The organism is Metallibacterium sp. (genome assembly GCF_054637675.1).
The window spans coordinates 1-41,288 of sequence record NZ_JBTSRB010000027.1 but is presented as its reverse complement, the minus strand read 5'-3'; the positions used below and the strand labels follow the sequence as shown (position 1 = coordinate 41,288).

Genomic DNA, 41,288 nt, shown 5'->3' with positions numbered 1-41,288 from the left:
GTATGTGCGCGAGCAGGATCGCATCGCGCGTACCGTGGTGCTCAAGCTGAAGACCGCGTACTTTCGCACGCTCACGCGCAGCCACACCGATGCGCTGCCAGCGCAATCCGAAGCAGCGCTGGTGCGGACGGCGTTGCAACTGCGCGCGCGCGTCGAACTGCCGGCGTCCACGCGCTATCGCCTGGTCGGTGTGGGACTGTCGGGATTCGTCGACGCCGATACGGCGCAGCCCGATTTGTTTTTCGCTGCGGTCAACACAATCCCGGGCGCTTAGCGCACCGGCATGCCCGGCTTCGCGCCGGCGTCGGCGTCGAGCAGGAACAGATCGGCACCACCGCTGCCGGCGGAAAGGATCATGCCCTCCGACACGCCGAAGCGCATCTTGCGCGGCGCGAGGTTGGCGATGAACACGACCTTGCGGCCGACCAGCTTCGCGGGTTCGCCGTAGGCAGCGCGAATGCCGGAGAAAATCTGTCGCTTGCCCAGTTCGCCGGCGTCCAGCTCGAAGCGCAGCAGCTTGTCCGAGCCGTCCACGAATTCACAAGCCAGCACGGCGCCGATGCGCAAATCGAGCTTGGCGAAGTCGTCGATGGAGATGGACGGAGCGGGACTCGGGGCCAGGAACTCGGGACTCGGAGGTGCGGAGGTGGAATTCATCGGTCGTGCCTTCGGTTCGGTGGCGGGTGCCGTTGGCTGCAGCGATTCGGTGGACGCCGCGATCATCGCCTCGACCTGCTTGCGGTCGATGCGGCCGAGCAGCGGCGTGAAGGCGTTGATGCGGTGGCCCAGCAGCGGCCGCGCGGCGTCGTCGAAATCCTTGATCGGCGCATCCAGGAATGCTTCGGCGCGGGCGACCGTGGCCGGCAGGATGGGTTTGAGCCAGCCGGCCAGCAGACGGAAGGCCGACAGCGCGAAGGTGCAGACCTGGTGCAGTTCTGCGCGTTTGGACTCGTCCTTGGCCATCTGCCAAGGCGCCTTCTCGGCGATGTAAGCGTTGACCATGTCGGCCATCAGTACAAAGCCGTTGCAGACCTTGGCGAAGTCGCCGTCTTCGTAATAGCCCGTAGAGCTACCGACATGTGGGCTTTTGTGCGCCACGTAACCAAGGTTCACCTTTAGGTGGTTGTTCCAGATTTCCTGCTCGGTGTCTGAAAAGTTGCTTGCTGTGCGGCCGTCGAAGAACTTGTGCACGAATCCTGCCGTGCGGCTGGCGATGTTGACCCACTTGCCGACGAGGTGGGAGTTGACGCGCTCCTCGAAGGCGCCGAGGTCGAGATCGACGTCGGTAGGCGCTGGCCCGAGCATGCTGGCGAAGTAGTAGCGCAGGTATTCCGGCTCCAGCCCGGCATCGAGGTAGGTGCGCGCCTGGATGAAGGTGCCGCGCGATTTGGACATCTTGGCGCCGTTGACGGTCAGGTAACCATTGACGTGCAGCGCGGTGGGCAGTCGGTAGCCGGCGCCGTGCAGCATGGCCGGCCAGAACAGGCCGTGGAAGTTGATGATGTCCTTGCCGATGAAGTGGTGCAGTTCGGCCGTGCTGTTCGCGCCGAGAAAATCATCGAAGCTGGCTGCATTTAGTGCGGACGATCGGCCACCCTCGCACAGCGCCTTGAAGCTGGCCAGGTAGCCGATCGGCGCGTCCAGCCAGACGTAGAAGTACTTGCCCGGTGCATCGGGAATGGGGAACCCGAAGTAGGGTGCATCGCGCGAAATATCCCAGTCGCGCAAACCGCCCTCAATCCATTCCATGAGCTTTGCGGCGACCGCTGCAGCCATGCGAAGCCGGCCGTTCTCGTGGCCAACCGGTGCGCCGCCGACCCATTGAAACAGCAGATCCTGGAAATCGCCGAGCTTGAAGAAGTAATGCTCGGAATCGCGCAGTTCGGGCGTGGCGCCAGAAACCACGGAATACGGGTTCTTGAGATCGGTGGGCGCGTAGGCCTTGCCGCAGACTTCGCAGTTGTCGCCGTACTGGCCGGCCGCGCCACAGTGCGGGCAGGTGCCTTTGATGTAGCGATCGGGCAGGAACATACCCTTGAGTGGATCGTAGAACTGCTGCACCGGGCGCCGTGCGATATGGCCACCGTCGCGCAGGCGCGTGTAGATCAGGCTGGCGAGCCGCTGATTTTCGGAGCTGTGCGTGCTGTGGTAGTGATCGAAAGCCACACCGAACGCGGCGAAGTCGCGTTCGTGCCCGCGTTGGATGCCGCGGATGAAAACCTCCGGCGCGACACCGGCCTTCTCGGCGGCCAGCATGATCGGCGTGCCGTGCGCGTCATCGGCACAGACGAAGTGCGCCTCGAGTCCGCGCATGCGCCGCGCGCGCACCCAGATATCGGCCTGGATGTAACCCAGCAGATGGCCCAGATGCAGCGGGCCATTGGCGTAGGGCAGGGCGCAGGTGACCAGCGAACGACTCATGGCGGCGGCAGTGGAGGATGGCCGCCGATTATGCCATGCGCCCGCGCGCGTCCTCGCGTCGCGCGAGCGGCGCGACGATGCTGGAGTGGTGCTACTCCGTCGTGGCGCTGACGGCTGGCGCAACATGTGCGGATTCGCGCAACCACACCTGGGTGCGCCCAAACAACGAGAAGCCGATGTAGCCGCGCACCTTGAGCTTCTGTCCGCCGTCGATCACTTTCATGTCGCAGCGATAGGTCCTGCCCGATTTCGGATCGAGGATGGTGCCGCCGCTCCAACTGGAGCCATCGGGCTTCATGCCGCGCAGGATTTCCATGCCGGTCACCGGCTGGTTCTTGAGCGCACCCGAGCACTTGTCGCACAGGGGGTTGGGACCCTTGCGCGACTTCAGCACCTTGAGCACTTTGCCGGTCAACTCGCCGTTGACCTCGCTGATCTGGATCAGCGACTTGGCCTCGCCGGTCTTGTCGTCGATCTGCTTCCAGATGCCCACAGGCGACATATCGGCCGGCGTCGCGGTTTGCGCCAGCGCGCGTTGCCCCGCAAGACCCGACAGCACCAGCAACATCGCGGCGAACGCCGGCCATCCGAATGAACGCAGCACACGCATGAGTGGATCTCCAGAAGTGAGTTCGGTGAGCCTGCGAGCGACGCGCGCAGGCGTCAAGCCGCATCGCCGCACGGCGCGTGGTCGTGCGGGGCTCTCTGGCATACTTGCATGTCTGTCTTGACGTGATGCCGCGATGTCCACTGCTGAAACCCGTTTGCGCGAACGCTTGGCCGCGTTGCCCGATCCGCATCACGGTGGCGCACTGGGCATCGAATTCGTGCGCGCCGTGGGTATCGATGGCACGCACGTCGCACTGGAACTGGAGCTGCCGTATCCGGCGCGGGGTTGGTGGCCAGAGTTGGAACAAGCCGTGCGTGCCGCTGCGCAGGCCGATGGTTTGCAGGCGGTGAGCGTGTCGATTGCCACGCGTGTGCGCAGCCACGGCGTGCAGCAAGGGCTGCAACCATTGCCGGGCGTCAAGAACATCATTGCCGTGGCTTCGGGCAAGGGCGGCGTGGGCAAGTCCACGGTGTCTGCCAATCTGGCTCTGGCCCTGGTTGCCGAGGGCGCGAGCGTGGGCGTGCTCGATGCCGATATTTACGGTCCCAGCCAGCAGCGCATGCTGGGCCTTTCCGGACAGCCGGAGTCGCCCGACGGCAAGCGTCTGCAACCCATGCAGGCGCACGGTCTGCAGGTGATGAGCATCGGCGTGCTGGTAAGCGAGGACACGCCGATGATCTGGCGCGGTCCCATGGTCACGCAAACCCTCATGCAACTGCTGCAGGGCACGGCCTGGGACAGCCTTGATTACCTGATCATCGATCTGCCGCCGGGCACCGGTGATATCCAGCTCACCCTGGCGCAGCGCGTGCCGGTATCCGGCGCGGTGATTGTCACCACGCCGCAGGACATCGCCCTGCTCGATGCGATGCGCGCGTTGAAGATGTTCCAGAAAGTCTCGGTGCCGGTGCTCGGCATCGTCGAGAACATGGCCACGCACGTGTGCTCGCAGTGCGGGCACGAGGAGCACATTTTCGGCGCTGGTGGCGGTGAGCGCATGGCGCGCGAATATCAATTGCCGCTGCTGGGTGCGCTGCCGCTAGACATCCGCATTCGCGAGCAGATGGATGCCGGCGTGCCGACCGTGATCGCCATGCCGGAGTCGGACTTGACCCGGCGTTATCGCGAGATCGCGCGCCGCACGGCCGCGCATCTGGCGCAGCAGGCGCTGAACAAGGCCATCGCGTTTCCCAAGATCGTCGTTGAATAATCGGCGCCCGCCGCGCCGCGGAAGATACTCATGTCCATCAAGTCCGATCACTGGATCCGCCGCATGGCCGCGCAGGGCATGATCGAGCCATTCGAGCCCGGTCAAGTGAGCGAGGATCGCGGCCAGCGCATCGTGTCCTACGGCACGTCGAGCTACGGCTACGACGTGCGCTGCGCGGACGAGTTCAAGGTGTTCACCAACATCAACTCGACCATCGTCGATCCCAAGGCCTTTGATGCGCGCAGTTTTGTCGATATCCAGGCCGATGTATGCATCATTCCACCCAACTCTTTCGCGCTGGCGCGCACGGTGGAGTATTTCCGCATCCCGCGCAGCGTGCTCACCATTTGCCTTGGCAAGAGCACCTATGCGCGCTGCGGCATCATCGTCAACGTCACGCCGCTGGAACCGGAATGGGAAGGCCATGTGACGCTGGAGTTTTCCAACACCACGCCGCTGCCGGCGCGGATTTACGCGAATGAGGGCGTGGCGCAGATGCTGTTTCTGGAGTCCGACGAGGTCTGCGCCACCAGTTATCGCGACCGCGGCGGCAAATACCAGGGGCAGAAGGGCGTTACACTGCCGCGCGCCTGAATCCCATCACCGGAGAGTTCGTTCGATGAGTCATCGCAAAACCGCCATTCGTGCCGCGCTGGCTGCCGGCGCTCTTTCCGTCACCCTGCTACTGGCCGGCTGCAATGGCAACGTGCGCGCAGGAGGCCCGGTGGTGGCCAACGTGCCGCAGCACTACGACATGGTGTTGGAGTCCTACAAGAACGGACAGTTCCTCCTCGACGGCGCGCTGCTCTCGCCCGAGGATCTGGCCAGCCACTTCCGCTATCTCGACGAACAGAAGAAGCTGCCGAAGACAGTGCTGCTCAAGCCCAGTTCCGAATCGGGCGTGAAGGACACGCAACTGCGCTGGTTCGCCGGCCTGCAGGTGACCTTCGGGTTCAAGGGCTATGCCGAGCTCGGTGGCAAGCTGACGCTGGTCAACGCGCGTGTCCATACGGCAGACGCGAAGCACAAGCCCGAGGCCGGGCACTGATCGTTGCCGGGTTGGCGCTGCCTGGATGCGGCGCCAGCCCGCTGAACTCTCACACCTCGCTGTTGCGGCGCCGGAACCACACCGCGCCGGCAATCATCGCGATGCCGATCACAGCGCCGATCCACAGCCCCGGTGATGCATAAAGTGCGGCGAGCCCGCGCCCGGCGGCCTCCCAGCCGAAAATATTGCCACTGCGCAATGCCTCGTCGCCGACGGATAGGGTTTGCCCCCACGCGCCGTAAAGGCCAAACATACCCAAAAGCATTCGCGCAATGCCTTCGCGCCACAGGAACCAAGCGGGCAGGTTGGGCACGCCCAGCAGACCGATCCAGCCATTGGCAATACCAAACAGCACGGGGATCAATACCGCCCACAGAAAGGGTTTGCTGCGCACCGCCGCCGAGCACAGCAACAGCCAGCCAACCGCAAGCAAGGCCCACAGCATGTGCGCGGGCAGGTCTGCGAGCAGCACAGCGAGCATCGGCAGAAAGCTGTGCTGTCCCCAGATCAGTGCCCATGGGCTGCCACCGTGGATCAACACGAATATGCTGAGCAAGATCTGCAGCAGCAGCCATGTAACCAGCATCAGAGCGAACACCAGTAACGGGATCAACACCGTTGCCATCAACGCCTTGCTGATCACCGTGCCGGCATCGGATACGGGCAGCGATTTCCAGAACAGTGCACTGCGATCTCTGCGGTCGTCGTAAAGCGCACCCAGCAGATAAAAAAACAGCACGACGCCCATGACCAGGCCGAACAGCGCGTTCACACCAAGCAACGAACCATTGAGCAATTTGGCGGCCTGTTCGATCTGCTTGGGCGTTTGCTCGGAAAACAACATGGAGATGGCCGAACTCGATCCACCGCCGTTGACCTGCAGCATGCGCACTTCGCCGGCGAGCAGGCCGAGCAGGGTCAGCGCTAATACCGCCACGCCGGTCCAAAAAGGAGCCCAGAGGAACCCGCCGCGGTGTTCCCAGAATTCGCGTTTCAACAGCCAGGTCATGTTGTTCATGTGTAGGAGCCCTGCATGGTGGCTACGAAGATGTCGGCCAGCGAGGGCCGGCGCACTTCACCCAGCGCCTGCAATTGCTGTCGTTCGACGCCGTCGAACAAATAAACCGTTTTGCCGAACACGTTGCGCTCGCTGAGCGGTTTCAGCGCGCGCGCGGCCTCGGCGTGCTCGGCCGCGACCATGACCTCAGCGTAACGCTCGCCGAGGCTGTCCATGTCGGTTTGCAGCGTGATGCGACCATCGCGGATGAACATCACGTCACTGAGAATGTTTTCGATTTCCTCGACCTGATGCGTGGTGATCAGGATGGTGCGCTGCTCGTCGAAGTAATCCTCGAGCAGGCTTTGATAAAACTGCTTGCGATACAGCAGATCAAGGCCCAGCGTGGGCTCGTCCAGCACCAGCAGGCGCGCGTCGATGGCCATCACCAGCGCCAGATGCAGTTGCACGATCATGCCTTTCGAGAGCTCGCGTACGCGCGCGGTCTTTTGCAATTGGGTGCGCGCGAGGAAACCTTCGCAGCGCGCGCGGTCGAATTTCGGGTGTACGCCGGCGACGAAGTCGACGACTTGGTGTACGCGTATCCAGCGCGGCAACACCGCCACGTCGGCGATGAAGCTGACCTCCTGCATCATGCGTTCGCGGCCTACACGCGGGTCGTGGCCCAGCACATTGAGCTGGCCCTGGAAATCGGTCAGGCCGAGGATAGCCTTGAGGGCGGTGGTCTTGCCGGCGCCGTTGGGGCCGATCAGGCCCACGATGCGCCCTGGCTCGATGCTGAAATCGATCCCGCGCAGCGCCTCCGTGTTGCGATACTGCTTGCGCAAACCATGCGCCTCGATCATTGCGCTCATCGGTCATTCTCCTTGCGGTCGCCGGCCTGCAGCAGGCTTGCGGGCTCCAGGCCCATGCGCTGGATGCGTTCGAGCAGGGCCGGCCACTCGTCACGCAGAAAACGTTCGCGCTCGCTACCCAGCAGCTTGACGCGCGCGCCATCGATCACGTACATGCCCAGGCCGCGGCGTTTCTCGACCAGTTGCTCATCGACCAGTTCTTGATAAGCCTTGGAAACGGTCAACGGATTGATCTGGAAGTCAGCCGCGACCTGGCGCACAGAAGGCAGCGCATCGCCTTCCTTCAGGGCGCCGTCGAGGATCATTGCCACCACGCGCTCGCGCAGTTGGCGGTAGATCGGGACGCTGTCGTTCCAGGTGACGGTCATGGGCGCGTACTCGTCAAAGACGGATGCTGCGTCGGGCAAACGAATAGTAGGGCATGCCCGTATCCAGTCCGGCGCCTGCGCGATCCGACTCGCTGCGCAGTGAGGCGCTGATCGCCACCTCGGGCAGCCGAGTTCTGGAACTGGTTACGCTGGCCGCAGGGTGGTGGCGCGTCACGCCGAGCTCGCAGCCAGTGCGCACGCCCAACAGCGTCAGCGCAGACAAGGCGACAGCGGCGACAGCGGCATAGGCTTCTTCGGGTTTGACATTCATGGCGAACTCCGCTCAGGCCGACTGCGTGATGGCGGGGGCGGTATGCGCCACGATGGTGAAGCCGGTGAATCCGCTGCGCACGCCGGCAAGCACCAGCAGGGTGATCAATACGGCAGCGGCGATGATGGCGATCCTGGACATGTTCATGATCAACTCCTGTGGTTGTTCGGTCTGCGATTCGGTACCCGTCCGATCAACGGATCAGGGCATGTGGCGGAGTGAGTTGCGGTACTTCGAAACCAGCGCGTAAGCCGGCGAGCATGGCCACGGTCATCAGGATCGAGGCCATGATGCTCAAGATGCGAATGGACTTGATGTTCACGGTGTGCTCCGTTTTGGCGAGTTACGATAGTGGTGTTGTATGTAACTATAACACTATATCGACAGATAGCAAGCGCGCCACGTCTTGTATTTAGCATTTGTTCAGGTAATACCTTGACAGCGCGCTTTCGCCAGTGGCGCAGGTCGCCTACCTGCCGCGTCCGCGACCACCGTTTGCTGTTCCGATGCAACGTTACCGAGCCCCCGTGCCGAAAGGCGGGGAATCGACAGCTCAGCTCCAACGCGCGGGCATGACGTCGGCTTCGTTTATGCTCGGGCGCCCTTTCCCATGGACTCGCCATGAACACGCTCAAGACCACATCGCCGCCTGTTGCCACGGTTCGCACTGAGCGTCCCAATCTGCGTGTGGCGTGGGCTTTGAGCCTAGCCGGTCTGCTGCCGCTGCTCGCTGCGCTGATTTACGCCGCCAGCCCTGCAACGCACTGGCTGGCGGGCGCGATTGTGTTCGAGCTTTGTGCCGCGGTGATCCTGAGTTTTCTGGGTGGCATGCGCTGGGGCAGGGCACTGGCCATGGGCGAAGGCAGCGCGCGCATGGTCGAGGCGGTCATTCCCAGCCTGCTCGGCTTTGCCGCGCTGCTGCTGGTGCCGGTGTGGGTGCCTCTGGCGGTCGCCGTGACGGGTATTGGCTTTGCCATCTGGCTGCGGCGCGATGCCGGAGATGCGGCGTGGGCAGCGGATTTCAGACGTCTGCGCCTAGTGATTTCACTGGCCGTGCTGGGTTTGCATCTGGCGCTGGCGGTGGTGCTGTACCTGCGCTTGCCACATTGAGCGTGCGGCGCGGCAAACGGCTCAAAACACCGCGTGCAGGATCTTGATGCCGGCGATATATTCGCCGGCGAGCGCGCCCAGATTGACCAGCATGAACAGCAGCAGGGTGCGCGCGACACGGTTGCGCCACCAGCCGCGCCATCGCACCAGATCGGCCTTCAAAGCCTCGAAATCGGCTACGCGTGGGCGCCGCAGCAGCAGCTCGGTCATCGCTGCAAACGCGCCTGGAGGCAGGATGCGGATCGGCTTGAATGGTGCCACCACGGCACCCACCAGAATACTCAAAGGATGCCCGCCGGCCAGCACGCCGCCCAGCGCGGCCAGACCCGCGGTGAACAAGGCCCAGTCAAGCAGGGTGCTGAACCCCAGCGCGGGGTTCTTGAAAAAGGCATAGGCGATCACCGCAAACAACGCCAGCACCAGGCTGATCGCGATCCACTTCGGCCAGCGCGATGCGGGCGGGATGCGATCAAGTTCGAGCAGCTCGCGCCCTGCCTGCAGTTCGCCCTCGCGCAACAGTCGCGACAACCCGGCCAGATGTCCGGCGCCGATCACCACGAGCACGCGGCGCACCTGCGGCGCGCGCTCGGCCTGTTGTTGCAGGGCGGCGGCCATGTAGCGGTCGCGCTCCTCGATCAGGCTGCGGAACAGCGTGGCCGAATCGCGCGCGAACTCGCTGAAAGCATCCTCCAGCATATCGCCTTGTTTCAGCGCCTCGATCTCGTTTTCGCTGGCCTCCTCGCCACCAAACACGCCAGCGCCGAGACTGCCGAGGATGCGCATGCGCTCACGGAAGCCGACGTTGCGCCAGGCGCGCTTCAAGGTCGTGCCGACCTCGCGATCAATCAGCCAGCACGGCACCGCGCGCGTCGCGGCACCGTCCATCGCGGCCAGCATCTCAGCGCCCGGCTCGACGCCGAAGCGCTCGGCGAGGCGGCGCTGAAACGCGCCCAGCGCCAGGCTGGCCGCCACCATGCCCACCTTGCCCTCGCGGATCACGCGAAACAAATCCATCTGCCGGATCTGCTCGGGATCGCGCAGGCCAGCGGCGCGGCTGGCGCAGAGTTCCACCGCCACCGCATCGAAGTGCTCGGCTTCGAGCAAGGCGCGCACCGCGTCGACGCTTTGCCGCGATACATGCGCCGTACCCAGCAGCACGAACTCCACGCCCCAGCGCTCGACGCGCGCGATGGGTTGCGCGGGCAGGGCAGGCGGCGTATCGCTGGCGGGGGTGCTGGCGTCCATCAATCACGATACCTGTGCAGGATTTCGCCGTAGGCGTCAATGCGCCGATCGCGCAGGAATGGCCAGATGCGGCGCACGTCTTCGCTGCGCTGCAGATCAAGCTGCACCAGCACGCGTTCGGGCTGTTCGCTGCCGGCCTGGGCCAGCATTTCGCCCTGCGCACCACAGACAAAACTGCTGCCCCAGAACTGGATGCCGCCAGCGCCGCCGGGCTGTGGCTCGAAGCCCACACGATTGCAAGCCGCCACCGGTACGCCGTTGGCCACGGCATGGGCGCGCTGCACGGTGATCCACGCCTCGCGCTGGCGCTGTTGTTCAGCCGCGCTGTCGGCCCGGTCCCAGCCGATGGCGGTGGGATAGAGCAGCATCTCGGCGCCGGCCAGCGCCATCAGCCGCGCGGCCTCGGGATACCACTGGTCCCAGCACACCAGAACGCCGAGCTTGCCGACCGAGGTCTGGATCGGCTGGAAACCCAGATCGCCGGGTGTGAAGTAGAACTTCTCGTAAAACCCAGGGTCATCGGGAACGTGCATTTTCCGGTATTTACCGACGATTCCAGATGTTTTATCGAGAACAACGGCCGTATTGTGATACAGCCCCGGCGCGCGCCGTTCGAACAGCGAAGCGACGATCACCAGCCCCAGTTCTGCGGCGAGGCTGGCGAGAAATTCAGTGGACGGTCCTGGGATAGGCTCGGCGCGGTCAAACTCGGTCACGGCCTCGTGCTGGCAGAAGTAAGGACCGTTATGCAGTTCTTGCAGCACCACCAGTTCGGCGCCTACCGTAGCCGCCGCGCGCAACTCCGCGGCGATGATTGCGAGGTTGGCTTCGGCCGAGCCGTGATCGCGCTGCTGCAACAGCGCCAGAGCCAAGGTGGTACGACGCATGGGAGACTCACAGGCAAAGCGCAAGTTTAGCCTGCGTGCTGGCTGAGCGCGCCGGCCGGGATCTGCATGGTCGCGCAGTGCAGGCTGCCGTTTTGCCAGATCAGCGCGCGACACGGAACCGATACCACGCCGCGACCCGGATGCGCGGCGCCGATGATGCGCGCCGCTTCGGCATCGGCAGGATCGTCGTAACTCGGCACCAGCACAGCGTCGTTGATGACGAGATAGTTGGCGTAGGAGGCTGCAAGGCGCCGTCCCGCATCGATCACGGGCTTCACCCAGGGCAGGGCATGCAGGCGGTAGGGATGACCCCGCGCATCACGCAGCGCGGCGAGTTCCTCTCTCATCGCCGCGAGTTCCGCGTAGTGCGCATCGTTCGGATCATCGCAGGCCTGGAACACGATGCCACCGTCGGGGCTGAAGCGCGCCAGGGTGTCGATGTGCGCGTCGGTATCGTCGCCTTCGAGATAGCCACGCCGCAACCACAGCACGCGCTGCGCGCCCAGCTTCTCGCGCAGATGCTGGTCGAGCGCGTCGCGATGCAGATGTGGATGACGCTGATGCAAGCAGCGCCAGGTGGTCAACAATGTGCCCGCGCCATCACCCTCGATGGCGCCGCCTTCGAGCGCGAAGTCATGCCGCGCGTGCGCGCCCGCTACGAACATACCTTGGTCAAGCAGGTGCCCCGCCAACGCGTCGTCTTGCTCCGCGTCAAACTTGCCGCCCCAACCGGTGAAGCGAAAATCAACGTACTGAAATCCATCGTCCTGACGCAGGATGATTGGGCCGGAATCACGCAGCCAAGTGTCGTCGTAAGCCACTTGCACGAACTGTACGTGCTGCAAATCGGCGCCTGCCGCAGCCAGCAGGCCGTGCACACGTGTCTGCAACGTTGTGTCGACCACGCAGATCACGCAACGCTCGTGCCGCGCGATGGCGGCCACGAGCGCCACGTAACCGTTTTCGACGGCGGCGAGGCGAGGTGCCCAGTCGGTTTGGGCATGCGGCCAGGCGACAAGAACCCCGGCCTGCGGCTCCCACTCGGCAGGCCAACGCAAAACCCGCTGCGCCATCAACGCACCGGATGCTCGCCCGCAGGGGCATCGGCGACGCTATGGATCACGATCTTGTGCTCGAAATACACGATGTAGCCGGGATACACCCAGCGATGGATCGGTGGCTGCCAGCGACTGCCGCCGCCGCGCACCGGGAGCTTGCGCTCGGGAGCACCGAAACGCTTTTCGACCTGCGCCATGCTCAGGCCGCGTTGCGGCAGATCCATGCGCGTTTCGCGCTGTACCTGTCGATGCAGCGTATCGGCATGGGCGGTGCTCGAAGCCGAGAGCATCGCGGCCGCTGCGCACAGCCCCAAGAATGCATTCGAACGAATCATGGGCAATCCTCCCCCGACGCCAAGGCGGCGTCATGCGTGCTATTTAGCAGATGTTCCGACGTAATGCAGCGGTGACATGCGCTGATTTTGGGGTCCGGCGCGAATTGCCAGCGCTTGCAACATCCAGAAACGCACAAGGCCGCTTGCGCGGCCTCGACGTGAGATTGCAAGAGTCGCCTCTTAGCGCTGCCGTGCCTTGAAACGCGGGTTGCTCTTGCAGATCACGAAGACCTTGCCGCGACGACGCACGATCTTGCAATCGCGATGACGCGCCTTGGCGGATTTCAGCGAGGACAGTACTTTCATGACAAACTCCAGCCCGAAACGAGCGTTAGCCCACAATGATATGAAATCATCCGCCAGCAGACAAGCCTGGTCAGGGCGAGAAGAGTCGTAACTTTCGCATATGCATAGGACGTCATGCCGTCACCCCCGCGCTCACCACAGCGCCGGGCGTAGCCTCGCAGGCATCCGGGGCAGGGTGCAAATCGTTCACCGGCGGGCCTGAAAAAACCGGCACCAACCCAGCACCGCGAACCTCAGGCGGCTCGTACCAGCCGAGTTCCGAAGTCGCCGAGCCAGGCGAGCGCAGGCGCTGGCGCGCCGCAACCAGACTCAGCCGGTGCGTGATTTCGTGGTGAACGTGGAACAGGAAGTCCGACCGATCAGCCCACGGCGACCCGTCCACATCCCACGGCTCACCCGAGGCCTTGAAATCCTCAAGGATCGCGCGGCCCGCCGCGTAGTACGACTGCAAGGCGATGCTCATCAACTGATCCGCCGAGACGCAGCGAATCGCCGCCAACTCATCACGCCGTTTCATGCTACAAACTCCATGGGGGCCACGCCCCCGGTTGTGGAAGCAACCGCGGCACCCGACCCGCCACCACGCTCGCCGGGTGCCGCACCTTCTTCGCCCGCTACCGCATGCCGGGCGCGCCGTGACAATGCTTGTACTTCTTGCCGCTGCCGCAGGGGCAGGGCTGATTCACAGCAACACGGGGAACGCTCTCCCGCTTGGAGACCACCCGCACAGCCGGAGCCGAGGAAGCCGGGGCCTGAAGGCCAGCCGAGCCGACAGGAGGCAGGGCGTAACTGCGGGCGAGGTAGGGAACCTGAGAGCGCAGGGCCATGACGCACAGTGCATTGAGACTCAAGCCCATATGCCGGGCCAAAGCCTCGGCCTGCTGCTTCAAGTCCACAGGAAGACGCAAGTTGAGCTTGGAAGTCGGGGGCATGGGTGCCTACTCCATGGGGCCATAGTGGCCCCAGATTGCCACCATGACCACCAGCGCGCAAGCGAGGAAAATGCTCACATTCGGCATGTGGTGTCCTCTTTGTTGAATAAGAGACAAGCCCCGTGGAGCAGGCGGGGCACGCGAGCGCGCCCCCGCCTCCGCTCCACACTGCGGCCCAGCCGCTACGGACCGGCACCAGCACCCCCTCAAGAGCGTTCAGCGGGAAGACGCCGGCACCATGTCCGGCCGTGTCTGCGTCCACCCGCGTGGCGTCGCCGGCTTCGGGTTGAAGCGGGACGGCCTGCGGCCTCGCGGGGGCTGCCGCCCCCACACCCCCGAGCCGCGCCCGGCCATCCCGGAACGCGCGCGCCTGCGCCAGCAGCAGCGCCCACCATGCCGACTCGGCCGGCGTGAAGGCGCGGCCTTCCGGGCTGCGCAGTGCGCCGGCGTGCAGGGTCCAGCCCGCCCAGTCCCGCGACAGCGCGCCCAGATCGCCCAGACGCAGGATGCGCAGCAGCCGAACCACTGACCACGGCACGCGGCAGCGTCCGGCTTCCCAATAGGCCACAGTGCGCTGGCTGACGCCGAGGAACTCAGCAGCCGCCTTGCGGCTCAGCAGGCAGGACCGGCGCAGCTCGCCGAAGCCTTCCGGGCTGACGTGCCACAGGCGCCGGGCTGGACGGGCGGCGCCGGCGTGCCGGAATCCTCTGTGCACCTTGCCGACTTTCGCATATGCATATTATGTAAAATTAGATGTCATCAAGCAACGATGCGATCGTCGAGGAGACCGTGAAGCGTCTGACCGATCCGGTGCAGAGCCTGATCGTCACCTGCCGTCTGCACGGCATCGGCCCCTATACTCGGCTGGTCGATGTGTTGCAGCGCGTCGGCCAGCATCCCGCCTCGCGCGTTGCCGAAACCCCGCGGCAGTGGAAGCAGCACTTCGCACAGAACCCGCTGTGCTCGGATCTCTACGCCATCGATGCCGGGTAGGCAACAATGCCGCTGAGTTACCGCTTACACATATTCCACTCGAAACCAACCACCCCTAATGATCTAACCCGGCCAGTCGGAATGCTCTTCTCAATGCAGCCGCCTGAAATGCCCCGAAACCGGCCACTTCTTACTCTGCGGTGCGGCGGCCTACCATTGGAAGGCGCAGGCAACCAGCGGCTTGGCCCAGGCGGGGGTCGTGGCAAGCTCCTCCGTGTTGCGCGGATAGACTAGCGTGCCACCTTTTATCTCGAGCACCAGCTCAGGTGCGGGCCGCTGGCCGGTCGCCGGATCAGCTTCGGCGCTGTTGTCGTAGACGCGCAGCATGGTCACGTGGGGCATCAGGCGGACCAGGTTGGCGCGACTGGCCTCGTACCGCGTGCGCACCTTGGCCTCTGGAATGTCATGGCCGCCATCGGCGACCCTCGCCGCCACGCGGGCCAAGTGTCGCTCGGGACTGTCCAGCCCGCAGTACCAGATCACCAGCTCGTGGCCAGCAGCGGCTGCCACAAGCAGCAAGCCGGTGACGGTCTGTCCACCTAGCGTGGTCTCGAACGTGTAGTCAGCATTGTGGGTGATCGCCGCGCGCAAGCGCTGCACACTCTCCTGCCACGCGAATGCGTTGGCCGCTTCCTCGGCCAGGCCGGGATTGGCGGCCAGGATTTGGCGGGTGGCCTCATCCGGGTTGAAGTAGGCGCCGCCAGCCTCGCGTAGCGCCTGACCGGCGATGCTGCTCTTCCCGGCGCCGTTGGTTCCGGCCAGCACGGTGATCCGCGCCATCAGTGGCCCGGCCGCCCGGCACCGCGCACGGCGGCCTCACCCAGTTGCTCGGGCGTCGCCGTGAACAGCGCGTCCACCGCGGACTTTGCCGCCGGCGTCTGCATCCGCGCCACCAGCGCGTCGAATTCGGCCGTCAGCTTGGCCAGAGGATCGGGCACCGCCTCGACCAGTCGCTCATAAGCCTCGATCGACAGCATCACCGCCGTCGGCCGTGCGTTGCGCGTGATCACCACAGGCTCCGGCTTGTGCAACACGCGTTCCAATAGCGCGGCGAAGCCGTTCTTGGCGTCGCTGCTGGCCATCGTCGGCAGGCGGTCCAGCGGGGTGTGGGCGGTCATGGCGGCATCCTCATCGGTTGTGCACGGGACGCAGAGGGGCTTGGCCTCGGCACGCCCATCATGCGCCGACAAGCCAGAACGAACAAGATAAACCTAATGTCTTGTTTGTACATAATGTCTACTGGACACATTCCAGATCAGAGGTCGTTGACCTTGGATTGACCTGAAGGGAGGCCGGGCCGGGGATTAAAGAACGCCAAGTCATGGGGCTGGGGGTGGCCTGCACCCGGGCAGGTGTAGACCGGGCGACCGTCGGCACGGCCACCTGCATCGTCCACACCAGCCTCCTGCACCAGAGGTGTGGCGTTGGACCAACCCTGGCGGCCCGGTCGCATTCATTTAACCGTGTCACCCTTTCCAAAGTACCCGCGTAACCATGTCGTCTCTTCACGGTATGGATCCCCGCTACAACCGAGGGAAAAACACAACTTACTGTGTCCTAGACAGCTCATGGCAGCGACATGCTGGTGACATCGTTAAGTGGTGCGCGACAAGCTTCTCAACGCCGTCGCCGAAAGAAATCACGCAGCAGCTCCGCTGAAGCATCGGCCAGCAAGCCCTGTCGTACTTCGACGCGGTGATTGTGGCGCGCAGAAATCAGCGTATCGAATACGCTGCCCGCAGCACCAGTTTTGAGATCCGCCGCCGCATACACCACGCGCGCGACGCGCGCATGTATCAAAGCCATTGCGCACATGGCGCAAGGCTCTAGCGTGACGTACAGCGTGCTGCCAGTGTATCGGTAATTGCCGAGCAGTTGCCCGGCGGCGCGCAGCGCCACGATCTCGGCATGCGCGCTGGGGTCGTGTTCATGGATGCTGCGATTGCAGCCCGAACCTATCAGCTCGCCATTCTGGACGAGCGCCGCGCCGACCGGAACCTCGCCTAATTGCTGGTCGGCATGTCGCGCCAGCCCCAGCGCGTGCCACATCCAGCGCTGATCCTCGGCGCTCCACCCGCAATTCGGAAGTTCATGGATCCCGCCGCCCATCCCGTACCTCAGGTCTGCAAGGCATCTGCAATTGCAGAAAGCGCATCGGCAAGGCGTCTCGTCGTTTGCGGGGGTGGCAGCGGCACCTTGATGTTGCGCACCCCTGTGGCGGGATCGCACTCGATCCATGGGTGCGCCGGAGTGGTTGCGTCGCGTGTCGCCAGCAGAGCAGAGAGCAATTGGGCGCCGATCTGCACCAAGGCTTGCCAGGGATCGGCGTCCGTGTTTGTCGGAGCCTGCGCTGCACCGTGCTCCCCCCCTGTTTCCGCGCCTGCCCCAGTACCGGAATCCACGTGCGTTCCTCGCATGGGGGCTGCTTGCGTTGCAGCCACCATGCCTACCGCTTCCTCGGCGGGAGTCACGGCCTCGCCTTCGCTCATGCTGCCAGTCACGCTTTCGACATCCTTCATGAAGCGGTTGAGGCGCGAGCCCCCCATCGATATTTCGTTCGTTCCACCATCGAGAATCCCTGCCGACAGCGAGCGCTTGAAGGCCAGCACCGAAAGCATGCCTTCCTCGATCGTGCCCTTGGCTACAAAATTGACGATGCGTACTGGCCGTTTCTGGCCCATGCGATGAATGCGCGCGATGCGCTGTTCGAGAATCGCCGGGTTCCACGGCAAATCCATGTTGACCAGCGTAGATGCATGTTGCAGATTGAGACCGGTACTGCCGGCGTCAGTCGAGAGGAACACCCGGCAGCCGGGATCGTCGCGGAAGCGCTTCACCAGCGACGGCCGCTTCTCCGATGGCACACCGCCGTGAAAACTGACGTAGCCGATCCCGCGCGCCTCCAGGCGCCGGATCACGATGTCGTGGGTGCGAGTCCATTGGCTGAACACCACGGCCTTGGCGTCTGGCTGCTCGAACAGCTCGTCGAACAAGGCTGCCAGTTCGTCCGCCTTGACGCCGTGGTCGCTCTCCTGATCGAGCAAATAAGTGCTGTTGCACGACATGCGCATGTTCTGCAAGGCGCAGGTCAGCCGCCGCTGGTCCTGGTCGGAAAGAAACTTCATCTTGCGCCAGCGCTGGACGATCCTGGTCACGATCTCCGCGTTTTCCAGATGGTAGGTCATCTGCATTTCGGTCATCGGTACCAACAGGTTCTGGTCGGTGCGTTGCGGCAACTGCATCAGCACCTCGGACTTGCGGCGGCGGATCATGATCGGCGCCAGTGTCTGGCCGATTTTTTCCAGCCCGGTGTAGCCGGTGACGCGACCGTTCTCGTCCTTGACCTGATGCTCGTGCAGCAACTTCCAGGTGGGACCCAGACGGTGTTGATCGACGAACTGGACGATGGAGATCAGCTCTTCCAGCTTGTTCTCCAGCGGCGTGCCGGTGAGCACCACGGCGTAGGGGCTGTCGATACGCCTCAGCGCGCGGGCGGCGATGGTGTTCCAGTTCTTCACCCGCTGCGCCTCGTCGACGATGACCAGCTCTGGCGCCCATGCAGTGATCAGATCGAGGTCGGGCTGGAGCTTTTCGTAGTTGGTGATTTTGCAGAAGTCATCCAGCGCGTAATCTTTCTGCCGCTGGGCACGCCCACTGGCAATCACGCGCGAGTCACGACCGGAAAAGCGCGCAATCTCGTTTTGCCACTGATACTTGAGCGAGGTCGGGCAAATCACCAGCACTTTCGATACGGCAAAATGCTTGGCCATGATTTCGGCGACGGCGATGGCTTGGATGGTTTTGCCCAGTCCCATTTCGTCGCCGATCAGCGCCCTGCCCGCGCGCACGGCGAACAAGGCGCCCTCGGTCTGGTACGGGTATAGCGGCACTTTGAGCAACTTGTTCAGTGACGGATCGGCAGCGCCGCGCGGGAACAGGCCGTCGAGTGCCAGCGACCGTCGATCCGCATCGCGTCGCCCGGCAAGAAAACCGAGCGCGTCGTCATGGGCACGCAACTCGTGGCCATTTTCAGCAGCCAAGGCCATCAAGCGATCCAGAGTAGCCGGCCGCTCATCGCGTAACCGCCAATCGCATCCTTCGTCGAATGACAGCGCCGCTGCCTTGCGAATGGCTGCTGGACAATCCGTGCCGGGACGGAAATGCACGGTGCGTGTGCTGTCGTTGCGCAAATACAGCTCGGAGAACGGCGGATGGTAACCGTGCGCAAAGGCGGCTTTGGCGCCACGTTTTTTCTCCAGCGTTGCGAGGATGAATTCGATGTGCTTGCAAGTGCCCAACTCGTTGTTTGCGTAGTCCGGGCAAGCGCAATAGTTGTCGCCCGGGTGCTTGCCGCGAATGGTGACGCGATAGGTACTCTGCGAGAGTGGATTGCTGACGCGAAACTCGGAAAAGAAAGGTTGCATGCCAACATTTTCCAGGCCGAAAGCCTGTTCGCCGCCAAACTGACGGCGTAGCGCACGCTGCCAGTCGGCCGCAGAAAGCTCCGCCGGAACGTGCGTGCGCGACAGCTTGGGCTTTCTTGCCGACTTGCTTGCCTTGGCGGCTTTGACACTGAACGGCTTGGTTTTCATGAGCAAAGGCTTCTCAACAATGAATTCCGGGGGGTTGAAAGACCGCCCAAGCACGCGGGCGGGCCGCGCCGAGTATCGCAAACCACGACAGGATGCCAAGCGCGCAGACTGCCCAGTTCTCACTCCCACTCAATGGTGGCAGGCGGTTTGCCTGAAATATCATAAACAACACGGGATATACCGCGTATTTCATTGATTATTCGTACTGAAACCAATTCAAGAAACTCATAAGGCAAGCGCGCCCAGCGTGCGGTCATGAAGTCGATGGTTTCCACGGCACGCAGTGCGATCACCCATTCATACGCGCGCCCATCGCCGACGACGCCGACGGATTTCACCGGCAGAAACACCGCGAAAGCCTGGCTGACCTGCTCGTAGAGATCGGCCTTGCGCAGTTCCTCGATGAAGACCTGATCGGCGCGCTGCAACAGTGCGACATGCTCGGCGCGGACTTCACCCAGCACGCGCACCCCAAGCCCGGGACCGGGGAACGGATGGCGATACACCATGGCATGCGGCAGCCCGAGTTCAACACCGATACGGCGCACTTCGTCCTTGAACAACTCGCGCAGCGGTTCCAGCAATTTGAGCTGCATGCGCTCGGGCAGACCGCCGACGTTGTGGTGGCTCTTGATCACATGCGCCTTGCCGGTTTTGGCGCCAGCGGATTCGATCACGTCGGGATAAATCGTGCCCTGTGCGAGCCAGCGCACATCCTGTAATTTGTTGGCTTCTTCCTCGAATACCTCCACGAACAGCCGGCCAATCACTTTGCGCTTGGCTTCGGGATCAATAATGCCGGCCAGCGCGCTGAAAAAACGCGGCGCGGCGTCGATGCGAATCACGTGCACGCCCATGTGTTCGGCCATGGTCGCCATGACCTGATCGCCTTCGTCCTGCCGCAGCAGGCCGGTATCGACGAACACGCAGGTCAGTTGCGCGCCAATGGCGCGCTCCAGCAGCGCCGCGACCACGGACGAATCGACGCCGCCCGAAAGGCCCAGCAGCACGCGCTGTGTGCCGACTTGCACGCGCACCGCATGCACCGCGTCCGCGATGATGCCGGCCGGCGTCCAGCGCATGGCGCAGTCGCACACTTCGACCACGAAACGCCGCAGGATCTCGCCGCCCTGGCGCGTGTGCGTGACCTCGGGATGAAACTGCACGCCGTACCAGCGTCGCGTTGCGTCGGCCATGGCTGCGATCGGAATGCTCTCGGTGGCCGCGGCCAGCGCAAAGCCTGGCGGCATCGCGGTGACGCGATCGCCGTGCGACATCCACGCATCCAGCTTGCGCGCGCCTGTCACGGCGTGCGCATCGGCGTGATCATCGAGCCCGTCGAACAGCACGCACGGTGTGGTCAGGTCGATCGCGGCGTAGCCGAACTCGCGCGCGTGGCCACTCTCGACCTTGCCGCCCAGCTGCGCGGCCATGGTCTGCATGCCGTAACAGATGCCAAGCAGTGGCACGCCCAGTTCATACACCACATGCGGTGCGCGCGGTGATGCGGCCTCGGTGACCGATTCAGGGCTGCCGGAGAGGATCACGCCGCGCGGCGTGAAGCGCGTGATTTCCTCGGGATCGTGGTCCCACGCCCAGATTTCGCAATAGACGCCAATCTCGCGCACGCGCCGCGCGATGAGCTGCGTGTACTGCGAACCGAAATCGAGGATCAGGATCTTGTCGGAGTGAATATTGGTAGGCATCGGGACTCGGGACTCGGGACTCGGGACTCGGGATCCCTGCCCTGCGGTTCGCATGCTGGTGTCGGTTGGCCGCGATCCTGAACCCGAGCCCGGAATCACGGCAGCCGCTCAATTCGCTTGCTGCATCAATCCATGCGGTAATTCGGCGCTTCCTTGGTGATCTGCACGTCGTGCACATGCGCCTCGCGCGTGCCCGCGCCGGTAACGCGCACGAACTGCGGCTTGCTGCGCATCTGCTCGATGTTGGCGCAACCGCAGTAACCCATCGCCGCGCGCACGCCACCGACCAGTTGATGCACGATCGCGCGCAGCGGGCCGCGATACGGCACGCGGCCTTCGATGCCCTCTGGCACCAGCTTGTCGGCGTCGGCTTCTTCTTCCTGGAAATAGCGATCCTTGGAGCCGAGCTGCATGGCGCCCAGCGAGCCCATGCCGCGATAACTCTTGTAGGAGCGACCCTGGAACAGCTCGACCTCGCCGGGGGCTTCCTCGGTACCGGCGAACATCGAGCCCAGCATCACCGTGGATGCGCCCGCGGCGATGGCCTTGGCGACATCGCCTGAATAGCGCACGCCGCCGTCGGCGATCAACGGTACGCCGCTGCCTTCGAGTGCTTCGGCGACCATGGCGATGGCACTGATTTGCGGCACGCCGACGCCGGCGACGATGCGCGTGGTGCAGATCGAGCCGGGGCCTACACCCACTTTCACCGCATCCACGCCGGCATCGACCAGCACACGCGCGGCGTCGCCGGTGACGATGTTGCCGGCGACGATCTGCAACCCTGGAAACTGGCGCTTGATCCAGCGCACGCGTTCGATCACCCCGCGCGAATGGCCATGCGCGGTATCCACCACCACCACATCCACGCCGGCTTCGGCCAGCGCGGCGACGCGCTGTTCGGTTTCGCCGCCCACGCCCACCGCAGCGCCCACGCGCAGTCGTTCGTGCGCATCCTTGGCCGCGTGCGGATTGTCGCGTGCCTTCTGGATGTCCTTGACCGTGATCAACCCGCGCAGCTCGAAGCCGTCGTTCACTACCAGTACTTTCTCGATGCGGTTGCGGTGCAGAAGTTCCAGTACCTCGTCGTGCCCTGCCCCTTCGCGCACGGTGATCAGCTTTTCCTTGCGCGTCATGATGTTTTTCACCGGATCTTCCGGCTTGCGTTCGAAGCGCAGATCACGACTGGTGACGATACCGACCAACTGGTTGCCCTCGACGACCGGCACGCCCGAAATGTTGTGCGCGCGGGTGATGTGCATGACCTCGCGGATGGAAGTCTGCGGCGCGACGGTGATCGGGTTGCGAATCACGCCGGCCTCGAACTTCTTCACCAGGCGCACTTCGGCGGCCTGCTGCTCTGGCGTCATGTTCTTGTGGATGATGCCGATGCCGCCGCTCTGCGCCATGGTGATGGCCAGGCGCGCTTCGGTCACCGTATCCATTGCTGAGGACACCAGCGGAATGTTGAGCCGGATCTGCCGTGTCAGTTGCGCGCTGATGTCGACATCGCGCGGCAGCACCTCGGAGTACGCCGGCACCAGGTACACATCGTCGTAAGTCAGGGCTTCGGTGAGGATGCGCATATCGGGAGTCTCAAGGGAGAATATTGATCCGTTTGCAAAACCGGGCATCCTGCACGGTTTGCGAGCACGGTGGCGTTTCCATGCGCCGGAGCGGTTTTGCAAACCGATCCATTCATGGATCGAGCGCCTCGGCGGCTTCGAGCGTGTTTTCCATCAGCGTGGCTACCGTCATCGGCCCAACCCCACCGGGCACAGGCGTGATCCATGCTGCGCGCTCTGCTGCGGCGGCGAATTCGACATCGCCCACCAACCGCCCATCGGCGAGACGATTGATGCCTACGTCGATGACGACCGCACCCGGTTTCACCCATGTGCCGGGCACCAACGCGGGTTTGCCCACAGCGACGATCAGGATGTCAGCATCGCGCACGTGATGTTCGAGATCGTGAGTGAACTTGTGGCAGCAGGTCGTGGTGCAGCCGGCGATCAGCAACTCCAGCGCCAGCGGCCGGCCGACATGGTTGGACACGCCAACCACCACCGCATGCTGGCCGCGCACCGGACGATCGGTATGCGCCAGCAGCGTCATCACGCCCTTGGGCGTGCACGGGCGCAAGCCCAACTGGCGCAGCGCCAGACGCCCGACGTTCTCGGCGTGGAAACCATCGACATCCTTGCGCGGGTCGATGTGGTTGATCAGCGCGGTGGTATCCAGATGCGGTGGCAGCGGCAGTTGCACGAGGATGCCATGCACGGTGGGATCGCTGTTCAACTCGCCGATCAGCGTCATCAGTTCGTGCTGGATGACCGTAGCCGGCAAATCGATATCGCGTGCGCTGAAGCCCACCTGCTTGCTGGCGCGGCGCTTGTTGCGCACATACACGGACGAAGCCGGATCGGCCCCAACCAGCACCACGGCGAGACTCGGCGGCACATGACCGGATGCGCTGCGCGCGGCAACCCGTGCGGCAATGCGTTGTAGCAATTCATCGGCGACCTTGCGACCGTCGAGAAGGCGTGCGCTCATGGAGTGACCGGCCAAAAAGTGATTATCCCAGCCCGGCGCGTGGCTGACAAATCGTGGCGCCCGACGAGCCGCCGCCGGACGTCTGCGCAAGCTGGCGCCGAGCTATTTTGGCGAGATCGCGCCAGCGCGCGGCTCGATCAGACTGTGCGCTTCCATCAGATGCGCCAGTGCGATCAGATTCTCCACTTCCAGCTTGTTCATCAGCCGCTGTTTGTAGGTCGAGACGGTCTTGGGGCTCAGATGCAGTTGCTCGGCAATCACGAAAATGGGCTTGCCGCGCACCAGCATCATCGCCACTTCCATCTCGCGCGCAGACAGTTGCTCGAATGGCGAGCCCTCGCCATCGAGCGTGGCCAGCGCGAGCTGCTGGGCAACATCCGGCGCCAGGTAACGGCGGCCCTCGGAAACCTGCCGGATCGCGGTCAGCAGCTCCTGAGCGGCGCAGCCCTTGGTCAGATAACCCAGCGCGCCGGCTTCAAGCAGACGGCGCGGGAATCGTGCGTCGTTGACCACGGTCAACACCACGATACGCGTGGGCAGATGTGCGCGAATCACGCGCTCGGTCAGCTCGATGCCGCTCATGCCGGGCATGTGCACGTCCACCAGCGCGACATCGGGGGCAAGACTGCGGATCAGGCGCAATCCTTCCTCGGCGCTGGCGGCTTCGCCCACGACCTGCATGTCAGGCTGCTGGCCGAGGATCAGCTTGAAGCCGGTGCGCACCAATTCGTGATCGTCCACGAGCAACAGACGGATCATGACCACTCCCCACGTTTCCCCATCCGCAACATAGGCAGGGAGTGAGCGTTTGGCAAGCACTGTGCGCATGGGCATCGCGCAAGCAGGTGCACGACAGGCACTGAATCTGCACGGATCCGAAGTCGCCCCGGCTCAGCCTCGCTGGCCCGAGGATTTCAAGTTCTAGTGAATTTACTTTGTATTTTGATACGTTGCGCCACTTTTTCAGTTTCGCAGCGAGTCGCGAAACGCTGGTACAAGGGTTTGATTGCGCACAGTGCGCGGAGACTGTGCGGAACGGGTTGTTGCGGTGTCTGGCTGTAGGAATCGCGCGCGCGGATATACGACGAGACGCTGGGTTTCATCCAACTGGTGTTCAGCCGCAAAGACGCAGGCTTGCTTGCTCGGCGCGCGGATCGCGGGCATGGATGTCGCGCAGCTCATCGCCCCGCTGGCGCTGGCGCTCGAACAAGGCCTCGGCGCGGTGGCGCTGGCGGATACTGTGTTCCCGCCCCCGATGCTCGGCGAGGGCATCAACAAGGCCGCGCGCGCCTTCGCGCCATGACGCAACCCCAGCCTTGCACAACGAGGAGCGTTCCATGACATCCACCCCGCCCGATGCAGTCGACGCCACGCCGGCGCAGTCCGCAGCAGCGACCGACCTGCCGCCCACCGACCCGACGCGCGGCTTGAGCAACGCCGAAGCGGCGCAGCGATTGGCGCGCTTTGGCCCCAACGCCATCGCCGATCAGGTCGCCTCCGCGTGGCGGCAACTGCTGCTCAAGTTCTGGGCGCCGGTGCCGTGGATGCTCGAAGCCGTGATCGTTCTGCAGGTGTTTCTGGGGCGTGGGCTGGAGGCGCTGGTCATTGCCGTGCTGCTGGTGTTCAACGCCGTGGTCGCTTTCGTGCAGGAGCAGCGCGCCAAGGACGCGCTGGCACTGTTGCGCAAGCAATTGCATGTCAACGCGCGGGTGCTGCGCGACAGCCAGTGGAGCCGGATTCCCGCCGAACAGGTGGTGCCCGGCGACATCGTGCATGTGCGCGCGGGCGACATCGTACCCGCCGATTTGTTGCTGAGCGACGGCGCGGTGGCGCTGGATCAGGCCGCGCTCACCGGCGAATCGCTGCCGGTGGATGCGGGCGCGGGCAAGCCTGCTTACACCGGCGCCATCGTGCGTCAGGGCGAGGCCACGGGCGCGGTTACCGCCACTGGCGCGCGCACCTTTTTCGGTCACACCGCCGAACTTGTGCGCAGCTCCAGCGCGCCCAGCCACATGCAACGCACCATCTTTGCCATCGTCAAACGACTGGTGATTTTTGATGCGGTGCTGGTGGCGCTGGTCATCTGCTTCGCGCTATGGCACCACCTGCCGCTGCTCGATACCGCCGTGTTCGCGCTCATGCTGCTGGTCGCCTCGGTGCCGGTCGCCCTGCCCGCCATGTACACCCTGGCGACGGCGGTGAGCAGCCAGGCGCTTGCGCACCATGGCGTGTTGGTCACGCGCCTGCCCGCGGTGGAAGAAGCCGCGGCCATGGACACGCTGGTGTCCGACAAGACCGGCACGCTGACGCAGAACAGTCTGAGCTACGCCGGAGCCCTGCCGTTGGCCGCGAACACCGACGAAAACACGCTGCTGCGTACCGCGGCCTTGGCCAGCGACGATGCCACTCAAGACCCACTCGACCTCGCCATCCTCACCCCCGCGCGCCAACGCAAGCTGTTGACTGACGCGCCCACGCGCACCGGTTTCCATCCCTTCGACCCGAGCACGCGCCGCAGCGAGGGCGTGTACACCATGGACGGCCAGCCTTGGCGCGCGGTGAAGGGCGCAGCCACCGTCATTGGTCCGCTGTGCCATCTCGACGTGCGGCAGCAAGCCGCTCTCGACGCTGCGGAGCACAAACTCGCGGTCAGCGGCGCGCGCGTGCTGGCGGTGGCGGCGGGTCAAGGTGAAGCGTTGCAACTATTGGGCGTGGTCGGTCTGTCCGATCCGCCGCGGCCCGATGCCGCCGCACTCATCCAGCAGATCCACACGCTCGGCGTGCGCGTGTGCATGGCCACCGGCGACGCGGAAGAAACCGCCCGCGCCATTGGCGCGCAACTCGGCCTGGGCACGCGCGTGTGTCAGGCCAAGGGCGCGCAAGCGCAAAACCCTGAAAACTGCGACCTCTATGCGCGCGTGTTGCCCGAGGACAAACACCACATCGTCGCCGCGCTGCAAAAAGCCGGGCACGTCACCGGCATGACCGGCGACGGCGTGAACGACGCGCCCGCGCTGCGTCAGGCCGAGATGGGCATCGCCGTGGCCAGCGCCACCGACGTGGCCAAGGCCGCCGCGGGCGTGGTGCTCACCGCCCCCGGCCTGAGCGGCGTGCTCACCGTGGTGCGCGCCGGCCGCAGCGTGCATCGGCGCATGCTCACCTACACCCTGAACAAGGTGCTGCGCACGTTGGAGATCGTGATTTTTCTCACCTTCGGCCTGCTGCTGAGCGGTCACTTCGTGATTTCTCCGCTGCTCATCGTGCTGATGCTGTTCGCCAACGATTTCGCCACCATGAGCATCGCCACCGACCGCGTACGCCCCGCGGCCAAGCCGCAGCGCTGGCAGGTGCGCAAGCTGATGGGCGCGTCCATCGTGCTGGCGGTGCTGACGCTGCTGTTCGCGCTGGGGCTGTATCTGTGGGCACAGGCACAGGGTTTGAGTCTCGCGCAGTTGCAGACCGTGGTCTTCCTCATTCTCGTGTTCGGCAATCAGGCCGGCATCTACCTGCTGCGCAACGATGCGGCGCTGTGGAAGCTCGCGCCCTCGCGCTGGATGGTGGCGGCGAGCATCGGCGATGTCGTCATCGTCAGCCTGCTCGCCAGTTTCGGCGTGTTGATGGCCGCGCTGCCCTGGTGGGTCATCGGCGTGGTAATCGCCGCCACCGTCATGTTCACCCTGCTGCTCGACACCTTCGTCAAGCGTCCGCTGTTCACGCGTTTTGCCATCGCCTGAAAAGGAAAGCGACCATGTCCACACCCGCTCCCGCGACGCTCGCGCCCAACATCAACACCGCGTTCTTCTGGCCGGTGCAACTGGCCACCAGCATGGCCGAGCAAGGCATGGAACTGCTCGCGCGCAACGTCAAGTTCGCCGACGAGGAACTGCGCCTGCACGACGGCAGCATCAAGCCCAGGCTCGCCACCGCGCACAGCGTGCACCTGAAGCTGCGCACCTTGGACTTGTGCGACTACTCCGCGCCCGGCGCGAAGGGGGTTCCCACCCTGGTCAACGCGCCCTACGCCGGCCATACCTCGATGATCGCCGACTACCACGAGGGCCAGAGCCTGATGCAGACGCTGAAAAGCAACGGCGTTGAACATCTGTTCCTCACCGACTGGCACAGCGCCACAGCCGACATGAAAGACCTCGAGGTCGATCAATACTTGGGGGACTTCCTCGCTTGCGTCGACGACCTCGGTGGGCGCGTCAATCTGGTGGGTCTGTGCCAGGGCGGCTGGATGGCGGCGATGCTGGCGGCGCGTTTTCCCGACAAGGTCGCTAGCCTGGTGCTGGCCGGATCGCCCATCGACACCCACGCCGGCAACGGCCCGCTGGTGAAGATGGTGAAGGAAAGCCCGATGAGTTTCTACGCTGATCTGGTGGCCAGTGGCGGCGGACTGATACTGGGTAAATACATGCTGGCGGGCTGGAAAAACATGCACCCAGAACAGCACTATGTGCAGGACCATATCGACCTGTACGAGCACATCGATGATCCGGTGTGGCTGTCCAAGACCGAGGCCTTCGAGCGCTGGTACGAGAACCCGCTGGACCTGCCCGGGCGCTGGTATCTGCAGGTGATCGATCAACTGTTCAAACAAAATCTGCTAGCCAAGGGCAAATACGTCGCGCTGGGGCGCACGCTCAAGCTCAAGGACATCACCTGTCCGCTGTATCTGCTGGCCGGCGAGCGCGACGACATCACCAGCCATGAGCAAGTCTTCGCCGCCGAAACCCTATGCGGCACGCCGAAAGCGCAGATCGAAAAACGCATCGTGCCCGGCGGCCACGTCGGCCTGTTCATGGGCGCGCGCACACTCAGGAAAATCTGGCCGGAGATCGCTACTTGGATACCCAAGCCGCGATGAAAAATCCGCACGCGCACGCTGCGGCCAGCGTTCTGGAGGCCATGGGTGGCGACGCGCAGCGTGGCCTCGACAGCGCCCAGGCGCAGGCGCGTCTGGCGCGCCACGGCGCGAATCGCCTGCCCGAAGCCAAGGTGCGCGGCGCATGGCTGCGCCTGGCGCTGCAATTCCACAATCCATTGATCTACGTGTTGCTGGCTGCGGCAGTGCTGACGTTGCTGCTGCGCGATTTCACCGATTCCGGCGTGATCGTCGGCGTGGTCATCGTCAACGCCATCATCGGCTTCGTGCAGGAAGGCAAGGCCGAGCAGGCGCTCGCCGCGGTGCGCCGGTTGCTGGCGCAGCGAGCGGTGGTGATGCGTGATGGCCTACACCAGGAGATCGATGCCGCGGCGTTGGTGCCGGGCGATGTGGTGCTGATCGAAAGCGGCAGCCGAGTGCCGGCGGATTTGCGCCTGTTCGAGGCGCGCAGCCTGCGCGTGGACGAGGCCGCGCTCACTGGCGAATCGGTGGCGGTGGATAAATCAATCGCATCCGTCGCCGATGACGCCGCGTTGGCCGAACGCAGCTGCATGGCCTGGGCCGGAACCGAGGTGCGTTACGGCCAGGCGCGCGGCGTGGTCGTGGCCACTGGCCCCTCGACGGAGCTCGGCCGCATCGGCCATCTGGTGTCCGCGGTGCCCAGCAGCGTCACGCCACTGACGCGCCGCCTCGATCGCTTCGCGCGGCAGATCACGCTGTTCATCGTCGTGGCCAGCGCGCTGATCTTCATCTGGGGGCTGTGGCTCGAGGCGTTGCCGCCGCTGGAGGTGTTCCTCGCCGTGGTCGGCCTGGCGGTGGCTGCCATACCGGAAGGTCTGCCGGCCATCGTCACCATCGTGCTGGCCCTGGGTGCGCGCGCCATGGCGCGGCAGCATGCCCTGCTGCGCCGATTGCCCGCCGCCGAGACGCTGGGATCGGTCAGCGTGATCTGCACCGACAAGACCGGCACGCTGACGCGCAGCGAGATGACCGCCGTCGGCGTGCTGCTGCCGGGCGCAACGCTCGCCGTCAGCGGTGCCGGCTATGCGCCCGAAGGCGGATTCAGCGTCGACGGCAAGCCCCTTGCGCCCGCGCAGGACGCGGCGCTGCAGGCGCTGGCTCGCGCCGCACTGCTGTGCAATGACGCCCAGCTGCAACACGACGCGCAAGACGGATGGAGCGTGGTGGGCGATCCTACCGAGGGCGCGCTGCTGACACTGGCACACAAGGCCGGACTGGACGCGGCGCGCGAGCACGCCGACGCGCCGCGTGTGGATGCGATTCCGTTCGAGTCCGATCGCCGCTATATGGCCACCCTGCACCACGATCACCACGGTCACAGGTTCGTGCTGCTCAAGGGCGCGCCGGAGCGCGTGCTGGAACTGTGCACGCATACCGCCGATGGGCTGCCGCTGCGCCGCGATGCATGGGGCACGCGCATCACACAGGCCGCTGCGTCGGGGCAGCGCCTGTTGGCCATCGCGCAGCGCGAGGCGCCGGCTGCGCGCACATCGCTCGACGAGGGCGACATCGCGCCCGGCTTCGCCCTGCTCGGTCTGCTAGCGCTGCAGGACCCGCCGCGCCCCGAAGCCGCGGACGCCGTGGCCGAATGCCGGCGCGCCGGTATCCGCGTGCTGATGATCACCGGCGACCACCCGCTCACCGCCGCCGCCATCGGCAATCAACTCGGCCTGCGCGGCGCGGGCGTCCTGACTGTGCCGGAGATCGACACGCTCGATGCAACCGCGCTGCGCGCACGCCTGCAAACCACCGACGTGATCGCGCGCGCCAGTCCGGAACACAAGCTGCGCCTGATCGCCGCGCTCAAGGCCGAGGGTGAGCAAGTCGCCATGACCGGCGACGGCGTCAACGATGCGCCGGCGCTGAAGGCCGCCGACATCGGCGTGGCCATGGGCCTGCGCGGTACCGACGCCGCGCGCGCCGCGGCCGATCTGGTACTGGGCGACGACAACTTCGCCAGCGTCGCGCACGCTGTGCGCGAGGGCCGGCGCCTGTTCGACAACATCCGCAAGGCGCTGCTGTTCATCCTGCCCACCAACGGCGGCGAGGCCGGCGTGATCCTGCTGGCGGTACTGCTCGGCTGGGCGCTCCCGGTCAGCGCCAGCCAGATACTCTGGGTCAACCTGGTCACCGAAATCACGCTGTCGGTGGCGCTGGCTTTCGAACCGGCCGAACCCGGCATCATGCGCCGGCCGCCCCGTGCGCCGGGCGCGGCGCTGCTCAGCGGCGCCATGCTGGCGCGCATCACCTATGTCAGCCTGCTGATGACGGCCAGCACGTTTTTCGCGTTCGAGTGGGAGCTGGCGCGCGGCGTCGGCATCGATGCCGCACGCACCGCCGCGGTCAACATGCTGGTCATCGGCGAAATGGTGTACCTGTTCAATATGCGCCACTTCACCGCCTCCAGCGTCAACTTCGGTGCGCTGCGCGGCAATGCCGTCGCACTGTGGGCCTGCGCGCTGCTGGCGATTGCGCAGGCGCTATTCACCTATGCCCCACCGCTGCAAGCCGTGTTCCGCACGCGCCCGCTGGACGCTTCCGCGTGGTTGCTGCTGGGCGTGCTGGGCGCGGCCAAGTTCCTCGCCGTGGAGGCCGAGAAGTGGTGGCTGCGGCGGCGTGGCATCTCGTTCTAGCACGATGCCGTCTGCGCCTGATATGCCCGATCATCGCGGGGTTGTGAAAGCGCACCCGTGCCCACGCCCAATGACCATTCAGATATCACCCGGTGGCAAGTCGGGCGGCGGTTCCAGGCCCAGCGCCTTGCGTTTGCGCACCGCCAGTCAGGCCAGCAGGGATCCCAGCAGTCAGGCGGCGGTACGCACGGCGCGCAGCACGATCGCGGGCAGATCGTCGCGCACCGATCCGCCCCACTCATGCAGCAGTTGCGGGCCGACGCGAGCGCCGATGAAAATCGTGATCACCATGATCAGCAACATGCTGATCGCCCATGCGACGGCCATGCGCCGGATGAAAGCGAACAACAGTCTGAAGACGATGGCGCCCAGCAGGCCGAACAGCAGCGCTTCGATCAGCAGGATGCGGATCATGTGCGATGCCTCCCCGATGCTCGGCCTGCGTGCGGCGAGCCGTCGTGCCTCAAGCCATGCGATGCCGGAACAGCCAGGCCGCGGCGCTCATGCTGGCCAGGCCGATCAGCGCCAGCGGCGCGTATTGCGACAACAGCATGGGGATGGTGCTGCCTTCCAGGAAAACGCCGCGCACGATGATCAGGAAATAGCGCATCGGGTTGACATAGGTCAGCAGTTGCACCGCCTCGGGCATGTTGGCGATGGGCGTGGCGAAACCCGACAGGATGATCGCCGGCACCAGAAACAGAAACACGCCGAGCAGCCCCTGCTGCTGGGTGACGGCCAGCGAGGAGATCATCAGCCCGATGCCGATCGCCGCCAGCAGGAAAAAGAACATGCCCAGCGCCAGCGCCGCCACGCTGCCGACGAAGGGCACGTGGAACCACAGCACCGCCATCAGCGCGATGAAACCGCCCTCAAGCCCGCCGATGACGAAGCCCGGCACGGCCTTGCCGATCAAGATTTCCAGCGGGCGCATGGGCGTGACCAGCAACTGCTCGAAGGTTCCCATCTCGCGCTCGCGCGCCACCGAAAGGCCGGTGACCAGCAGCGTGACCACCAGGGTGAGCTGGGCCACGAGGCCGGGCACGATGAACCAGCGCGAGCGCAGATTGGGGTTGAACCAAGCGCGCATCACCAGTTGCGCCGGCGGCCCGCGTTGACTGTGCGCCGCTGCCCATTGCTGGTTGAAATTGAGCAGCACGCCGCTGACATCGTTGAGCGCCAGCGCTGCGGTGTTGGAGTCGCGCCCGTCGATGATGATTTGCAGCCTGGCGGGTTTTTGCGTCAACAAGTCGCGGGTGAAGTGCTGGCCGATGTGCAGCACCAGCAGCGCGTCCTTGTCGTTGATCAGCGGTGCGATCTGCGCATCGTTACGGATCGTGGCCACTTGCTGGAAATCGGGCGCGCCGTTGAAGCGCGCCAGCAGTTGGCGCGCGGCATAGCCCGAATCCTGGTTGTACACCGCGTAGGGGATGTGATTCAGATCGAAGCTGGCGGCGTAACCGAACACCATGAGCTGGATCAGCGGCGGGCCGATCAGCACGGTGCGGCTGGCCGCGTCGCGCAGCACGGCGAGGAACTCCTTGATGATCAAGGCAACGATGCGCGCCCACATGCTCAGTCCAGCCTCTTGCGCGACTTGCGCCGGGCGATGCCGAAAAACAGCAGCGCCATCCCCGCCAGCGCCGCGCTGTTGGAAAGTACGACCGGCCATACGTCGCCGGCGAGAAACAGCGTCTGCAGGATGGCGACGTAGTAGCGCGCAGCGACGATATGGGTAAGGAATTGCACCACCGCCGGCATCGAGTTGATGTCGAAAATGAAGCCGGAAAGAATGAATGCCGGCAGGAAGGTGACAATCACCGCCACCTGCGCGGCTACGAACTGGTTCTTGGCCAGCGTCGAGATCAGCAGCCCCATGCTCAACGCCACCAGCAGGAACAGCGCCGAGCACGCCACCAGCAGCCAGAAACTGCCGATCAGCGGCACCGCGAACAGCCACACCGCCATGGCCACCGACAACAGCATGCCGCCCATGCCCAGCACGAAATACGGCACCAGCTTGCCGAACAGGATTTCGCCCATGGTCACCGGGCTGGCCATCAGCGCCTCCATGGTGCCGCGCTCCCACTCGCGCGCCACCACCAGTGCGGTGAGCAACGCGCCGATCAGGGTCATGATCAACGCGATCAAGCCCGGCACCAGAAAGTCGCGGCTGCGCAGCGCCGGGTTGAACCAGATGCGGCTTTCCGCCACCACCGGGATCGCCAGCGGCTGCCCGGCCCGATCAGCCTGCAGTTGCAGCCAGTTTTGCCACATGCCCTGCAAATAGCCCTGCAGGATGTTGGCGTTGTTGGCGTCCACGCCATCCACCCACACCGCCACCGACGCGGTTTTTCCGGCCAGCACGTCGCGCGAGAAATCACCGCGCAGCCAGACGATGCCGGTGACCTGACGTTGCATCAGCGCGGCGCGCGCGGCGCTGAGGGTCGGGTAAGGTCGCGGGTCGAAAAAATCCGACTGCTGTAGCCCGCCGATGAAACTGCTGGTCTGCGCCGTGGGCTGATTGACCACCACCGCCAGCGGCACGCGGTGCGCGTCCAGTGATACGCCGTAGCCGAACAGCAGCAGCAGGAACACCGGCAGCACGAAGGCGATGGCGATGGACGAGGGATCGCGCAGGATCTGCAGAAACTCCTTGCGCACCAGGCCACGCAGGCGTTGGCGGTTCAAGGCGCGATCCTCATGCCGCTCTCCGCGTCCGCGCTTCATGCGCCTGGATCAAGCCGATAAAGGCGTCTTCCATGCTCGGAGCGGGCAACACCGCGGTCTTCGCCTGGGCACGGATTTCCTGCGGCGTACCGAAGGCGAGAATCTCGCCCAGCGACATCAGCACCAGGTGATCGCAATACTCGGCTTCGTCCATGAAGTGCGTGGTGATCATCACCGTCACGCCGGATTCGGCCAGATGATTGATACGCTGCCAGAACTCGCGTCGCGCCAGCGGATCGACGCCCGAGGTGGGTTCGTCCAGAAACAGGATCGAGGGCTCGTGCATCAACGCGCAGGCCAGCGCCAGACGCTGCTTGAAGCCCAGCGGCAGTTCCGCCGCCCCGGCATCGAGATACGCACCCAGCTCGAACTCGTGCTGTGCCCAATCCAGCCTGGCCTTGCGCCGTGCGCCGCCGAGTCCGTAGGCCGAGGCAAAAAATGCCAGGTTCTGCGCCACGCTCAAATTGCCGTACAGCGAAAACCGCTGCGACACATAGCCGATGCGCGCGCGCGCCGTCGCGCGCGCCGTGCGCAGGTCCACGCCAGCCACGCGCAGCGTGCCGGAGCTGGCCGGCAGCAGCCCGCACAGCATGCGGAACGTGGTGCTCTTGCCCGCGCCGTTGGCGCCCAGCAGGCCGAACACCTCGCCGCGCTGCACGGTAAATTCGATACCCTTGACCGCCTCGAAGCTGCCGAAAAAACGGCGCAGTTCGTGCACCTCGATCACCGGCGCGGCCGCGTCCTCTCCACCGTCGTTCCCGCGCAGGCGGGAATCCAGTGAGGCGGCCGCAGACACAGTGCGTTGGGCATCGCCATGGAAAGCAGGCACGGCATCATCGCTGGCCATAGCTTGCGCATCCCCATCGTCATGCGCCGCCAGCAGCGACACGAACGCATCCTCGAAGCGCGGCGCCACGGGTTGCCAGTCTTCGCCCGGTTGCGCGGGTGGCCGCGTCGGCACCGCGGCCAGCACCACGCGCACGCCCTCGGCCTGCACCAGAGCATCGACCACGCCGGTGCGCGCGCTTAGCTGCGTTTGCAGCGTGCGCCGCCGCAGTGCGGCGTGGCGCACCAGAAAACAGCGTCCGACCAGCGGCGCTTGGAATGCGGCGGGCGGCTGTTGCGCCAACAGACTGCCCTCGTGCAACAGCACGATGTCGTCGCACAGCTCGGCTTCGTCCAGGTAAGCGGTGCTCACCAACACCGTGACTCCATGCGCGCGCATGGTCTTGATGATGCTCCACAGCTCACGGCGCGAGATCGGATCGACGCCCACCGTGGGCTCATCCAGCAGCAGCAGACGCGGCGCGCGCAGCAGTGCGCAGGCCAGCCCCAGCTTCTGTTTCATGCCGCCGGACAAGTCGCCGGCGCGGCGCTTGCCGAACGGCCCCAGCGCGGTCAGACGCAGCAATTCCTCGAAACGCGCGCTGCGCCGCGTCGCATCGAGGCCTTGCAGATCGGCATACAGCGCGAGGTTTTCCTGCACGCTGAGGTCTTCGTACAGGCCGAAGCGCTGTGGCATGTAGCCGATGTCACGCTGGATGGCCGTGGCCTCGTGGCGGCTGTCGTGGTCCAATACCCGCACCTGGCCGGCGTTGGGCAGCAGCAGCGCGGCCGCCAGACGCATCAGCGTGGTCTTGCCAGCGCCGTCGGGGCCGAGCAGGCCGGTGATGCGCCCACTCTGCACCTGCACACTCAGGCCCTTGATCGCCTCGATCTGCTGCTTGCCCTGGCGAAAGCGCTTGTGCACCGCTTCCAGCACCAGCGCCGGCGCCTCCACGGTGTCAGTCCTGACAGACATGCGCGGGGAGCGCGCGCGGCGCGTTGTCGTGCAGTGGCACCTGCACCGTCACCGGCATGCCCAGGCGCAGCCGCCCGCGTGGATTGCAGGCGTAGACGCGCACCCGGTACACCAGCTCGGTGCGCAAGTCGGTGGTTTGCACCGATTTGGGCGTGAACTCGGCGGTGGGCGAGATGAATCCGATCCAGCCCTTGAAACGCCGCCCCGGAAAACTGTCGCTGAGGATATCGGCGCGCATGCCCGAGGCGATGCGGCCCAGCTCGGTCTCCGGCACGTAAGCGCGCGCCCAGACCGGATTGTTCAAGGCCAGTGTCAGCACCGGTGCAGCGGGACTGGCCATATCGCCGACTTCGAGGACGCGCGTCTGGATGACGCCATCCGTCGGCGCGATCAACGTGGTGTCGTGCAGTTGCCGCCGCGCTAGCGCCAGCGCCGCGGCATCGGCCTTGACCTGCGCGCGCGCGGCAGCGATGTCTTCCTGGCGCGGCCCCTGCACGGCCAGGCTCAATGCCTGCTGCGCGCTGTCGAGACCGGCGCGTGCGTTCTTGAGCGCCTGCTGGGCGTTGTCGGCCGACTGCTGCGGCAACAAATGCGCCGCGGCCAGCGCGCGCTGGCGGTCATAAGTAATTTGCGCGTTGTGCAATGTGGCCGCGGCGCTGGCCACCGCAGCGCGCGCCTCGGCGATTTCCTGCGGACGACTGCCGGCTTCCAGTTTCGCAAGCTGCTGGCGCGCCGTCGCAAGCACGCCCGCGGCCTGATTCACCGCATCCTGAAAGCGCAGCGGATCAAGCTGCGCCAGCACCTGACCCTTGCGTACCGCGGAGCCTTCCTCGAAGCCGATGCGCTGGATGCGGCCCGCATCGTTAAAGGCCATATCCACGGTGCGGATATCGATATTGCCGTACAGCGTCAGCGCGGTAGGTGTCGGATGCTGTTCGCGTCGCACCCACCAAGCCGCCGCCCCAAGCACCAGCACGACAACGACCAACAGCACCAGAATTTTTCGAGGGGAGGATTTCATGGACAGCCTGAATGAAGACGATGCCATGCCGCACCCCGTCAGCACTGGTCAGCACGCGCAAAAGTCCGAAGAGATGCCGAATGTTTCGCCGTCGAAGGTCGCCAGAAAAATGTTGATCGAGGATTTCATCCTATGCTCGCACTTCTTCCCGCGTCTTGATCTGGCTCAAGAATGGTCTTGCCGCAGCGCAGGCCACGCGGGATTGAAGGCGGCGAACTCTGCACGCCATCATGCTCGCCGGTGCGGTGATCCGCTCGCCACGAGCGTGCCAAGGGGCAAATCCCGCCTTCCCTCGAAGAGGCGACCCGTTCTTTCCCACCAAGGGCAGAATCCCGGGCCTCGGGTTCGATCTGGCGCGGTTCGCGGCCGAAAAGATTTTCCGAGTACGGCTACGCTGGAAGCCGGTTGGCATGTCACCAGGCGCGTTCGAAAGGCTGCAAATCGAGGCGCAGGCATGTTCCGCCGCGCTGCCTGGATGCGTGTGCGATGCCTGCGTGCGCTGCGGAATCGAAGGGGCCGCGTGTACAGATGGCGGGTGCCGCGATTCGCGGCGTTCGGCACATTCTCGGAAGCACGTGAAAATTCTGGTACAACGAACGCGGAGCATTACACCAGGATCTTGGCCGTTCATGGTGCCGCGCGACTACAGACCATGGGCATCCGGCCAGAGGGCATCGCACATGAAAGCCGTCAGCATCGAACACTCGAAAGCCGTCTATTTCGCGGACTTCGCGTTTTATCTCGTGGTTGTCGTGCTGCTGCTCGGCGTTCTGGCCGGGTTCGCGCCGCATCAAGCCCTGCCCGGCGTGGCGCTGGCGGTCATTGCCGGCGTGGTGTGCTGGAGCCTGGTCGAATACCTGATGCACCGCTTGATATTTCACGGCATCGAACCGTTTCAGCGCATGCACGGGGAACACCATCGTCGTCCGCAGGCATTGATCGCGACGCCCACGGTGCTCAGCGCCGCGTTCATCATGCTGTTGGTCTGGCTGCCGGCAACACTGCTGGGCGGTGTCTGGCTGGGTCTCGGCGCCACCTTGGGCATGACCGCGGGTTACTTCGCCTATGGGCTGGTCCACCACGCCACGCATCACTGGCGTCCGCGCGGCGCGTGGATGCGCCAGCGCAAGCGCTTGCATGCGCTGCATCATCATGCTCCGCAGCAGAACTACGGGGTCACCACGTCACTGTGGGACCGCGTCTTCCGCAGCATCGGGCAGTCTTAGGCCAAGGACATGCCCAACTTGAGTTCGCACACCAGACTCCTACTCCAGTCCGCAGTCAGCGCACGGCCGCCAGATTGTTGACGTCAATTTCCGTCGTGAGCCCACGGGTTTGCCATGCGCGCAAGGCATCGATGCGCAGGAATCGCACGTGACGCCGCTCGATGCTGATCGAGCCCGCTGCCGGCAATCGCGACATCAGCCGGCTGGTGGTTTCCATGTTCAGACCAAGGAAGTTGCCGATCTCGGCGCGAGTCATCGGCAGTTCGTACACCGTCGCCGCGCTGTCGGTCGCAGGCAGTACCTCGTGCAGATGCATGAAAAAGCATGCGACCTTTTGCATGGCACTCATGCTGCCCAGCATGTGCCGCAACTGCCGGGGAGACTCCCTTGCTGGTCTAGCAGGTGATTGAGCGGATTGGGATCGCTCTCGGCCAGCGCCTCGATTGCGGCGATCGTGAATTCGCAGACCATCAAGGATTGCGGCGCAACCAGACATGTCGAGTACAGAAGCGAGCGCTTTCAACTGAATTCAGAGGTAATGCCCGCCCGTCGGCGCGTTGGCAGAATGCGGGTTTGATGTTGCTCCAGCGTGAGCCCGTGGCCATACATGCCGAGCGCCCAAGTGCTCAACAAGCCCAGCAGGCTGATCAGCGCCATGAGCGCCAGCACCGCAGGCACACCCCACGCGGATTCGATCAAGGGCAAGGCCAACACGCCCAGCGTCGCGCCGAGTTTGGAAACCGCGGCGGCGAATCCTGCGCCGGTGGCGCGCAACTGCGTCGGATACAACTCGGTCGGCAGAATGAAGGTGGTGCTGTTGGGTCCCATGTTCATGAACAGGTTGAACACCACGAAGCCGGAGAACACCAGGACGATGTGTTGCCCGGCACTCCCCACCAGCAGCGTACTGACCCACAGCACGCCCATGCCGGCCAGCATGCCGGCAAACCCGGCCAGTTGCATGCGAATGCGGCCGAACCGCGCCACCGCCCACAGGCCCAGCAAGAATCCCACCAGCCAGAATAGGTCGATCAGCCCGGCGCCGCGCGTGAGTGCCGCAACCTGTTGCACGAGGGGCAGATGCGCGCCATCAAAGTGCAGGCCCGCCAGCAGCAGCGCGGTGAACAAACCCACCCCGTAGGTGGCGATATCCATGAGGAACCAGGGCACCGTGCACAGCAAGGTGCTGCGCAAGTAGGCCGGGTGAAACAACTCGGCATAACCCAGCGACTTTTTCATTCGCGGCACGCGCGCGACGAAATGCACCGCGTCGCCCAGTCTTGAGGCAATGCTTTCCAACTGCTGCTGGTCCACGGACACAAAGCGCGCCAGCATATGCACCGCCTCGCGGTTGCGCCCCTGCCCCATCAGCCAGCGCGGACTCTCGGCCATGTTGAGGCGTGCCAGCAGAAACAGCACGGCGACCAGTGCCTCCGTGCCGAGAAACCAGTGCCATGCCTCGACGCTTGGCGTCAGGTGCAGCAAGACCATGGCCAGCAAGGCCGCCAGCGACAATCCAAGCGCCTGGCAGGCGATGGTCGCCACCAGCATGCGGCTGCGTTTGCGGTGTGGCATGCACTCGGCCACATAGCTGCCGCTGACCGGAAAATCCATGCCGGAGCCCATGCCCACCGCGAATTGCGCGGCGATCAGCAGCCAGGCATTCCAGGTCAGCGCACTGACCACGGCGGCCAGCGCCAGCAGTCCCATGTCGAGCAGAAACACCGGCTTGCGTCCGATGCGATCGGCCAGCCAGCCGCCCAGTGCGCCACCGGGCACGCCACCCGCGAACAGCGCCGCCGCTACCAGGCCCGTTTGCAGCGGCGACAGGGCAAGATCATGCACCAGCAAGGGCATGGAGATGCCCAGCATGAACACCGCCAGCCCGGTAATCAGCGTGCCGCCGCTGGACAGCGCCCACGCCAGGTAATGCGGCAGGCGCATCGGCGCGTCGTCGAGCAGATGAATGATCTGCGCGTGGTCGGGGCTGACGGTTCCCGCTGCGGCAAGTGGTCGGTCGGGCGCGGCGGTCATGATGGATCGCGCAAGTCGTGCTCAGGGTGCGATGGCCCCACTTTCCACGGTCTGCTGGGTATAGGCAAACACGATCTCGGGATCGGGGCACTGACGAAATCCTCGCCCAGAAGCTCTCTGCCCTACGAAGTTGCGCTTGCGCTCTCCATAGACACGCGCCAGGTGGTACTCGTCCATCGGTGGATTCCTCTCGTGTGCTTGGCGGCTCACGAGTTGGAGTTTCCCCGATGGACTTCAGCAAACGTCAAACGTCTACTGCCTCCCCGGCAGGGCCGGGGGGACTCCTTGCTGGTCTAGGTTTCCAACGCGCGGCGGCCGCCTTCTTAGCAATCGCTGACCGTCGTTTGGCGGTCAGCTTCGCAGCGCGTGCCTTACCGCCCTTGAGTCCACCCATGCGCCCCAGCGCCACCGCCGCTGGGTTCTTCCCGTCTTCTGTCTTATCTTCGCCTTCTCCCGTCGCTATCGCAGCGATGAGACTGGCAAGCTGGTTGGGGTCGCGCGGGCGCTTTGGCTTGGACATGTGCCGAGTGTAGAGCCGCATGTCTGAGCGCTCAAGGAGCGAAGGATTCAATCTGAGACACTACCAAAAGATCGCCGTGATTGCGGATTCTCGCGGCGTTTGTCCGCTTCAGAAGGCTTCAACATGACCTGCATCCTGGTGCTCAACGCCGGCAGTTCCAGCATCAAGTTCGCGGCCTTTCGCACGAATGTCGACGACGCGCTCGAACTGCTGCAGCAGGGACAACTGGACGGCATCGGCAGCGCGCCGCGCTTGCAGGTGCACGACGCGGCCGGTCACAGTCTGGTCGATCGTGTGCTGGGCAACCGCAGCGTCCCCGACGCGGCGGCGGCAGAAACGCTGGTCAGCGACTGGATCAACACGCACCTCGGCGCGGCGCCCGACGCTGTCGGGCATCGCGTGGTGCACGGCGGCGTGGATTTCTGGCAGCCGGTGCGCGTCAGCGCTGAAATACTGAGTCAACTCGCGACACTCAACCCGCTGGCGCCGCTGCACCAGCCGTTCAATCTCGCGCCGATCCGCGCGCTGCTGCAACGCCAGCCGCAACTGCCGCAGGTGGCCTGTTTCGACACCGCGTTTCATCACGGCCATGCGCCCGAGATCGACTTGTACGCGCTGCCGCAAGAACTCATACGCGCCGGCGTGCGCCGCTACGGGTTTCACGGCCTGTCCTACGAGTACATCGCTTCGCGCCTGCCCAGCATCGCACCCGAGCTGGCGCGCGGCCGCACCGTGGTCGCGCACCTCGGCAACGGCGCTTCGCTGTGCGCACTGCAGGGTGGGCGCAGCGTGGACAGCACCATGGGTTTTTCCGCACTCGAAGGCTTGGTGATGGGCACGCGCCCGGGCAACCTCGATCCCGGCGTGGTGCTGTATCTGCTGCAGGAGCAAGGTCTC

42 protein-coding genes and 2 pseudogenes are annotated in these 41,288 nt (G+C 64.7%); 12 read left to right on the top strand and 32 right to left on the bottom strand.

Annotated elements, in window-relative coordinates:
* The coding region (locus ACYDAT_RS09665) for a DinB/UmuC family translesion DNA polymerase (RefSeq protein ID WP_461449823.1) at positions 1-274 on the top strand (274 nt) is incomplete at its 5' end.
* On the opposite strand, the gene metG is transcribed toward ACYDAT_RS09665, so the two are convergent.
* Positions 271-2,421 (bottom strand): methionine--tRNA ligase, encoded by a 2,151-nt coding sequence (gene metG, locus ACYDAT_RS09660; RefSeq protein ID WP_461449821.1) that lies wholly within the window; start codon positions 2,419-2,421, stop codon positions 271-273. The genes ACYDAT_RS09665 and metG overlap by 4 nt on opposite strands.
* 91 nt (positions 2,422-2,512) lie before the next feature.
* Positions 2,513-2,989, bottom strand: coding sequence for a DUF2147 domain-containing protein (locus ACYDAT_RS09655; protein WP_461439805.1), 477 nt, complete (start codon positions 2,987-2,989; stop codon positions 2,513-2,515).
* Positions 2,990-3,164: 175 nt separating this feature from the next.
* Between ACYDAT_RS09655 and apbC the strand changes: the two genes are divergently transcribed.
* The 3 genes from apbC to ACYDAT_RS09640 are packed head-to-tail and all read left to right on the top strand — an operon-like array spanning position 3,165 to position 5,289.
* Entirely contained in the window at positions 3,165-4,241 is a 1,077-nt protein-coding gene (apbC, locus tag ACYDAT_RS09650) for an iron-sulfur cluster carrier protein ApbC (protein WP_461439803.1), read from the top strand.
* A gap of 30 nt (positions 4,242-4,271) precedes the next feature.
* A complete protein-coding gene (gene dcd, locus ACYDAT_RS09645) occupies positions 4,272-4,835 on the top strand; it encodes a dCTP deaminase (protein ID WP_461439802.1) in 564 nt (187 codons plus the stop codon).
* A 25-nt stretch (positions 4,836-4,860) separates the two neighbouring features.
* Entirely contained in the window at positions 4,861-5,289 is a 429-nt protein-coding gene (locus ACYDAT_RS09640; RefSeq protein ID WP_461449819.1) for a hypothetical protein, read from the top strand.
* A gap of 49 nt (positions 5,290-5,338) precedes the next feature.
* On the opposite strand, the gene ACYDAT_RS09635 is transcribed toward ACYDAT_RS09640, so the two are convergent.
* The 6 genes from ACYDAT_RS09635 to ACYDAT_RS09610 are packed head-to-tail and all read right to left on the bottom strand — an operon-like array spanning position 5,339 to position 8,122.
* On the bottom strand, positions 5,339-6,307 hold the full coding sequence (locus ACYDAT_RS09635) for a hypothetical protein (RefSeq protein WP_461449817.1): 969 nt from the start codon (positions 6,305-6,307) through the stop codon (positions 5,339-5,341).
* Complete coding sequence (locus ACYDAT_RS09630; RefSeq protein ID WP_461439799.1) at positions 6,304-7,161, bottom strand: ABC transporter ATP-binding protein; 858 nt, start codon at positions 7,159-7,161, stop codon at positions 6,304-6,306. The genes ACYDAT_RS09635 and ACYDAT_RS09630 overlap by 4 nt, the downstream gene beginning before the upstream one ends.
* On the bottom strand, positions 7,158-7,529 hold the full coding sequence (locus ACYDAT_RS09625) for a GntR family transcriptional regulator (protein ID WP_461449815.1): 372 nt from the start codon (positions 7,527-7,529) through the stop codon (positions 7,158-7,160). Before ACYDAT_RS09625 ends, ACYDAT_RS09630 begins: the two co-directional genes overlap by 4 nt.
* Positions 7,530-7,542: 13 nt before the next feature.
* Positions 7,543-7,800 (bottom strand): hypothetical protein, encoded by a 258-nt coding sequence (locus tag ACYDAT_RS09620; protein ID WP_461439797.1) that lies wholly within the window; start codon positions 7,798-7,800, stop codon positions 7,543-7,545.
* A gap of 12 nt (positions 7,801-7,812) precedes the next feature.
* Positions 7,813-7,947, bottom strand: coding sequence for a hypothetical protein (locus tag ACYDAT_RS09615; protein WP_461439796.1), 135 nt, complete (start codon positions 7,945-7,947; stop codon positions 7,813-7,815).
* Between the two features lie 46 nt (positions 7,948-7,993).
* A complete protein-coding gene (locus tag ACYDAT_RS09610; RefSeq protein WP_461439795.1) occupies positions 7,994-8,122 on the bottom strand; it encodes a hypothetical protein in 129 nt (42 codons plus the stop codon).
* Between the two features lie 299 nt (positions 8,123-8,421).
* Here ACYDAT_RS09610 and ACYDAT_RS09605 point away from each other — a divergent pair, with 299 nt between their 5' ends.
* Positions 8,422-8,910: a DUF3429 domain-containing protein gene (locus ACYDAT_RS09605; protein ID WP_461449813.1), complete on the top strand. Its 489-nt coding sequence runs from the start codon at positions 8,422-8,424 to the stop codon at positions 8,908-8,910.
* A gap of 21 nt (positions 8,911-8,931) precedes the next feature.
* On the opposite strand, the gene ACYDAT_RS09600 is transcribed toward ACYDAT_RS09605, so the two are convergent.
* From ACYDAT_RS09600 to ACYDAT_RS09565, 8 genes and pseudogenes are all read right to left on the bottom strand, one after another.
* Complete coding sequence (locus ACYDAT_RS09600; protein WP_461449811.1) at positions 8,932-10,155, bottom strand: TraB/GumN family protein; 1,224 nt, start codon at positions 10,153-10,155, stop codon at positions 8,932-8,934.
* Positions 10,155-11,042: a carbon-nitrogen hydrolase gene (locus ACYDAT_RS09595; RefSeq protein ID WP_461449809.1), complete on the bottom strand. Its 888-nt coding sequence runs from the start codon at positions 11,040-11,042 to the stop codon at positions 10,155-10,157. Before ACYDAT_RS09595 ends, ACYDAT_RS09600 begins: the two co-directional genes overlap by 1 nt.
* Positions 11,043-11,068: 26 nt before the next feature.
* Positions 11,069-12,115 carry an agmatine deiminase family protein gene (locus ACYDAT_RS09590; RefSeq protein WP_461449807.1) on the bottom strand — a complete coding sequence of 349 codons (1,047 nt, stop codon included), beginning with the start codon at positions 12,113-12,115 and terminating at the stop codon, positions 11,069-11,071.
* Positions 12,115-12,435: a hypothetical protein gene (locus ACYDAT_RS09585; protein ID WP_461449805.1), complete on the bottom strand. Its 321-nt coding sequence runs from the start codon at positions 12,433-12,435 to the stop codon at positions 12,115-12,117. Before ACYDAT_RS09585 ends, ACYDAT_RS09590 begins: the two co-directional genes overlap by 1 nt.
* Before the next feature lie 180 nt (positions 12,436-12,615).
* Positions 12,616-12,741 (bottom strand): type B 50S ribosomal protein L36, encoded by a 126-nt coding sequence (gene ykgO / locus ACYDAT_RS09580; RefSeq protein ID WP_081127876.1) that lies wholly within the window; start codon positions 12,739-12,741, stop codon positions 12,616-12,618.
* Between the two features lie 112 nt (positions 12,742-12,853).
* Positions 12,854-13,204, bottom strand: coding sequence for a hypothetical protein (locus tag ACYDAT_RS09575; RefSeq protein ID WP_461449804.1), 351 nt, complete (start codon positions 13,202-13,204; stop codon positions 12,854-12,856).
* Positions 13,205-13,355: 151 nt separating this feature from the next.
* Positions 13,356-13,568, bottom strand: a complete 213-nt coding sequence (locus tag ACYDAT_RS09570; protein ID WP_461449827.1) for an SEC-C metal-binding domain-containing protein — start codon at positions 13,566-13,568, stop codon at positions 13,356-13,358.
* 445 nt (positions 13,569-14,013) lie between these two features.
* Positions 14,014-14,388, bottom strand: a pseudogene (locus tag ACYDAT_RS09565) (VC1465 family Xer recombination activation factor); the annotation flags it as partial.
* Positions 14,389-14,486: 98 nt separating this feature from the next.
* Between ACYDAT_RS09565 and ACYDAT_RS09560 the strand changes: the two are divergent.
* Positions 14,487-14,666: pseudogene (locus ACYDAT_RS09560) on the top strand (transposase domain-containing protein); the annotation flags it as partial.
* 150 nt (positions 14,667-14,816) lie between these two features.
* Here ACYDAT_RS09560 and ACYDAT_RS09555 read toward each other — a convergent pair.
* From ACYDAT_RS09555 to ACYDAT_RS09520, 8 genes are all read right to left on the bottom strand, one after another.
* On the bottom strand, positions 14,817-15,446 hold the full coding sequence (locus ACYDAT_RS09555) for an AAA family ATPase (RefSeq protein ID WP_461449802.1): 630 nt from the start codon (positions 15,444-15,446) through the stop codon (positions 14,817-14,819).
* Positions 15,446-15,784 (bottom strand): type II toxin-antitoxin system Phd/YefM family antitoxin, encoded by a 339-nt coding sequence (locus ACYDAT_RS09550; RefSeq protein WP_461449800.1) that lies wholly within the window; start codon positions 15,782-15,784, stop codon positions 15,446-15,448. The genes ACYDAT_RS09555 and ACYDAT_RS09550 overlap by 1 nt, the downstream gene beginning before the upstream one ends.
* Positions 15,785-16,283: 499 nt before the next feature.
* Entirely contained in the window at positions 16,284-16,775 is a 492-nt protein-coding gene (gene tadA, locus ACYDAT_RS09545) for a tRNA adenosine(34) deaminase TadA (protein ID WP_461449798.1), read from the bottom strand.
* Positions 16,776-16,783: 8 nt separating this feature from the next.
* Positions 16,784-19,258 carry a DEAD/DEAH box helicase gene (locus tag ACYDAT_RS09540; protein ID WP_461449796.1) on the bottom strand — a complete coding sequence of 825 codons (2,475 nt, stop codon included), beginning with the start codon at positions 19,256-19,258 and terminating at the stop codon, positions 16,784-16,786.
* Positions 19,259-19,377: 119 nt separating this feature from the next.
* Entirely contained in the window at positions 19,378-20,964 is a 1,587-nt protein-coding gene (gene guaA / locus ACYDAT_RS09535) for a glutamine-hydrolyzing GMP synthase (RefSeq protein WP_461439188.1), read from the bottom strand.
* A 125-nt stretch (positions 20,965-21,089) separates the two neighbouring features.
* Entirely contained in the window at positions 21,090-22,550 is a 1,461-nt protein-coding gene (guaB, locus tag ACYDAT_RS09530; protein ID WP_461439189.1) for an IMP dehydrogenase, read from the bottom strand.
* A gap of 112 nt (positions 22,551-22,662) precedes the next feature.
* Entirely contained in the window at positions 22,663-23,517 is an 855-nt protein-coding gene (gene folD / locus ACYDAT_RS09525) for a bifunctional methylenetetrahydrofolate dehydrogenase/methenyltetrahydrofolate cyclohydrolase FolD (RefSeq protein ID WP_461439190.1), read from the bottom strand.
* A 102-nt stretch (positions 23,518-23,619) separates the two neighbouring features.
* Positions 23,620-24,276, bottom strand: a complete 657-nt coding sequence (locus ACYDAT_RS09520; RefSeq protein WP_461439191.1) for a response regulator — start codon at positions 24,274-24,276, stop codon at positions 23,620-23,622.
* 256 nt (positions 24,277-24,532) lie between these two features.
* Between ACYDAT_RS09520 and ACYDAT_RS09515 the strand changes: the two genes are divergently transcribed.
* From ACYDAT_RS09515 to ACYDAT_RS09500, 4 genes are read left to right on the top strand one after another with little or no spacing between them, the layout of a single operon-like run.
* Positions 24,533-24,820, top strand: a complete 288-nt coding sequence (locus ACYDAT_RS09515) for a hypothetical protein (protein ID WP_461449825.1) — start codon at positions 24,533-24,535, stop codon at positions 24,818-24,820.
* Between the two features lie 34 nt (positions 24,821-24,854).
* Complete coding sequence (locus tag ACYDAT_RS09510) at positions 24,855-27,251, top strand: plasma-membrane proton-efflux P-type ATPase (RefSeq protein WP_461439193.1); 2,397 nt, start codon at positions 24,855-24,857, stop codon at positions 27,249-27,251.
* Between the two features lie 14 nt (positions 27,252-27,265).
* Positions 27,266-28,387, top strand: a complete 1,122-nt coding sequence (locus tag ACYDAT_RS09505) for an alpha/beta fold hydrolase (protein WP_461449794.1) — start codon at positions 27,266-27,268, stop codon at positions 28,385-28,387.
* On the top strand, positions 28,366-31,059 hold the full coding sequence (locus ACYDAT_RS09500) for a cation-translocating P-type ATPase (RefSeq protein ID WP_461449792.1): 2,694 nt from the start codon (positions 28,366-28,368) through the stop codon (positions 31,057-31,059). The genes ACYDAT_RS09505 and ACYDAT_RS09500 overlap by 22 nt, the downstream gene beginning before the upstream one ends.
* 171 nt (positions 31,060-31,230) lie before the next feature.
* Here ACYDAT_RS09500 and ACYDAT_RS09495 read toward each other — a convergent pair whose 3' ends face one another.
* From ACYDAT_RS09495 to ACYDAT_RS09475, 5 genes are read right to left on the bottom strand one after another with little or no spacing between them, the layout of a single operon-like run.
* Positions 31,231-31,473 carry a hypothetical protein gene (locus tag ACYDAT_RS09495; protein WP_461449790.1) on the bottom strand — a complete coding sequence of 81 codons (243 nt, stop codon included), beginning with the start codon at positions 31,471-31,473 and terminating at the stop codon, positions 31,231-31,233.
* A 49-nt stretch (positions 31,474-31,522) separates the two neighbouring features.
* Positions 31,523-32,632: an ABC transporter permease gene (locus tag ACYDAT_RS09490; protein WP_461449788.1), complete on the bottom strand. Its 1,110-nt coding sequence runs from the start codon at positions 32,630-32,632 to the stop codon at positions 31,523-31,525.
* Between the two features lie 2 nt (positions 32,633-32,634).
* The gene (locus ACYDAT_RS09485) at positions 32,635-33,750 is read right to left on the bottom strand and encodes an ABC transporter permease (protein WP_461439197.1); all 1,116 of its coding nucleotides are present in this window, start codon (positions 33,748-33,750) and stop codon (positions 32,635-32,637) included.
* Positions 33,751-33,760: 10 nt separating this feature from the next.
* Complete coding sequence (locus tag ACYDAT_RS09480; RefSeq protein WP_461449786.1) at positions 33,761-35,590, bottom strand: ATP-binding cassette domain-containing protein; 1,830 nt, start codon at positions 35,588-35,590, stop codon at positions 33,761-33,763.
* A complete protein-coding gene (locus tag ACYDAT_RS09475) occupies positions 35,574-36,611 on the bottom strand; it encodes an efflux RND transporter periplasmic adaptor subunit (RefSeq protein WP_461449784.1) in 1,038 nt (345 codons plus the stop codon). Before ACYDAT_RS09475 ends, ACYDAT_RS09480 begins: the two co-directional genes overlap by 17 nt.
* A gap of 680 nt (positions 36,612-37,291) precedes the next feature.
* Between ACYDAT_RS09475 and ACYDAT_RS09470 the strand changes: the two genes are divergently transcribed.
* The gene (locus tag ACYDAT_RS09470) at positions 37,292-37,837 is read left to right on the top strand and encodes a sterol desaturase family protein (RefSeq protein ID WP_461439200.1); all 546 of its coding nucleotides are present in this window, start codon (positions 37,292-37,294) and stop codon (positions 37,835-37,837) included.
* A gap of 55 nt (positions 37,838-37,892) precedes the next feature.
* Here ACYDAT_RS09470 and ACYDAT_RS09465 read toward each other — a convergent pair whose 3' ends face one another.
* The 3 genes from ACYDAT_RS09465 to ACYDAT_RS09455 form a co-directional block, all read right to left on the bottom strand.
* Complete coding sequence (locus ACYDAT_RS09465; RefSeq protein ID WP_461449782.1) at positions 37,893-38,177, bottom strand: helix-turn-helix domain-containing protein; 285 nt, start codon at positions 38,175-38,177, stop codon at positions 37,893-37,895.
* A 179-nt stretch (positions 38,178-38,356) separates the two neighbouring features.
* Entirely contained in the window at positions 38,357-39,871 is a 1,515-nt protein-coding gene (locus ACYDAT_RS09460) for an MFS transporter (protein WP_461449780.1), read from the bottom strand.
* Between the two features lie 21 nt (positions 39,872-39,892).
* Positions 39,893-40,048 (bottom strand): hypothetical protein, encoded by a 156-nt coding sequence (locus ACYDAT_RS09455; protein WP_461449778.1) that lies wholly within the window; start codon positions 40,046-40,048, stop codon positions 39,893-39,895.
* Between the two features lie 466 nt (positions 40,049-40,514).
* Here ACYDAT_RS09455 and ACYDAT_RS09450 point away from each other — a divergent pair.
* The coding region (locus ACYDAT_RS09450; protein ID WP_461449776.1) for an acetate/propionate family kinase at positions 40,515-41,288 on the top strand (774 nt) is incomplete at its 3' end.

Bases quoted from the DNA above. Each gene is read 5' to 3' on its own strand.
- metG (WP_461449821.1), bottom strand. From the start codon at position 2,421: ATGAGTCGTTCGCTGGTCACCTGCGCCCTGCCCTACGCCAATGGCCCG.
- ACYDAT_RS09655 (WP_461439805.1), bottom strand. From the start codon at position 2,989: ATGTTGCTGGTGCTGTCGGGTCTTGCGGGGCAACGCGCGCTGGCGCAA.
- apbC (WP_461439803.1), top strand. From the start codon at position 3,165: ATGTCCACTGCTGAAACCCGTTTGCGCGAACGCTTGGCCGCGTTGCCC.
- dcd (WP_461439802.1), top strand. From the start codon at position 4,272: ATGTCCATCAAGTCCGATCACTGGATCCGCCGCATGGCCGCGCAGGGC.
- ACYDAT_RS09640 (WP_461449819.1), top strand. From the start codon at position 4,861: ATGAGTCATCGCAAAACCGCCATTCGTGCCGCGCTGGCTGCCGGCGCT.
- ACYDAT_RS09635 (WP_461449817.1), bottom strand. From the start codon at position 6,307: ATGAACAACATGACCTGGCTGTTGAAACGCGAATTCTGGGAACACCGC.
- ACYDAT_RS09630 (WP_461439799.1), bottom strand. From the start codon at position 7,161: ATGAGCGCAATGATCGAGGCGCATGGTTTGCGCAAGCAGTATCGCAAC.
- ACYDAT_RS09625 (WP_461449815.1), bottom strand. From the start codon at position 7,529: ATGACCGTCACCTGGAACGACAGCGTCCCGATCTACCGCCAACTGCGC.
- ACYDAT_RS09620 (WP_461439797.1), bottom strand. From the start codon at position 7,800: ATGAATGTCAAACCCGAAGAAGCCTATGCCGCTGTCGCCGCTGTCGCC.
- ACYDAT_RS09615 (WP_461439796.1), bottom strand. From the start codon at position 7,947: ATGAACATGTCCAGGATCGCCATCATCGCCGCTGCCGTATTGATCACC.
- ACYDAT_RS09605 (WP_461449813.1), top strand. From the start codon at position 8,422: ATGAACACGCTCAAGACCACATCGCCGCCTGTTGCCACGGTTCGCACT.
- ACYDAT_RS09600 (WP_461449811.1), bottom strand. From the start codon at position 10,155: ATGGACGCCAGCACCCCCGCCAGCGATACGCCGCCTGCCCTGCCCGCG.
- ACYDAT_RS09595 (WP_461449809.1), bottom strand. From the start codon at position 11,042: ATGCGTCGTACCACCTTGGCTCTGGCGCTGTTGCAGCAGCGCGATCAC.
- ACYDAT_RS09590 (WP_461449807.1), bottom strand. From the start codon at position 12,115: ATGGCGCAGCGGGTTTTGCGTTGGCCTGCCGAGTGGGAGCCGCAGGCC.
- ACYDAT_RS09585 (WP_461449805.1), bottom strand. From the start codon at position 12,435: ATGATTCGTTCGAATGCATTCTTGGGGCTGTGCGCAGCGGCCGCGATG.
- ykgO (WP_081127876.1), bottom strand. From the start codon at position 12,741: ATGAAAGTACTGTCCTCGCTGAAATCCGCCAAGGCGCGTCATCGCGAT.
- ACYDAT_RS09575 (WP_461449804.1), bottom strand. From the start codon at position 13,204: ATGAGCATCGCCTTGCAGTCGTACTACGCGGCGGGCCGCGCGATCCTT.
- ACYDAT_RS09570 (WP_461449827.1), bottom strand. From the start codon at position 13,568: ATGGCCCTGCGCTCTCAGGTTCCCTACCTCGCCCGCAGTTACGCCCTG.
- ACYDAT_RS09555 (WP_461449802.1), bottom strand. From the start codon at position 15,446: ATGGCGCGGATCACCGTGCTGGCCGGAACCAACGGCGCCGGGAAGAGC.
- ACYDAT_RS09550 (WP_461449800.1), bottom strand. From the start codon at position 15,784: ATGACCGCCCACACCCCGCTGGACCGCCTGCCGACGATGGCCAGCAGC.
- tadA (WP_461449798.1), bottom strand. From the start codon at position 16,775: ATGGGCGGCGGGATCCATGAACTTCCGAATTGCGGGTGGAGCGCCGAG.
- ACYDAT_RS09540 (WP_461449796.1), bottom strand. From the start codon at position 19,258: ATGAAAACCAAGCCGTTCAGTGTCAAAGCCGCCAAGGCAAGCAAGTCG.
- guaA (WP_461439188.1), bottom strand. From the start codon at position 20,964: ATGCCTACCAATATTCACTCCGACAAGATCCTGATCCTCGATTTCGGT.
- guaB (WP_461439189.1), bottom strand. From the start codon at position 22,550: ATGCGCATCCTCACCGAAGCCCTGACTTACGACGATGTGTACCTGGTG.
- folD (WP_461439190.1), bottom strand. From the start codon at position 23,517: ATGAGCGCACGCCTTCTCGACGGTCGCAAGGTCGCCGATGAATTGCTA.
- ACYDAT_RS09520 (WP_461439191.1), bottom strand. From the start codon at position 24,276: ATGATCCGTCTGTTGCTCGTGGACGATCACGAATTGGTGCGCACCGGC.
- ACYDAT_RS09510 (WP_461439193.1), top strand. From the start codon at position 24,855: ATGACATCCACCCCGCCCGATGCAGTCGACGCCACGCCGGCGCAGTCC.
- ACYDAT_RS09505 (WP_461449794.1), top strand. From the start codon at position 27,266: ATGTCCACACCCGCTCCCGCGACGCTCGCGCCCAACATCAACACCGCG.
- ACYDAT_RS09495 (WP_461449790.1), bottom strand. From the start codon at position 31,473: ATGATCCGCATCCTGCTGATCGAAGCGCTGCTGTTCGGCCTGCTGGGC.
- ACYDAT_RS09490 (WP_461449788.1), bottom strand. From the start codon at position 32,632: ATGTGGGCGCGCATCGTTGCCTTGATCATCAAGGAGTTCCTCGCCGTG.
- ACYDAT_RS09480 (WP_461449786.1), bottom strand. From the start codon at position 35,590: ATGTCTGTCAGGACTGACACCGTGGAGGCGCCGGCGCTGGTGCTGGAA.
- ACYDAT_RS09475 (WP_461449784.1), bottom strand. From the start codon at position 36,611: ATGAAATCCTCCCCTCGAAAAATTCTGGTGCTGTTGGTCGTTGTCGTG.
- ACYDAT_RS09470 (WP_461439200.1), top strand. From the start codon at position 37,292: ATGAAAGCCGTCAGCATCGAACACTCGAAAGCCGTCTATTTCGCGGAC.
- ACYDAT_RS09465 (WP_461449782.1), bottom strand. From the start codon at position 38,177: ATGCAAAAGGTCGCATGCTTTTTCATGCATCTGCACGAGGTACTGCCT.
- ACYDAT_RS09460 (WP_461449780.1), bottom strand. From the start codon at position 39,871: ATGACCGCCGCGCCCGACCGACCACTTGCCGCAGCGGGAACCGTCAGC.
- ACYDAT_RS09455 (WP_461449778.1), bottom strand. From the start codon at position 40,048: ATGGACGAGTACCACCTGGCGCGTGTCTATGGAGAGCGCAAGCGCAAC.